Raw genomic sequence first — 55,881 nt, forward strand, 5'->3', positions numbered from 1 at the left:
CAGCCGCATCGCCCGGCCGACGACGTCAGCGCGGACGTTCCACTCGGCGGACCCGGGCGTGGCGTCCGGTCGGCAGCGGCGGCATGCTCGGAAGCCCGCCGTCTGCGCCTCGGCGGCGGTGCGGTAGAAGCGGATGTTGACCCGCTTCGGCGTCATGGCCGGGCAGCTGGGGCGGCAGTAGATGCCGGTGGATGTGACGCCGATGTAGAAGACGCCGTCGAACCGGGCGTCCCGGCCCTGAACTGCGCGGTAGCAGGCTTCCTCGTCGAGCATGCTTCCAGTGTCGCTCGCCGGGCGACCGCGTACTAGCGGGAATCGGACATCACCGTGGCGCGGCCGGCCGCCGGCTCCTCACGAGTAGCCATGGTCCACGTGATCATTTCAGATGTCGCGGAACGGTTCGATGCGGGCGCCGAGCACGGAAAGCCGGGCCGCGAGGTCCTCGTAGCCGCGGTTGATGACGTAGACGTTGCGCAGCACGGACTCGCCCTTGGCGGCGAGCATCGCCAGCAGCACCACCACCGCGGGCCGCAGCGCCGGCGGGCAGATGATCTCGGTACCGGACCATCGGGTCGGCCCCTCGACCAGGACCCGGTGCGGGTCCAGCAGTGTGACGTTGCCGCCGAGCTTCGTCAGCTCGGTCAGGTAGATCGCGCGGTTCTCGTACACCCAGTCGTGGATCATCGTCTGGCCGTTCGCACTGGCCGCGATGAGCGCGAAGAACGGCAGGTTGTCGATGTTCAGGCCGGGGAACGGCATCGGGTGGATCTTGTCGTGCGGTGCCTGCAGTGTGGACGGCCGCACCGTCAGGTCGACCAGCCGGGTCTCGCCGTTCGCCGAGACGTACTCGGTGCTGCGGTCGTAGTCGAGGCCCATCTCCTCCAGCAGCGCCAGCTCGATCTCGAGGAACTCGATCGGTGCGCGCTGGACCGTGATCTCCGACGACGTGACGATGGCGGCGGCCAGCAGGCTCATCGCCTCGATGGGGTCCTCGGAGGGCGCGTAGTCGACGTCGACGTCGATCTCGGACTTGCCGTGGACGGTCAGCGTGGTGGTGCCGATGCCGTCGATGCGCACGCCGAGCCGGGTGAGGAAGAAGCAGAGGTCCTGCACCATGTAGTTGGAGCTGGCGTTGCGGATGACGGTGACGCCGTCGTTGCGGGCGGCCGCCATCAGCGCGTTCTCGGTGACGGTGTCGCCGCGTTCGATCAGCACGATCGGGCGGGTCGGTGACGCCTTCCGGTCCACCTCGGCGTGGTAGTAGCCGCCGGTGGCCTTGAGCTCCAGGCCGAACGGGCGCAGCGCGGACATGTGCGGCTCGACCGTACGGGTGCCGAGGTTGCAGCCACCGGCGTAGGGGAGCTTGAAACGGTCCTCGCGGTGCAGCAGCGGGCCGAGGAACATGATGACGCTGCGGGTGCGACGCGCCGCCTCGACGTCCATGCTGTCGAGGTCGAGCCGCTCCGGCTGGACGATCTCGAGGTCACGCCGGTCGCCCAGCCACCGCGTGCGGATGCCGATGCTCTCGAGCACCTCGATGATGCGGTTGACCTCTTCGATGCGCGCGATGCCGCGCAGCACGGTGCGGCCCTTGTTCAGCAGGCTGGCGCACAGCAGCGCGACGCTGGCGTTCTTGCTGGACCGGACGTCGATGCTGCCGGAGAGCTGTTGGCCGCCGCTGACCCGCAGGTGCGTGGGTCCGGGCTGGCCGAGTGAGACGATCTGCTTGTCGAGCGCCTCGCCGATGCGGGCGATCATCTCCAGGCTCAGGTTCTGCTGACCGTGCTCGATGCGGTGGACCGCGCTCTGACTGCTGCCGAGGGCGTCGGCGAGCTGACTCTGGGTCCAACCGCGATGTTGTCGCGAGTCACGGATCAAGCGACCGATCCGGCCGCGGTAATCGTCTGCCACGAGGCGAACCATATCTCAGCTATGAGTTAACTGGCGCCACATTCGTCACATTGGCCTCGGGTGAGTCGCACAGTGGGCGAACTCTCATGCGCCTCGTGAGGTGCGCACTTGGACGGCCGCGAAGAGGTGCCACATCTCTGACGCCGCTCGCCTGCCCGCCGTTCCCACGACTTCTGGAGACTTATGCACTCTTCCGGGCCCGGTCAGCGTGCATAAGTCTCCAGAAGTGTGGACGACGGACCCCGCCGACGGCCGTCCGCACGGGCGCGGGACACTGGGCGCGTCGTGCGTCCATTCGAGCGACGAGGAGACAGCGTGCGCGATGTGCCGATCGGCGACTTCCTCGACAGCCTGGCCGACCGGGTGCCGGCACCGGGCGGTGGTGCCGTCGCGGCGTTGCATGCCGCGCAGTCGGCCGCCCTGCTCGGCATGGTCGCCCGCTACAGCACCGGTCCGACATTCGCCGAGCACGCGGATGTGATCGAGCGGGTGCTGGTGCGCGCCGACGCCCTGCGCGCCGACGCGCTGGAGCTGGCCGAGGACGACGCGGAGGCGTTCCGGGCTGTCACCGAGACGTACGGCCTGCCGAAGGGCACCGACGAGGAGAAGACGGACCGATCCGCGGCCATCGCGACGGCCCTGGCCGCTGCCGCGGAGCCGCCGGCGGCTGTCATCGTCGCGGCCATGCACCTCGTGGCGATGGCCGAGGAACTGCTGCCCGTGGGCAACAGCAACGTCGTCACCGACGTCGCCGCTGCCGCCGACGCCGCGCGCGCGGCCGCCACGACGGCCCGGCTCAATGTCGAAGTCAACCTGACCGGTGTCACCGACGACGCGGTCCGCGAACGGCTGGAGGCCACGCTCGAAGAGGTGGACGACCTGGCCGCCCGCGCCGACCGGGTGACCGCCGCCGTCCGCGAGCGGATCGGGTCGTGACGGTGACCGCGACCCGGCTGGGTGGCACCGAGCCGGCCGCACGGGTGCGCGCCGAAGTCAGCGAGCTGGCCGCCCGGGTCCGGGCCGACGGGCGGCCGCCGCGCCTAACCATCGGCACCGCCACCGACGACGACGCCAGCGCCTGGTACGTCCGGTCGATCGCGACCGCGGCCGGCAAGGCCGGCATCGACTGCGACATCGTCGACCTCGGTCCGGCGGCCACCGCCGCCGAGATCCGCGGCCGGTTGGCGCAACTGAGCGCCGACCCGTCCGTGACCGGCCTGATGATGCAGACGCCGCTGCCCGCCGGAGTGGCGCTGGCCGACGTGGCCGCGGCCATCGACCCGGCCAAGGATGTCGACGGTGCCAATCCGCTCTCGCTGGGGCGGCTGGCCGTGGGGCTCCCCGCGTTCGCACCGGCGACGGCCGCGGCCGTGGTGGCGCTGCTGGACCACCACGGCGTCGAGCTGAGCGGACGCCACGCGGTGGTGGTCGGCCGATCCACGGTGGTCGGCAAGCCGCTGGCTCATCTGCTGCTCGACCGCGACGCCACGGTGACCGTCTGCCATTCACGCACCAGCGACCTGGCGGCCGTCACGTCGACGGCGGACGTGCTGGTCGCCGCGGTCGGACGGACTCACCTGATCGGACCGGCCCACGTGCGGCCTGGTGCCGTCGTCGTCGACGTCGGGACGAACCCGACCGAGGACGGTGGCCTGGCCGGCGATGTCGACCCGGCGGTGGGTGGCGTCGCGGGCGGGCTCACCCCGGTGCCCGGCGGTGTCGGCCCCGTGACCACGGCGCTGCTGCTGCGCAACGTCGTCCGCGCATCGTCATGACGTCGTCCTGAGGTCGAGGCGCCAGATCTGGCCGACGAGGTCGTGCCCGAAGCTGTGGTGCCGATTCTCCTCCACCAGCTCGAAGCCGGCCTTCTGGTAGATGCGCCGGGCCGCCGCGAGCACGTCGTTGGTCCACAGGATCATGGACGTGTAGCCCGCGCCGCGGGCGAAGCGGATGCACTCGTCCACCAGCCGGGTGCCGAGGCCGGAACCGCGCGCCTCCGGCTCCACCAGCAGCAGTCGCAGCTGTGCGGTCGCGTCGTCCTTGCGCGCACAGAAGACCGCTCCGACGGGCCGCCCGTCCAGTTCGGCGACCCAGGCGTTCTCCTTGCCCGGCACGTGATGGTCGACGTAGTCGGCGACGATGCGCGCCACGAGCGCCTCGTATGTCCGGTCCCACCCGTACTCCTGGTGGTAGAGCGTGCCGTTGCGGCCGACCACCCAGCCGAGGTCGCCCGGGCGGAGGTCGCGGATGACGTACGCCCTGGGCGCCTGCGGCTCGCGCAGCACACTGCGGATGGTGTCGAACGCGGCGACCAGCCTGCTCCGGTTCTCCTCGGACAGTCGCGTGAGCAGGTGCTCGGCCTGCTGAGCGGAGCGGGTGTCGAGGTCGGTGAACGCCGCTCGGCCGGCATCGGTGAGCCGGACCGTGAGCCGGCGACCGTCGTCGCCGGACCGGTGCCGCTCGACCAGGCCGGCGGACTCGAAACGGGCGAGCGTCCGGCTCAGTTGGCCGGCGTCGACGCCGAGCGACCGGCGCAGCTCGCCCACCTCGGTGACCTCGCGCTGCGCCATCTCGAAGACGATGCGGGCCTCGGTCAGGGAGAACCGGGAGCGCAGCAGGCCTTGGTCCAGGAAGCCCATGACCGTCGTGTAGAAGCGGTTGAACGCTCGCACGGCCGCGATCTGCTCGGAATGCACGCTCATGAGTTGACTGTAGCAAGAAATTCTTTGTCTGAGTCAACGGTCAAAGACTTCACGGCGGCCGAACGACCTGCGAGCAAACCCTTGTCGTGGGACTCGACTGTCCGTAATGTCCGGGTCACATGTCACACCGCATCCTTGGAGGACAGCGTGAAGACAGTGCCACGATCCCGCCGCATCGCCGCCGGCATCCTCACCGCCGGCGCGGTTCTCGCCGGTGCGCTCAGCACCGCGCCATCGTCCGCCGCGCCGCCCGAGGGCCCGGGCCAGGGCACCTGCAAGACGTTCGACGATCCGCAGTTCACGGGCTGGACCAGCTATGCCGAGCTCGGCCGGAAGCTCCGGCAGATCGAGCGGACCAGCGGCGGCCGCGTGCAGGTGGACGTGGTCGGCCGCACGACGCAGGGACGGGAGCTGTACACCGCCCGAGTCGGCACCGGCGACCGCGTGCTGCTGGTCCAGAGCGCCATCCACGGCAACGAGCGCACCGGCACCGAGGCGCTCCTCGGCATCCTGAAGGACCTCGGCACCGGCAACGACCCGGACACCCGGCGCGCCCTGGAGAACGTCACCCTGGTCGCGATGCCGATGGTGAACCCCGATGGCGGCGAGCTCAACCGGCGTGCCAACGTGGTGTCCTGGGACGAGGTCGTCGCCGACTTCCCGCAGCTCGCCGATGCGCCGCGGGCCTGGTACCACTCGCTGCGCGGTGACGGCATCGAGCTGCCCGGCTTCGATCTCAACCGCGACTTCAACCCCGATCTGGACTACGTGCCCCAGCCGGGCGACCTGCCCGGGCAGCAGACCGACGCCGGCTTCTTCCTGTCACCGGAGTCCCGCGTGATCCGCGACGTGTACGTGGACCTGCGCGACGAGTTCGGCGCCGTCGACGCCGTCGTCGACCTGCACCACATGGGACCGTGCGACCGGATCACCGGTGGCCCACAGGACGGCCGGCACATCTCGGTGTCGCTCGACTACCCGCCGCTCGGCGTGAACGACGGCGCCGCCTACCAGGACGACTGGCCGCTGCTGGACCAGGACAAGTCGCGCCGGTACGCACTCGCCGTCGCCAACGGCATCGCCGACGCGTACGGTACGCAGTCGCCGCTGGCCGCGACGGGCCGCTACTTCCATCCGGACGCGCGCGAGTACGCCGGCCAGGGCCGTTCGGCGTTCGCCCTCAACGGCTCGGCGACGGTGCTGTTCGAGGTGCGCGGCCAGCAGGACGATCTCGGCCAGAAGCTCAAGGGAATGCTGGTCCAGACCGTCCGTACGGGCGTCGAGTCGCTGATCGACGCGATGGCGACCGGCGAGGTGGACACGCTGGACGGCGACGCCTTCTTCGACCTGCCCGACTACGGCTGGGACGACGAAGGCTCCGCCGACTGACGCACGCTACGGCAGAGCCGGCACGGGCGGCAGCACGCGCCGCCCGTGCCGGTCAGGCGACCGCCAGCCAGGGGTTCTCCAGCACCGCGGCCAGGTCACGGACGAACTCCGCGGCCTGGGCGCCGTCGATGACCCGGTGGTCCGACGACAACGTCATGGTCATCCGCTGTACCACCGCGACCTCGCCTTCGCGCACCCCCGGCTCGGACCGCACCGCGCCGACCGCCAGGATGGCCGCCTCCGGCGGGTTGATCACCGCGGTGAAGTGGTCGATGCCGTACATGCCCAGGTTGCTGACGGTGAAGGTGCCGCCGCTCATCTCGTCCAGGCCCAGCTTGCGGTCGCGTGCCTTGCCGGCGAGCTCCCGTGTCTCGGCCGAGATGCGGGTCAGGCTCTTGCCGTCGGTGTCGCGGATGACCGGCACCACCAGCCCGGTCTCCGTGGCCACCGCGATCCCGACGTTGACACGCCCGTGCTGCACGATGCCGTCGTCGGTGAACGACGAGTTCACGACCGGGTGATCGCGCAGCACGACCGCGACGGCGCGCACGACGATGTCGTTGACGCTCACCTTGCGCTTGTCCGCCGCGACGAGCCGTTCGTTCAGCTCGGCGCGCAGTTGCATGAGCGGGCCGGCGTCCACCGTCTTCGTGACATAGAAGTGCGGCGACGACTGCATGCTCTCGGTGAGCCGTCGCGCGATCGTCTTGCGGATGGACGTCAGCGGGATGAGCTCGTCGGTCTCCTCCAGCGCCGGGGCCGCGGCCGGAGCCGCCGTCGGAGCCGGGGCGGTGGTCGGCTGGGCGCCCGCCGCGTCGCGCGCCTTCGCGACGTCGGCGCGGATGATGCGCCCGCCCGGGCCGGTGCCCTCGACGGTGGCCAGGTCGATACCGAACTCGCGGGCGTCCCGGCGGGCCAGCGGTGACGACAGCACCCGGGCGCCGTTGGATCCGTCGGCCGGAGCGGGTGTCCCGGCTGGCTCGGCTGCGGCCGGAGCCGGCGCCGCCTCGGGTTCGGCAGGCTTCTCCGCCGCGGCGGACTGCTTCGCGGCGGGCTCGGCAGCCGGCGCGGCCACGGCGGGGTCGCCGGCTGTCTGCAGCCGGGCGATCGGCGCCCCGATCGGAGCGGTGCCGCCGTCGGGCACGACGATCTCCGCGAGCACGCCGGCCTCGTAGGCCTCGTGCTCCATGATCGCCTTGTCGGTCTCGATCTCGACCAGGATGTCGCCGGCCTTGACCTCGTCACCGACCTGCTTGCGCCACGCGCTGACGACCCCTTCCTCCATCGTGTCCGAAAGGCGGGGCATCAGGATGTCGACCATGACTTCTCCCTGTGCGTGTCGACGCGTCAGTGCGCGCCGACGGACCGGCGCCCGACAGCGTCGAGCGTCTGGTGAACGGCGGTGACGACATCGTTGGCGGACGGCAGCGCGGCCAGCTCCAGCGACTTGGCGTACGGCAGCGGCACTTCGGCCATCGCCACCCGCCGCACCGGTGCGTCCAGCCAGTCGAACGCACCGTCGGAGATCGACGCGGCGACTTCCGCGCCGATGCCGTAGGTGAGCCAGTCGTCCTCGAGGACCACGGCGCAGTTCGTCTTCTTCACCGACTCGATGACGGTGTCGCGGTCCAGCGGCCGCAGGCTGCGCAGGTCGACCACCTCGGCGGAGATGCCCTCCTCGCTGGCCAGCTTCTCCGCGACCTGGAGCGCGACGTGTGCCATCCGGGAGTAGGCGACCAGCGTGATGTCGGTGCCCTCGCGGGTCACCGCCGCGCGCCCGATCTCGGCGGGCTCGTCGCCGTCGGGAACCTCGCCCTTGGTGTTGTAGAGCGCGAGGTTCTCCAGGAACAGCACCGGGTCGTCGTCCCGGATGGACGCGAGCATCAGCGCCTTCGCATCGGCCGGCGACGACGGCGCCACCACCTTGAGGCCGGGCGTGAACGCGTAGAACAGCTCGACGTTCTGCGAGTGGGTCGCGGCGAGCTGCTGGCCGCCGCCCCCGGGGGTGCGGATCACCATCGGCACGCTGCGCTGGCCGCCGAACATGCCGTAGATCTTCGCCGCGTGGTTGACGATCTGGTCCAGTGCGAGCAGCGAGAAGTTGATCGTCATGATCTCGACGACGGGCCGCAGGCCCAGCATGGCGGCGCCGACGGCCGCGCCGGTGAAGCCTTCCTCGGCGATCGGGGTGTCGCGGACCCGGCGCGGGCCGAACTCCTCGAGCATCCCGGCGGTGATCTTGTACGAGCCCTCGAACCGGCCGATCTCCTCGCCCATCAGGAACACGTCCGGGTCGCGGAGCATCTCGGCGCGCAGCGTGTCGTGCAGCGCCTGGCGGTAACTCATGACGGCCATGTCAGGCTCCTACCGGGAACAGCGGGTCGGACGGCAGACGGCGCGAGTCGTTTGGCACCGGCGTCGCATAGGTGTAGTCGAACAGCGAGGAGACCTCGGGAGCGGGGCTCTTCTCCGCGAACTCGACGGCGGCCTTGACGATACGCGCCACGTCGGCGTCGACCCCGGCCAATTCGTCGACATCGGCAATGCCCTCAGATATCAGCTTGTCGTGCATGCCGGCGACGGGGTCCTGCGCGCGGACCGCCTCGACCTCGTCCTTGCTGCGGTAGGCCGCGGGGTCGACGACGGAGTGCCCGCGCAGCCGGCCGCTCACGGTCTCCAGCAGATAGGGCTTCTGCTCCGTGCGGGCTCGCTCGACGGCGACCTTGGCGGCGTCGCGCACGGCGGTGACGTCGTTGCCGTCGACCCGGGCGGACTCCATCCGGTACGCCGACGCCCGCTTGTAGAGCTCCGGCTCGGCCGAGGACATTTCGACCGTGGTGCCCATGCCCAGCTGGTTGTTGACGACCACGAACACGACCGGCAGGTCCCACAGCGCCGCCATGTTCAGGCTCTCGTGGAACGCGCCGATGTTGGTGGTGCCGTCACCCATCTGGCACATGACGACCTCGTCGCCGCCCCGGTAGGAGATGGCGAGGGCCGCGCCGGCCGCGAGCGGGAGCTGGCCACCGACGATGCCGTAGCCGCCCAGCTGGCGCACGTCGGTGTCGAACAGGTGCATCGAACCGCCCCAGCCCTTGCTGACGCCGTCCTGCCGGCCATACAGCTCGGCCATGACCCGGCCGGGATCCATGCCGCGGACCAGCGCGTAGCCGTGGTCGCGGTAGTTGGTGAAGAGGTAGTCGCGCTCCTCGAGTGCGGCCATGAGGCCGACGACAGTGGCCTCCTCGCCGAGGTTCAGGTGGCAGTATCCACCGATCTTGGCCTCGGTGTAGGCCTGCGCCGTGCGCTCCTCGAACCGCCGGACCAGGAGCATCTGCCGGTAGAAGCCGAGCAGCTCCTCGGGGTCCGGGGCCGATCGCTTACGTCTGGTGGCCACTGTCCACCCGCCCTTCGTTGTCACGGGACGTTTCAAGCCGTAGGGCCCGGCGGTGGCCGGGCAAACAATGAAACGTTAGCGTTTCATTGCACAGAAGACTACATCCGGGTCAGGATGGCGACCATGACAGGGCGCTCGGGGACCGCACACTCGTCGGCGGCGCCGTCGGCACCGTCGAAGAGGACGGCGACGACGCAGCGTGGACGGCCACGCGACGCCGACCGTGCCGCCAGGCGGGATGCACTGCTCGAGACAGCGATGCGCCAGTTCCTCACCCGAGGCTACGGCAGCACCACCATCGAAGAGCTGGCCGCGCAGGCCCGGGTCGCCAAGCGCACCATCTACACCACCGTCGGCGACAAGGCCGACCTGTTCGTCGCCGTGGTGCGACGGCTGGGCGATCGGGTCGTCAAGCCGGTCGTGCCGCACGACGGCGACCCGCTGGCCGACCTGCACGCGTTCGGGGTCCGCCTGGTCCGGCTGATGCTGTCCGACGAGGCCATCGGCCTGCACCGGCTGGTCACCGCGGAGGCCGCGAAGTTCCCGGACGTCGCGGCCCGGCACTACGAGAACGGCCCGCGCCGGTACATTGCCGTGCTGGCCGAACTGCTCGCGGCATTTCCGCCGGAGCGCCTCGGCCCCGCCGCCGACGACCTCGAGGCCCTGGCCGAGCAGCTGTTCACGCTGCTGATGGGCGAGCGGCATCGGCGCCGGATGTTCGGACTCGACCCAGCGCCGTCGCTCGCCGACGCCGACGCCCACGTGACCCGCACGCTGCGGATGATCGTCAGGGAGCGGGTACCCCCAGAGGGGTAGCAACGCGCTGGCGATCACCCGCCGGTCATCGGTCCGGTCCTCGGATGACAGTGTCGCGACCGGAAGGTCACCGGTACGGTGACACCCGTGCAGGGGGACGGAGGGATGACACAGCGTGGCTCGCGCACGACTTGATGTCGCGCTGCTGGGGCCGGTCGAGGTGCACCGCGACGGCGCTCCCCTGCAGGTGCCGGCCGGCCGACCGACCGTCATTCTCGCAGCTTTGGCCGTGCGGCCCGGCACGATCGTCCCGGTGGACACCCTCGCCGGCTACCTCTGGCCGGACGAGGAACCGGTCCGCCCGCGGGCGGCCATCCAGACGCACGTAGCCCGGCTGCGAGCCGCGCTCGGAGACGGCCTCGTCCAAGCGGCGGGCGACGGCTACCGGCTCGACGTGCCTCCCGACGCCGTCGACGTCTCCCGGTTCCGGAACCTGGTGAGCGCCTCCCGCGACGCCGGGCCGGCCGGCGAGCTGGAACTGCTGCGCTCAGCCCTGGCGCTGTGGCGTGGGCAACCGCTCACCGGGCTGGTCCCCGACGACTTCGAGCGGACCGCGGCGCCACTGCTGGTCGAGGAGATGCTCGCGGCCACGGAACGGCTCAACGAGCTGCGGCTGCAGCTGGACCAGATCGACGACGACGCCGTGCCCGAGCTGCGCCGGCTGGTGGCGGCCCATCCGTGGCGGGAACGGCTCTGGGCACAGCTGATGCTGACGCTGTACCGCCAGGGCCGGCAGGGCGACGCCGTCGCCGCCTACCACGAGCTGGTCACGGTGCTGGGTGACGAACTCGGCATCGACCCCGGGCCGGAGCTCGCCGAAGTCCACCGCCGCATCCTCGCCTCCGACCCCACCCTCCTCGGGGGCAGGCAGCAACCACCGCAGGTGCGCGCACCGTTCCAGCTCCCGCGCACCACGGCGCGGTTCGTCGGCCGCGAGGCCGAGCTCGAGACCCTGACGAGCACGTTGTCCGAGAGCCGGTCGTGGGCCCGGCTCGCACTGATCTCCGGCCCCGGCGGGTCCGGGAAGACGACCCTGGCCCTGCACGCGGGCCATGCGCTGCGCGACGCGCACCCGGACGGCCAGCTCTTCGCCGAGCTGCGCGGTTCCAGCGACCCCGCGGACCCCGCCGACGTGCTGGCCGAGTTCCTGCGTGCGCTGGGCACCGACGAGGCGGACATCCCGCTGCTGGCCGACGAGCGGGCTGCGCTGTTCCGGTCGTTGTGCGCCAACCGCCGCCTGTTGGTGGTGCTCGACGACGCCCGCGACGCTGCCCAGGTCACGCCGCTGCTGCCCGGCTCGGGCGGGTGCAGCGCGCTGGTGACCAGCCGGCCGCAGCTGAGCGTGCTGCCGGCCGACGTCCAGCTCGACCTGACCCTGTTCTCCGACGACGACGCGTACGTGCTGCTGGAATCCATGGTGGGGCGCGACCGGCTGGCCGCGGAGCCCGACGCCACCGCCGTCGTCCTCGGCGCCTGCCAGGGGTCGCCGCTGGCGCTGCGGATCGCCGGCGGTCGCCTGGTCACCCGGCCGTCGTGGCCCATCGACCACTTCGCCGAGCGGCTCATGGGCAGCCGGCTCGACGAGCTCGAGATCGGCGACCTGAGCGTGCGAGCCATGCTCACCGCGTCCGTCCAGGGCCTCGACCCCGCCGTCGCCTACCGCTTCCGGCTGCTCGCCGCGCTGCCCGGGCCGTCCGTCGACGTCGAGGCGGCCGCGGTCGCCTGGGACGTCTCCGCGGGCGACGCCCGGGCCCGGCTCGAGCACCTCGTCGACGTCCGGATCATCGACTCCCACGCCCCCGATGAGTACCGCTGGCACGACCTCGTCGACGAGCACCTGCGCGCCATCGCCGACCCCATCCGGGTGGCGGCCGCCCGGCGCCGGTTGGTTCGCTATTACCTGCGTTCACTGCACGAACTGTGGCCGGTGCTGCGAGCCGACGCCGAGGCCGTCGTCGATGCGGCGTGGTACCCGCACGATGTCACCGGCCGGCAGTTCAGCGACCGCGCCGACGTGCACCGCTGGCTGCACCCGCACACGCCGCTCATGACGTCGCTCGGCTTCGGTGGGCTGCGTTCGGAACAGCAGGAGGTGGTGGACGAGTCCGCCGCGCTGTTGCTCGCCCTTGCGCGGGCCGGCTACGAGTGCTGCCGCGACGTGCGCGGCGAGGAGCTCGCCCGGGCCGTGCTGGACATCCCCGAGGCGCTCGACGATCCCGCCCTGGAAGGGCGCGCCTGGCACACGCTCGCGCTGACGCTCGGTGCGCAGGGGCGGCGGAGTGAAGCCCTGGAGGCGGGCACCCGCGGCCTGGAGGTCCGCCGCGAGCTGGGGGACCGGTACGGCGAGATCATCATGCTGCACAACATGGCGGTCTGGCACGAACTGGACGGCGAATACCAAGAGGCGGCCGACCTGTTCGAGCAGTGCGTCGGGGCCGACGACGTCCTGACCCCGCCGATGCGTCGCCGCTGCCGTCGAAACCTCGCCCACGTACAGGTCAGCCTGGGCTGCTACGACGAGGCCCGGCGCAACCTGGAGCTGACCGGCACCGGCCTCGACGACCTCGGCACCGAGACCTTCGACCAGCTCGTCGCGGTCGGGCATCTCGATCTCGCGACGGGCGCGGCCGACCGCGCCGTCGACGGCTTCGAACGAGCCGCGGCGATGGCCGTCGAACTCGGTTCGGTCGCGCTGGAGGCCACCGCCCTGGTCAAGGCCGCGCAGGCGCGCCGCGCGGCCGGTGTCGACTACGCCGAGGCGGCGGCCCGTGCTGCCGGCCTGGCCCGTGGCGAGCACTTGGCTGACGTGGAGGCGGAGGCGCTGTGCGAGCTGGGCCGGAACAGCGCCGCCCAGGGCGACGATGCGGCCGCTGCCGTGCACTGGACCGCGGCGCTGCGCATCTACGAATCGATGGGGTCGGCGCGCGCCGCGGAGGTGCGGACGCTTCTGATGCCACAGCGCTGACAGCCGCACCGGTGAACAGCTCACCCATTGAGCATCGGACATCGCGCCACGGTGCGGTCTTTGTCCGGTTTTAGCCGGACAAAACATGGCTCATGAATTGTCGCGAGAAATGTCCCGGGAAAAACTGCATGACCAAATGCAGGTCGGACTGTATTGCGGCAGTCGACTTGTGTAACGTGATCTCGTCCCGGTTTCCGCGTCATATAGGGGGTCAGCCCAGGTCGCGGTCGCCGGGGAAAATCCATGTCAGAATGACATTCTTGGAGAATTTGTGAGCACAATGCTGCCGCGTCGGCGAGGCGCGGCACGTGCTGCCGGAATGCTCGTGGCGACGGCCGTCGTCGGTGGAGGCGCTCTCGCCTCGACCACCACGGCCGCCCACGCCGAAGAGCAGATCCCCGCAGTGCTGCCGACCTTCGCCGCCGACGACTTCATCGATCTGGCAGCCGACCTGCCGGCCACGCTGCAGGCGGCCATCGAGCGCGACCTCGGTATCGACCCGGCGCAGTACCTGGCCAACGCGGAGGCGGCGCGCGCCGCGTCCGACGTGGCCACGGCGCTGCGGGCCCAGGGGGTCGACGTCCTCGGCACCTCGATCGACGGTCAGGACGTCACCTACAACGTCGCCACCGAGGCCGACGCGGCCCTCGCCGAAGCCACCGGCGCTGAGGTCACCGTCGGCCCGATCGGCCTCCTGGAGAGCGAGCGCGAGGTCCAGCCGGCCGCCGACCACAAGGGCGGGTACGGCTACGCCTACCAGGTCGGCGAGCCCGACAACACCGGCTCGTACCCGCTGAGCCGGTGCTCCGTCGGCTTCAGCGGTTTCGACACCGACGGCAACGACCGCTACCTCACCGCCGGCCACTGCGGCGTCGACGAGGAAACCGGCGAGCAGTTCACCTACCCGGTGCACCACATCGAGCTCACCGAGCCGATCTGGGACACCGAGGGGTGGGCGAGCCAGTTCCCCGGCCCGGAGCTGGGCGAGTTCGTGCCCGGATCGATGCACTTCGGGCAGGAGCACGACGGCGGCCTTGTCGACATCACCAACTCCGACTGGACCGGTGTCCCGCAGGTCGCGGGCTGGGCCGGCGGCTCCGGCGCGCCGGACGCGGACTCCGTCACCATCCGCGGCCCGATCGAGGCCGTGACCGGTGCCCAGGCCTGCAAGTCCGGCGCCACGTCCGGCTGGACCTGCGGCGAGATCCTGGTCCCGGTGCAGAGCACCCAGGTCGGCGCGCAGAGCGTGTCCGGCTTCATCTTCAACGCCTGCCTGCTGGGCGGCGACAGCGGCGGCTCGGTCGTCGTCGGCAACTACGCGCTGGGTGTGAACTCCGGCTCCACCCACGAGGGGCGGACCGAGTGCGACAGCTGGGTGCCGGCGAGCGGCCCGGACGACACGCAGGGCGACTTCAGCATCGGCTACGCGCTGACCGGCGGTCAGTACAACGCTCTCACCCTGCTCGGTAGCGAGTGGGAGCTGTCCGTCGCAGTGGCCACCCCGCAGGTCACCTCGCCGGAGGACGGCGGCGAGACCGGCCCGACCCCGACCTTCACCGGCACGGTGCAGGCCGCCCGCTCGACGCACAAGGTGCAGGTCGTCATCGACGGCGAGCAGACCTACGAGGGTCGCATCGCCGACGACGGCACCTTCTCCGTGGCCGTCGGCGAGGAGCTGGTTCCGGGCGAGCACACCTACGAGGTCACTGCCTCGTACGGCAACTTCTCCCGGTCCGAGGTGGCCACCGGCACCTTCACCTCGACCGAGGTCCAGGCCGAGGCGCTCACCGTCGAGTCGCCGACCAACGGCCAGACCACCGAGAACGCGCGGCCCGGTTTCAGCGGCACCGGCCAGCCCGGCGCCACCGTCACCCTGACGGTCGGCGACGAGGTCCTGGGCGAGGCCACTGTGGCCGAGGACGGCACGTGGTCCATCACGCCGACCTCGGACCTGCCGGTCGGCGAGCGGTTCGACGCCGTCGTCACCCAGGACTTCGAGGGTGACGTGCAGTCCGTCACCGTCGCCGACCTGGGCATCAAGGCTCCGGCCGTGACCATCACCGCTCCGGAGGACGGCTCGACCGTCGCCGGTGACGTGGTCTTCACGGGTACCGCGTTCGCCGGGGCCACCATCGGCCTGGCGATCGAGGGCACCGTCACCGAGTCGTCGGAGCGGGTGCAGACCGCCGCCGACGAGTGGGAGGGCGACCTCCAGGTCGACGAGGACGGCAGCTGGACCTTCACCCCCGCCGAGGCGCTGCAGGACGGCGAGTACACGCTCACCGCCAGCGCCAGCCTCGAGGGCGGCGACCCTGAGCTGACCACGTCGGAGACCTCGGTGTCGTTCACCGTCGCCAGCCAGAGCGACGAGGACGGCGGCGACGGCAACGACGACGGCACGGAGCTGCCGGACACCGGTTCGTCGAACGTCTGGATGATCGTCGTCGGTGTCGGCCTGCTCGCAGCCGGCGGCGCGGCGATCGCCATCCGCGCCCGCCGTAACGGGAGCACCGCGTAACACCCGAGCATGACCGAACGGCCCCGGCCCGCGACGCGGACCGGGGCCGTTTCGCGCCCCTCACCAGGGTGAAGGCCGGGTGAAAGCGATCTGAAAGTGGCCCTGTCTACTGTCGGAGTCAGCGCGGAAACGGAATGTCCTCCACCGCCGTCCCGCGCTGATACAGGGGGCTTCCACGGGGGAGCCATCCGGTGATATAGACCGGCCCCGCAGGTCCGTGCCCGGCCTGCGGGGCCGCCACCACCCGGCTAGTGCGCCTTCTTCGCCACCTGGCGGGCCTGCTTCAGCGGCAGGTCCTTCGCCTCCTCCGGCAACCGCCAGACGTCGACGCCACCCATCAGGTTGTAGGCCAGGATCCGCACCCGCGGCGCACCGGCCCGGGCCGGCCGGCGGCTGCCGCGCTCGCCGGTGCCGCCCATCAGCGAGAAACCACCGACGTCGACGTCGATGGTGTCGGGAACGTAGATGTCCATGCCGCCCATGACCGAGACGGCGACGATGGTGGTGTCGTCGGAGTCCAGTTCGGCATGCCGCAGGTCGATGTCGTGGCCGCCCATGACGGCGACGGCGTTGATGCGCTCCGCCGCTCGCCAACGGCCCCGCTTCTCGGTACCGCCCATGAAGGCGACGATCCAGCGGGTGGCCTGGCGACGCTTCGCCGGTGGCGCGGGGGCGGCGCCGGACGGCCCTTGGTCCTCGGATGGGAGGTCGGCGGTGAGCCGCGCCAGGTCCTCCCGGGTGACGGCCCGGTACGCCAGGCCGATGCGCTCTTCCAGCTCGAGCAGGGTGAGGCGGCCGGTGGTGGCGTGCTCGGACAGCGCCTGCACGACCAGCTCGCGCTCGGCGTCGGAGGCGCGCACGCCCGGCAGCACGTGCGGGACGGCGGGCTCGGGCGGCGGCGCGGGCTGCTCGTCCGGGCGTTCGGCGGGATCGGGGGCGGTCACTCTGTCAGGCTAGCGGCCGGAGCGGCTGCCGTCGTCCACCGCTCAGTGGATCTGGGCGCAGGTCAGCTCGCGTCGTCGTCGGCGCTCACCATGTCGATCAACGCCTTCACCACTTCCACGTCCGCGGGCAACCACGCGACGGCGTCCCACTCGCCCGGGCCGAGCCACCGCAGCTCGTCGTGCTCCTGCAGTGGCGCGGGAACGCCGTCGGTGAGAACGGCCAGCCACAGTCGCATCGACAACCCGGGGCCGAGCGTCCAGCGTCCCCGGATCGGGCCGGGCAGTTCGGCTCCGACCCGGACGCCGACGCCGAGTTCCTCGCGCAACTCCCGGTGTAGCGCCTCCAGGGGTTCCTCGCCCGGCTCGACCTTCCCACCAGGGAATTCCCAGCCACCGGCGAGGGCGGCCGGTGCGCTGCGGCGGGCGGTCAGCAGGGCACGGGGCCGGGTGAGGTCGTCGACGATGGCCGCGGCTACGACGAGTCGCTCGACCGGCCCCGCCTGCTCTTCGATCATGCGACCATCTTCGCGCGCCGGTGGTGTGACGCATCCGTCGGCCCGTCGATGTTTGAGAACCCTGACTTGTGGACAAAACTGGGCGATGGCTACGGTATGTACCGTTTCGTCGCAAAGACCGTCAGGGTGAGGGAGGGGCGCCCGGGGTTGGAAAGGATTCAGCACCCGTGACCTCGAACCACCGGCACGCGCGTCTGCGCAGGCTGCCTCCCTTCGTCAAAGTCGGTGCCATCGCGGTCCTGCCGGTCCTAGGGGTCGGCGGTCTGATCTACGCCGTGACGGACGACGAGCCCGTGCTGCACGCCCGGGTCGAGTCCACCACTCCCGACTTCACCGAGCGCGACGACGACTCCGAGACACCGAGCCCGCAGGCCTCCACTCCTGCCGAGACGCCGTCCATGTCTCCGACCGGGACGCCGTCGCCCACCGACGACGCATCCGGCGAGGCCGAGTCCGACTCCGGTTCGGGCGGATCGAGCGACGGTTCGTCCGGCTCGGGTTCCGATTCCGACGACGAGACGCCGGACGCGGACGAACCGTCCGAGCGGCCGCTCGCGACGCTGCCGCCGACCCAGCCGATGCCGACCGACGAGCCGACTCCGACCCCCACGGACGACGCGGAGCCGACCGACGAGCCGACACCCACCCCGTCCGACGAAGCCGAACCCACCGACGAGCCGACACCGGACGAGCCGGACCCCGAGCCCACCCAGCCGGTGCTGCCCGAGCTGCCGTTGAGCGGCCCGGAAGCGGGCCTGTTGGAGGCGGTTGCCGAGGTCCGTGCCGACGCCGGCTGCCCCGACCTGCGGTTGGATGCGCGGCTGCAGACGGCGGCCCGCGAGCACAGTGTCGACATGCGCCAGCGGCACTTCGTCTCGAACGTCAACCCCGACGGCGAAGGACCGGAGGACCGTGCCGCTGACCAGGGCTACCACGCCTCCGTCGGCGAGAACGTCAACTTCGGGCAGCGGCGGCCGTCCCGGGTCGTGGCCGCGTGGTCCGACCAGCGCCAGGAGCGTGCCCAGATGCTGGACTGCGACTACACCGCGGTCGGTGTCGGGGTCGAGTCCGGCCTGTTCGGCTCGTGGTGGACGCTGACGCTCGGCCGCGACTAGGGGTATCTCGTGGATCCTCGGCGGACCGGATAATCGCTCGCGCTGGCGACCGTACCGACTCTACGGTGACGGCGTGAGCACGCTCGATCTGGAACCTCTCGCCACCCGTGCGGCGCCGCCGCCACGGTTGCCCGCCCTACCTGCCGACGCCGGCCTCACGTGGCGGCCGCTGACGCTCGACGACGTGCCCGCGTGGCACCAGCTGGTGGTCGTCACCGAGAACGCGGACGACGCGCTGGAGCGGCAGACCGCGCAGGAGCTCGCCGACCTGTTCAAGGGCAGCTGGCGGGATCCGGCTCGCGACAGCATCGCCGGTTTCGACGCCGACGGTGTCGTCCGGGCGTTCGCCTGGTCGGTGTTCCGGCCGGTCGACGAAGGCATCCATGCGCCGTACCTGATCGGGGCGGTGCATCCGGAGTACCGCCGGCGCGGCATCGGCCGGGCCCTGGTGTCGTGGTCCGAGGCCCGGGCGCGGCAGCAGCTGGCCACCGCGGAGGTGAACCTGCCTGCCCGGATCCGGCTGTTCGCGGACGAGCACAACACGGGGGTGCGGCGGCTCGCCGAGGCCAGCGGGTTCGCGCCCCTGCGCTGGTACGTGGACATGCGCCGCGACCTCTCCCGGCCGCTTCCCGACATCGCCACACCGGCAGGCTTGCGCATCGAGGGCTATTCCGCGGAGCGGGACGAGGACGTGCGCATCACGCACAACGAGGCGTTCGCGCGCGACCACTGGGGGTCCAGCCCGATGGATGCGGAGGCGTGGGCCCTCGACGTCGTCGGCGGTGAGAAGTTCCGGCCCGACTGGAGCTTCGTCGCCGTGGAGGAATCCACCGGCCGGGTCGTCGGGTACCTGATGTCCGGTGCATACGACCAGGACTGGGAACCACAGGGGTACACCGAGGGGTGGACCGATCTCGTGGCCGTACGCCGCGAGTGGCGCGGCCGCGGCGTGGCCGGGCTGTTGCTGACGGCGGCGATGCGCGCCTACGCGGCGGAGGGCATGCAGTATGCCGGGCTGGACGTCGACACCGACAATCCCAGCGGTGCCCTCGGCACATACACCAGGCTCGGCTACGAGCGCCAGCGCGGCAGCGTGCTGTACACGCGCGAGATCTGAGTCACTACTGGCTCGTCGTTCGCGAACCCAACTGCGAGCGACTGTCAGTTATCCGGGATCGGCGCTACCATCGGCCGTGATGACGACGGAACCGACAGCGAAGGCGGGCAGCCCGGCGCAGGCCTACGCAGAGCAGCCCATGGGCCTGCGCGAGCGCAAGAAGCTCAAGGCCATGAACCACATCCAGCGGGTGGCGCTGGACCTGTTCGACGAACACGGCTACGCCAACGTGACCATCGAACGCATCGCCGCCGAGGCCGAGGTGTCGCCGAGCTCCATCTACCGGTACTTCGGCACCAAAGAGCAGGTCATCCTCTGGGACGTCTACGACCCCATCGCCATCCAGGCGTTCGATGACGAGCTGGCGGGCAGCGACCCGGTCACCGCCCTGCAGTCGGTCATCGGCGACATGGTCGACGTCATGACCCGCAACGGCGAGGAGGAACTCGCCCGTCGGCGCATGGGCTACGCGATGACCGAACCGTCCGTGCGGGCAGGGATGGACAGACAAGCCGCCGAAGCCGAGGTGGCGATCCGGCAGCTACTCGCCAAGCACAGCGGCCGCGACCCCGGCGATCTCGAACTGCGGGCCACCACGGCGGCCATCATCGCCGCCTTCATGACCGCCATCGCCTACTGGCACGACACCGGCTACCGCGACTCGCTGCGTGACGTCATCGAGACCGCCCTCAAGGTCATCAGCCGGGGCCTGCGGCTCGACTGACCTCGCCCCGGGGGGCGGGTACGCGGCGCGGTCAGGGCGCCAGCCGGTTCAGCGCGCCAGCCGGGCGCGTTCCAGGAACGTCAGCGCGGCGGCGTTGAAGGCCGCCGGCTGCTCCATCGCCAGCGCATGCCCGGTGCCGGGGACGACGGCGCTGGCGGTGAACTGCGCCTCGGCCTCGATGCGCCCCGCGACGGCGTGGATGTCCGACGAGTCGAGGTCGCCGACGAGCACGAGCAGCGGTGCGGCCAGCTCACCCAGCCGGTTCAGCGCGCCGAGCTCGTGTACGGCGCCAGCCGCCGAGGAGTGGTTCTCGATGACGTCCAGTGCCATCTCATGGCAGCGACGGCGTACCTCGGCGTCGACCTGGTCGGGCCGGCGCTGCGGACCGTCGACCCAGGCGCGCAGGAAGCACTCGACGTACCGGGCGGCGTCCATGGCGCGGGCCGCCTCGGACTGCTGGCGCAGCAGGTCCAGGATGGCGGGGTCGCTGAACTGCATGCCGCTGACGCCCGGGCTGGCCAGCACCATCATCTCGACTGCGTCGGGATACAGGAGCGCGAAGTCGATGGCCGTGCGGGCGCCGTAAGAGAGCCCGACCAGGGATGCCCGCCTGATGTCGAGGCCGGCGAGCAGGTCGCGGAGATCCTCGTGTGCGGCGAAGTCGTCCTTCGGTGTGGACGACTGGCCATGGCCGCGGGCGTCGTAGCGGATCACCCGGTAGCCGGCGCGCACGAGCGGACCGACCTGACCGTCCCACATCCGATGGTCGAGCATCCCGCCGTGCAGGAGGATCAGAGCGTGACCTGCCCCTCGGTCCTCGAAGAACAGCTCTCCGTCCTGGACCGGGACTCGGCCACTCGTCATTGCGTGCATCTCCTGAGGAGTCGTCGGTGGAACAAGGCGACCTGACGCAAGCTATGACAGAACGCGACGTGCCCGGTAGCGTCGTCCACCTCGTGGTCACCCCTCGCGGCCCGGAGCCGTGGCCGCGGGCCGCCTCGATCATGACACGGACGGCGGCCCCGAATCTCCCGGTTCGGGCAGGTCGGTGCGGATCGCCTCGGACCTTGTCGGACCGGCCCGCGATGATGGGTGCTGACGGTCGGCGGAACGGAGGCATCGAGTGCGGACCAGCGGGAGCCAGCGCTCCGGCGCTGATGGTGCGCCGCCCAGCCTCGATACGGCGATGCGGCTCATCATGGCCGCCACGGCTGACAGGCTGCACGACCGGGCGGCGGGCGATCACGTGGCCGGCCGGTTGACGTCGTTGCTGCCGTGGCCGCGGGTGGCCCATGCCGCCGTCGCCACCGTACTGCGCACCCAGGTCGAACGGCTGTGGGCCGTCGGCTGGCAACCCGCCGACCTCTACCAGGTGGCGCGGCGCCAGGCTGACGAGCTGGTAGCCGGCCTCGTCGCCGTCGCGGTCGCGGAGGCCACGGCTCAGCATCCCGCCGCCACCACGCATCCACGCTGGCTGGCGCAGCTGCGGCAGCTCGACGTCCACGACGGCTGGTCGGGCGGCAGTCCGTACCCGGCCCAGTGGGCCGACCGCCACGGGTTCACCACTGACGCGCTGTTGGCGGCCACGGTCGACGCGCTCACGGTGGCGTTGCGGCTACCGTCGCTGCCCACGATCCTCCCGCCGCCTGGTGAGACGCGCAGCGACACCGGCGGAGCAGACGCCGCGGATGGGGGTGGCGCGGCGACAGTCGATGAGAAGGTGCTCGGCCGGGTGCGGGCCCTCCTGGCCAAGGCCGAGTCGACGACGTTCCCCGACGAAGCCGAGGCGCTGTCGGCCAAGGCGCAGGAGCTGATGAGCCGGTACGCCATCGAGCAAGCCTTGGCGCAGTCGGCGGTGCCGCCGGGTCTCCGGCCCCCGGGTTCGGCACCCGGCTCGGTGGCGTCGGCACGCCGCATCTGGCTCGACGCGCCGTACCTGAGTGCCAAGACTCTGCTGGTCGCCGAGGTGGGGTCGGCGAATCACTGCCGCACCATCTCGTCGGAGAAGCTCGGCTTCGTCACGGTCCTCGGAGCCGATGTCGACCTCGATGTCGTCGAGGTCCTGACGACGTCCCTGCTGGTGCAGGCCACCCGGGCGATGCTGGCTAACGGCTCGCGCCCCAGCCGGTTGGGAACGTCGCGCACGCGGTCGTTCCGCCACTCCTTCTTGCTGGCCTATGCGACGCGCATCGGCGAGCGCTTGCGCGACACTGCCGAGCGCACCGAGGCCGCGGCCGGCTCAGCACTGGTTCCTCTTTTCGCCGAACGTTCTCGCGCCGTCGACGAGCTCGCCGGAACCCTCTTCCCCGGCGCGGTTCGCCGGCGGTCGTTCTCAGCCGGAAACTCCGACGGCTGGGGCGCCGGCCGCAGCGCCGCCGACCGGGCCGTCCTGTCCGCCGAGCATCGCGCACTCGGCTTCCATGATCATCCAGACATGACCCGGTCCTGACCGGATGAACTTTGGATGATCATGGGGAGTGGGCCGGTTCCGCCAGCGTGACACGGGCGACCAGCCAGCCGCCCTCCGTGGCCGAGTAGCTCAGGCCGACGTTCAGGACCATCCCGGTGTCGTACCTCAGCTGGCCGTGCGTCGAGTGTGTACCAGCGGGTTCGGCCACCGTCACCTCCTGCAGCACCCCGCCGGGAATCTCGTGGATGGGGACACCGCGATACCGGCGCGCCTGCTCGGGTGTGAGCCAGGTGGACATGGCAGCGAACCATGCGTCCTGACCGACCGCCGTCCGGGTGAAGGCATGGCCGAACCCGCGAGCAGCCGCGGCCCAGCCCTCGGGGCCGTCCTGGTCACCGAGCGGCGCTTGGGTGGTCGCCTCCGGAGTCGCCGACGGAGACCCGCGCGGTTCGACCCCGCCGCTGACCGGCAGGGCGTCAGGAGTGTTCCCGTTCGAGCCGCCGCGGACGATTGCCATGCCGATGAACAGCGTGAGGGCGGCAACCACCGCGACCGCCAGAAAGCCGACCCAGCGGGTGCGCCGTCGGCTGCCGCCGACCGGTGCGGCCGCCGGGCCGGGGGAGGGCCCCCTCCGCGGCGGCCACACCGGGACCTCGGGGCGGCGGCTTCGAACCCAGTTCGCGTCGGACATGACGATGACTCCCTTCGTCGGCTGTGCGCCTGGGCTTCGCCGAACTGCCGTCCCACTTTCTGTGGGTGGTTCGGCGCCGCCGAACGTGACAGCGATTCGCGAGGAGTTCGTCCAGGAATGCCGGACGGGTTCGCCTGCGGGCGGTCGGCGTGCTCACAGACCCGTCGCGATCTCCACGGTGGCTTCACCGGTCGCCTCGAGTGTGGTGATGCCGATGATCGGCAGGATGGCGGCCGGTTCCGTGGCATCGGTACGCACCACGATTCTGGTGCCGCTGACCGACACCGTTCCGCGTACTCCCGCGGCCGCCAGGTGGGCACGGGCGGCTGCCACCGCCCTGGCTCGGTGCAGGCCGGCCGCGCCGGCGACGACCGAGCCGTCGATCTCCTGACCGGCCGCCCGGGCGGCCTCGGCGGCGACGGCGTCGGCTCGCTGCTGGGCGGTCATCTGAGCACGCCCGTCGAACACGAGACCGACCATCGCGATCAGCGCGACAGTGACCACCGCGAAGATCAGCGTGATGCCGCCGGCCTCGCGACTGCGCGGACCGTGGCGATCGCCGCCACCTACGGGCGTCACACGATGGGGGCGTGGTCGCATCAGCTCATCTCTCCCGGTAGGTGTCGACGGGACTGACGGCCGAGGACCGGATCATCAGCGATGGAACCGGCAGTTGAAGGTCGCTGACCCGCAGCGGGCAGCTGACCGTGACCGTCACCTGCCCTCGGGTCCCTGCCGGCGCACGGAGACCGGTCACGTCCACGTCCACCGTCGTGCGCAGGCAGGACAGGCCTTGGTCTGTCAACGAGGCCCGTGCCACATCGACTGCGGCCTCGCGCCCGGCCGCGGCAGTGCGTTCCAGCGACGCCGCACGTGCTGCGTCGGCGGCGGCGCGCTCGACGGCGGCATCCGCCACCGCATGTCGCCCGGCCAGTGCGAGCAGGGCGATGATCAGGAGCAGCCCCGGTGCCAGAACGGCGAGCTCCAGCGTGGCCGACCCCCGTTGCGCCCTGTTCACGGGCCGGTCCAGCGCCTGATCGGTGCGGTCGCGGACTGCCTGACGTCTACACGCCAGCCGGGGATCAGGGTCGTCGACGTGCCGGTGACCGTGACGGTGACGGTGTCGCCATCGGAGGATTCTCGGATGTCATCGACCCGCACCACCGCGGCGCGGTCGCCGAGGAACGTGGCCGCGCGCGCCGCCCCGCCGGCACCGTCGGCCACACTGGCGGCACGAGCGCCCTCCTGGGCAGCAGCCAGGGCGACGTTGCGGGCATGAAACCAGATGGCGCCGTGGACCATGCCGAAGATCAGCAGGAAGACGGCTGGCCAGAGGATCACCGTCTCCAGGGTTGCCGAGCCGCGTTCAGCCGCCCGTCGGTGCTCGACCATGTCTGCCTCACCCGATCCGCATGGCCACCGGCGTGGCGAGTAGCAACATGAACACCACCGACGTGGCAGCCAGTGGCGCGGTGGCACGTTCGGTTCTGGCGCCGGCCCGGGCCTGATCGGTAGCGAGGATCTCGCTGCGCATCGCCGAGGCTCGCGCCCGCAGGACGTCGTACACCGTGGCGCCTTCGACGGCGGACATCCGCATCACGTCGGCCGTGTCGGCGAGGTCGGGCAGGCGGAGGTCGTCACCGACGGCGCGTAAGGCCTCCCACGCCGGAACGCCGGACCAGCGGGCATGCGCGAGCTCGTCGCGCAGCCGGTGGAACGCCCACGACTCGCCGATGCGGGCCGCCGACTCCAACGCCTGCGTGGTCCCGGCACCGGCGGCGCGCTCCAGGGCGACGAGATCGATGTAGCTGGTCATCGCCCGGCGGAACTCGGCTCGCTTCGCCCTGGCCAGGTCGGCGACATTGGCCAGCGGGAGGAACGACATGGCGACCGCGGCCACGACGCCGGTGACCGTCGGTACGGTGACGGGCAGCGTCACGCCACTGACGGCGAGCATCGCCGAGCCGGCCGCGGGCAGCAGCATTCCGATGCCTGCGCACACGGCGCGCTCACCGAGGAACTGCGGAACGCTCCTGCGTAGCAGCGCGAGATCCCTGTGCGGCACATGGAGCAGGGCCCAGCCACCGGCGCGGCGCAGCATCACCCGGCCCACCCGGCCGGCCCATCCGTCGTCGGAGCCGACGGGGTCGCCGGCAGATGCGTCCGCGCCGGTGAGCCGGCGCGCGGTGTGCACCGGATGCGGGCGCCGCGTCGGGCGACCGATCAGCTCGCGCAAGATCATGAGCAACCCGGCACCGGCCAGCAGGCCGAGCAGAACGGCGGATTGCGTGGTCGTCATCGCGCCTCCTCGGTGGCGAGGATGCGCGGCTGACGTGGGGCCATGGTCATGCGGCGCATCCAGACCAGACACCCGACGTAGCAGGCCAGCAGGACCAGCAGGATGAGTTGGCCGGTGCCGGTCCGGTAGGGGTCGGCATGCGGCGTGAGCAGCATCAGAGTGAGACCGACGGCGCTGATCAGCGTCACCAGGCGGGCGGTGGTCCTGCCTTTGGCCTGCTCGGCGTCGACGCCGCGCCGCGCCCGGACGTCGTCGCGGACAGCAGCGGCCAGTCCGTCCAGCACGTTGCTGAGCTGATCGCCGCGACGGTGCGCGCCGAGGAGCAGCGCCGCGGTCAGGAAGTCGCCGGTGGCGTCGTCGAGATCGTCCGCGAACGCCCGGAGCGCGGCCTCCGTGTCCCAGCGCGCCTGCAGACGGGCGACGAGCCGGGCGACGTCGGACCTGATGGGTGCCGGAGCCGACCGCAGGCTCGAGGTGATGGCCTGTTCGATGCCGACGCCCACGCCGAGGACGCTGGACAGGTTCTGCGCCCAGTCGCTGAGCGCTTCGAGCCGCTCGATGTCGGCCTTGCTCGTCGAGGTCTGCAGCAGCACCGGCAACCCCCAGACCGCGGCGGGCAGCACGACGACGGCCAGCATCCAGCCCGTGACCAGCCAGCCGACGACGCCGATGCCGGCGGCGAGAGCGATGCGCTCGCGAGCCCGACGCTGGGCGGGCGTGTGTCCGCGCAAGGACGCGAGAAGGTGTCGCACTGGTCTGCGCCGCGGTGCGCCGAGGTCGGCCGGCCGCTTGACCAAGCCCCATCCGGTGGCCGTCAGGCCACCGAGGCCAGCAATCGTGGTGACGGCGGCCAGCACTGGTCTCATGACAGCACCTCGACCGGTCTCGCCAGCCAGGACGGCGTCGAGGCCGGGGTCAGCCGCCCGTCGGGGCCGGACAGGAACACGTCGGTCACCGCGGGCATTCCGCGTTCGCCCGGCTCCAACGCGATGATCTCGGTGATCTGCCGGCGCCGATGGGTGTCGTCGCGCCGCAGCTCGACATGCACGATGAGGTCGACGTGCTGGGCGATCTGGCGATACGCGAACTCCGGCGAGATGTGCTGGCCTGCTTCCAAGGCGCAGGTGACCAGTCGTTCGATGGCGGCGCGGGCACCGTGCGCGTGGATGGTGGACAGGGATCCCGCGCCGGCCTGCATGGCTTTGAACATCGGCAGGACCTCGCGGCCCCGGACCTCACCGACGATCAGCCGATCGAGGTTCATGCGCAGGGCGTCGTAGACGAGGTCGTCGAGGGTGATCTCGCCGACGGCCCGCCCGTCCGCTCCGCGCTCGCCGCTGCCGGGCCGCGCCTCCCATGCGATGACCCGGCGGTGCCGGTCGCGCATGTGATGCAGCCCGAGCTCGTACTCCGTCTCGATGGTGCCGAGCTTCTCCTCGGGGTCGATCTCATTGGCCAACGCCCTGGTCAAGGTGGTCTTTCCGGCGCCCATGGAGCCGGAGACGACGATGCTGCGACGGGACCGGACGGCGGTGCGGAGGAACCTCGCGGCCGGCTCGGTCAGCGACCCTCGGGCGACGAGATCGTCCAGGTCGATGTCGACCAGCCGGTGTCGTCTGATGACGACCACCGGCTGGTGTGTCGTCCAGCCTGATGCGGCGAGCCGGTGCCCACCGTGAAGGTGCAGATGCAGGCTCGGGCTGGCCGTGGAGAAGTTGCGCTCACTCGTACCGCCGCGGGAGGCGAGGAACGTCAGCATGTCGATGAGTTCGTCGTCGGTCTCGACGATGGGCGGGCGGCGGGTGATGCGGCCGTCGCCGTCGATGACGACCACCGGCTCGGCGCCGTAGACCTCGATGTTCTCCACGCCAGGGTCGTCGACGAGCGGCTGCAGGGGGCCGAGCCCGAACAGCGCGTCGAAGACGGCGCGTGCGAGAACGGCTTGGTGGTCCTCCGGGAACGCCGGTAGGCCACTGGTGACGGCGCGCCGGAGATGGTCCTCCAGGAGTGCGGCGATGACCTCGCTGCCGATAGCGCGCCGCTCGTCTTCGGAGGCGTTCTCGTCGACTCGGTCGGAGAGCCGGGCGGCAGCCTGCTGGCGGAACTCACGAACCAGCGACCAGTCGACGTCGACAAGGGTGTCCGAGCCGACGACCTCGGCGCGCACGGTGGTGGAGGTGCGGACCGGCGGCATCGCGGCCAGGAGATCGCGGGTGCTCGGGCGGGGCGCAGTGGCGGTTTCACCGGTGGGCGGGTCCGCCCCGAACCCGGCCGGTGGCTGGAAGATGGGCAGGCCGGTGATGCTCCCGGCAGGGGACGACTCGGTCATCGCACTCCCTTCCCGCTCTGGACCGTGCTGGCGAGTGGCGTGCTCAAGACCTGGCTGCGGCGTTCGTCGGCGGCTTGCAGTTCGGCGACCGCGGCCCGCCCGGACCGGATCAGCCGCGACGTGGTCAGCCGGCTCAGACTGCTCCGGACACGCTCACGGCCGTTGACCCGATCGGCAGCGGCCGGGTCCCAGTCGATGCACGCCCAGACCGGCAGGGTGGTGGCCTCGGCGGCCTCGCCGGCCCGGTGCGGCCGCCCAGGTCCGACCAGCAGCAGGCCGCGACGGTCGAGGCTGGCGTCGGCGGCACTGCCGGGCAGCTGGTCGGCGCTGGCCCGCACGGCGACGAGGTCGTCGAGGGCGGTTCGCGTGACGACGGCCACCAGATCGGCAGAGCGCAGGAGCGGGTCGGGTCCGTGGGTCATGCCGAACCGGCCGGTGTCGATGATGACGTCGACACCGTGCCTGGTCACGCCACGGAGCAGGGTGGCGAGAGTGACCCAGAAGTCGTCGGTGAGGCTGGCCGCCTGAGCCCGCGTGGCCAGGCCGGGTAGGGCGAGGCGGCCGCCGTCGGCGGTGAGCGCGATGGTCTGCCCGCGTACCGCGCTCGGACTGAGCGCACCGTTGCGGTGCGCGACGGCGAGGTTGATCAGACCGAGCTGGTGGTCGACCTCGCCGCGCAGGTGGCCGGCCTTGATGCTGCTGCTTCCGCTGACGTCGGCCTCGACCAGGAGCACGGGGCGCGGCCAGGTGAGCGCGGCAACGAGGGCGGTGGTGGTGACGCCTGGCGCGCCCCGGACGGAGGTCAGTGCGAGGACCGTCACGGCTCCTCCTCGGTGTGGGGCGCATCGAGGGCGATACCGACGCGGCCGGTGGCGACGTGGGCGATGAGCGTTCCCGCAACGTCGTCACTCACGACGACGTCCACGACCACGTGGCCGGAGTCGAGAAGCCCGGAGACGCCGACGACGGTGGCAGGGATCCCCTCGGTGTGATCGTCCGATGGCCGGTCGCCAGGGTTGGGAGTACCGAAGACGCGGATCCGGTCACCCGCGTTCAGCTCGAATCGAGGCAGCTGCGCCTCGGTGACCGCGACCCCCACCACGCTCTGTCCGGAGGAAGGGATCGGCGCGGACGTCACGGCCGCCGCCGTGAGTAGGGTGCCGCCGACGAGATCCGTGGCCGCCCGTCGTCCGACGACACGGTCGAGCTCGGCCGCGGCGACCGGCTGCAGGGCGGGGTCGGGCGCCGCCCGGGCGGTCGTGAGGTGCTGGGTCTCGATGACCTGGCCTCGATGGACGGTCTCGGTCAGCGCCAGCACCGGCATGGTGTCACCCAAGGACTGGGCGAGGTACGCCGCACCGGCGCCGCAGGCGGCCAGAAGACCGACTCCGAGGCCGATGAGGGCCGGCCGCCGTCGGTATCGGCGCTCCGGATGGGTGATGCCAGAGAACGTGGGCTCGAAGGCATGGTCGGTGGTGTCTGCCCGAGCGGTCTGCGCCATGGTCGTCCCCTCACGGGTCGTTCTGGTCGCTCGCTCGTTGATCGACATCGTGGCGAGCCTGCAAACATTAGTGATCGTTTCGCGTTTGTCAACCCGCTTCCTCGCTCTCGGTCACACCGATCAGGCAGCATCGGCCCAGGCCGGCCGGGGTAGGCGTACGGCCTCTGCCAATCGCTGGACGGCTCGGCTGCACCGTTGCCGGACGGTGGCGGGAGTCAGCCCGAGCTCTCGCGCTACCGGCGACGCGCCGCCGTCGTGACCGGGCCGCGGGCAGTAGACGCGAAGGAGCAACGAGGCGTCGTCCGGCGAGATGACCTGAGCGCTGATGCCCCAGGTCAGCGTGTCGAGGAGTTCTGCGGCAGGTGCTGGCCCCCGGACCATGAACATCGGTTCCGCGGCCTCGAGCATGGCGATGTCGACGGCCTCGGGCGCACGGTCGTCCAGGGCGGCGGTGAAGTGGGCGAGCGCGTCCATGCAGAGATTGACGGCGACTTTGTGCCGGCGTCGGTGACGTGGGTAGGCGGCGATGGCGTGCCACAGCGCCGCGACCGCGGCCGCGGTTAGCTGGGCCAGGTCACCGCGAATACTGGGGTGCTTGGGGCGGTGTGCACGACGGGCGAGGTTGACCGCCCGGCCCAGCAAGGCTTGGAGCACGAGGCGACCCGCCAGCTCGTCGCCGTTCTCGACGTGGTGGTCCAGCAGGGCGAGCAAGAGCTGGTCGGCAGCCCGCGGCTGATGCCGTCGGGTCCACTGGACGGCGTCGAGCGCGTCTGCCAGCACGTCGCAGCCGGGTAGCGCGGCCACCGGCCAACGGGCCGGGATCGCACGCGCGGAGAGCTCCTGCCACTCGGCGTTCAGCTGGTCGGTGATCAAGGGGTGGGGATGAGCGTTGGGTGGTGTCGACGTCATCGGCGGACTCCTTGCGGCTGGACGGTCGCGATGCGGGGAGTCCAGCCGGTGGCGTTTGCCCGCCCGTTAGCCCGAACAGGCTTCGGGCGCCTCGAATCGTTTGCCCGTTCTGAATCGGGCGGATCGGGTGCGAAACGACGACGGGTCGGGCATTCTTGAAGGCTTTGTCCGGGCCGGCTGTCACATTCGCCGGCCCGGCGGCACCCACTGCGGGAAAGAGCGAATCCGAGCTGTCGAAGGAGGTGTCCCGGTCATGGCGGTTGCATCGGTCCCGCGGTCGCAGGCTGCCGTTCGCGGTGCGGCGGCGTTCGGTGCTCTCGCCTTGCTGGTCGCCGGCGTGCCGGCCGTCCTGTGGGCCGTCAGCGGGTCGCCACTGCCCGATGCATGGCCGTCCGCGCACGATGTGTGGGCGGCAGTGGCCATGCCGGACGACGGCACCCTGTTCCTCGCGGTCCTGATCGCTGTCGGGTGGGCGGGTTGGCTGACGTTCGTGCTGAGCCTGCTGGTCGAACTGGTCGCGGCGGTGCGGGGAACGACGGCGCCACGGCTGCCCGGTCTCGGAGCGCAGCAGCGGTGGGTCGCCGGCATGGTGGCTGCGGTGGCGGCGCTCGGCGGTGGAGCCCAGGCGGCCCACGCCGGCTCCGCGACGGCGCCGCCGTGGGAGCCCGCGCCCCCGGTCACCACCGACCTGTTCGACCAGCACGTTCCGGCGGACGACGGCGGCGCGGTGCCTGGCGGCGCCCCGGGTGATCCGGACGCGGCACCGAACGTCCGCGTCCACGTGGTGCGGCAGGGGGACACACTGTGGCGGGTCGCCGACACCCGGCTCGGCGACGCCCACCGGTATCCGGAGATCGTCAGGGCCACCGCCGACGTGGTGCAGCCGGACGGCCGGCGGCTGACCGACCCGGATCTCATCCTTCCGGGCTGGACGTTGACCATTCCGCCGGTGGAGGGGAGCGGCGGCGGCGGGGGCCTCCCCGACACTGGTTCGGCGCCGACCGAGCCGGCTTCGCTGAGGCAGGATTCGACCGGCCCGGCCTCGACTGGCCCGGCTACCACCACCTCGGGGACAGCACCGCCAGCCGACGCCGGGCCGGCCGCGCCCGCCTGCCGTGCCAGCACCGGCCTCGAACCAGCTGACCCTGAGACAGACCAGGTCCACGACGGTCTCGTCCGAACCGTCGGCGGCGTCGGCGCCGTCCTCGCGGCCGGGCTGACCGGTGTCCTGACCGTGCGGCGGGCCCGGCGGCAGCGCCGACGCAGGCCCGGGGATCGGCTCGTCGCTGCGTCACCGGCCGATCGCGCGGCTGAGACCGAACTGCGCCAGGCCGCCGATCCGGATGCGGTCGCGTTCGTCGACCTCACTTTGAGGGGTCTCGCCGAGAGCCTCGCCCGCACCGGTCGCGGCCTACCACTGGTGCGAGCCGCCCGGCTGACGCGCCGTGATCTCGAGCTCTACCTGGCCGCACCCGGCGACCTTCCCGCACCGTTCGTCGGCACCGCCCACGGCGGGGTCTGGACGGCAAGTAGGGCCTCGCCCGGGGCACCGGCTGATCACCAACCCGGCGACGGACCCGCGCCGTACCCCAGCCTGGTCAGCGTGGGACACGACGGCGACGACGGCTTGGTGCTGCTTGACCTGGAACAACTCGGGTCGCTCGTCGTCGACGGCCCACCGGACCTGGTGCATTCGGCCATCACGGCCATGGCCGCGGAACTGGCCACCAGCCGTTGGGCCGACGACCTCCGGATCTCCGTGGTCGGCGGGGGCGCCTGGGCTGACCTCGGCCTCCTGCAGACCGGCCGGGTCCGGATGGTCACCGATGTCGAGGCGCTGCTGGCGGAACTCACGGTTCGGGCCGCCGACGACCGGCTGTTGCTCGCGGCGGCCGGCGTCCACGGTCTCGGCGGGGCACGTGCGGCCCGCCTGGCGGAGGCCGCATGGACCCCGGAGATCCTGGTGATCGCCGAGCCACTGCCCGAGGACCAGTGGCGCCGCCTCGAGACGTTGATCGAGACCGCGCCCCGGGTGGCCGTGGCCGCGGTGATCGGTGGTCACGGCGCAGCTAGCGGCTGGGCCTTGCGAATGCGCGGCACCGTGAGCGACCCGGTCGCGGTGCTGGAACCGCTCGGTGTCCCGCTGCGGCCACAGCTCCTGGACGACGCGACGCGTGCCCGCGTGCGCGAGCTGGTGCGGGCGGCCGACTCCACGGCATCCGAACTGCCCGAAGCACGCGGATCCACGCAGCCCGCCCGCCCGGCCGGGCAACCGCCGGACGCTACCGAAGGGCCACCCTCGTCCGACTCCACCCGAGCCGAGTCACGCCGCGCGCTGCCCGGCTCGGCTCCTCGACTGCTCATGCTGGGCCGGGTCGGCGTGGAGCACACGGCGGAGTTGGTCGAACCCACCAAGCTCGGCCAACTCACCGAACTGGCCATGTTCATCGCGCTCAACCCGGGGTGCGACACCAACGCCATCGACGAAGCCATCTGGCCGGGCTCGGGCGTCACTCGCACCACGCGCGGTACCGCCATCTCCAAGCTGCGCCGGTGGTTAGGCACCGACGCGACCGGCGCATCGCTGCTGCCCCGTACCGAGGGCGGCTACACCTTCCTGCCGGACGTCCGCAGCGACTGGCAGGAGTGGTGCGAGCTGCTCTCCGAGGGGCCCGCACGGGCGACCACCACCGAGCTGAGAGCCGCATTGGCGCTGGTGCGTGGCCGGCCTTTCTCCGGCCGCGGCCGGAGACGGTATGCCTGGGTCGACCACATCGCGCAGGAGATGATCTCGAGCATCGTCGACGCCTGTCATGAGCTGGCGATGCGTGCCCTGGTGGACGGCGATCCGTCGGAGGCACTACGTGTCGCCTTGCTCGGGCTGTCGGTGGAGCCAGGTGTCGAGCTTCTCTGGCGCGACCGGCTCAAGGCCGAGCTGTCCATCGGCGACCGCTCCACCGTGCTCGAGAGCATCAGCAGGTTGCGCAGTACAGCGGACGACCTGGGAGGTGATCTCGAGCCGGAGACCGAGGAACTGATCGAGCGCATCACGTCGCGGGGTGGCGGGCTGACGGCAACCAGGTGAGGATCGCGGGACCGGCCTGTAGACGGGTGGCGCGGCGGCCGGAGCCCGTGCCGGCCATGACACGTTGCGCCCACCCCGGCATAGGCTTCCCCTCATGAGCGAGGAGCGGGCACTGGCGGCCCTGGACGCATCCGGCCTGGAGTATCAGATCGCCCGCCACCCACCGGTGAACAGCCTGGAAGAGGCCGCCGCGGCCCGTGGCGTCGAGCCGGCGGCGGTGATCAAGTCGATCGTGGTCCGGCGTGCCGATGACGACTATGTCTTCGTGCTCGTACCGGGCGATCGCACCATCGCCTGGCCGAAGCTGCGCGCGCTGCTCGGAGTCAGCCGACTCTCCATGCCGGACGCTGACACGGCCCGTGACGTCACGGGATACGAGCGCGGGACCATCACCCCGTTCGGCTCCACGCAGGCGTGGCCGGTGATCGCGGATCAGCGCATTCAGGGCCGGACGGTCTCCATCGGCGCGGGCGCGTTCGGCGTCGCGGCCACGGTTGGTGGTGACGAGTTGCTCAAGGCGCTCGACGCCACCGTCGCCGACGTCACGGAGTAACCCCGCCGGCCTCGCAACCGGTCAGGACCTTTGTGGCGGGCTCGCCGTCCTCACGTCGGGATCGTCGTGGGCACGGTGTCCGCCAGCTCCGTCAGCACCGGAGAGCAGCCGGCGTCGATCTTGATCGTGGCGAGGTCGTCGCCGCGAGTCCGGCCGCGGTTGACGACCACGATCGGACGGCCCGACTTGTGCGCGTGCCGGACGAACCGCAGTCCCGACAGGACGGTCAGCGACGAACCGGCCACCAGCAGCGCGTCCGCCGCGTCGACCATCGCGTAGGCCGCCGCGACCCGCGGCTTCGGCACGTTCTCGCCGAAGTAGACAATGTCGGGTTTGAGGATGCCGCCGCAGTGCTCGCAGTCGGCCACGCGGAAATGCGCCGTCGCGTCGATGACGGCGTCGGCGTCCGGGGCGATCTCGGCGTCCCCGACGTCGTCGGCGAAGTCGGGGTTGAGCGCGTCGAGGCGGGCGGCGAGGTGGTCGCGGGACACGACGCGCCGGCAGGTCAGGCAGATGACGCGGTCGTAGCGTCCGTGCAGGTCGATGACGTTGCGGCTGCCTGCGGCCTCGTGCAGTGTGTCGACGTTCTGGGTGATCACGCCGATCACGGCGCCGGCGGCCTCGAGCCGGCTCAGCGCGTGGTGGCCGGCGTTCGGCCGGGTGCGGTGCACGTGCCGCCATCCCACGTGGTTGCGCGCCCAGTAGTGCCGCCGTCGATCTGGGTCGCCGACGAACTGCTGGTAGGTCATGGGTGTCCGCGGCGGGGAGTCCGGTCCGCGGTAGTCGGGGATCCCGGAGTCGGTCGAGATGCCGGCTCCGGTGAGCACGGTGATACGGCGCCCGGCGAGCAACTGCGTCACCGCAGCGAGGGGTTCGCCGAAACCGATGCCGTCGAGCACGCTTCGACCCTATGTCGACATCCCCGATCGGCCCGTGCGAGGTCTGGGTACGCCTGGAGGCAGCCGGCGATCCACCGCCTACGCCAGATGGTCGGCGAGCACCCGGCGGTGGGTTTCGCGGGCCTCCGTGTGCTGGGCTCGTCCCAGCGTGGTGGGTTTGACGAAGCAGGCCCGTCTATCGTCCTGACAGATGATCCGCTCGACGAGGCCGGCTCGCTCGAGCCTGGCGACGGCGCGCGACAGGGCACTCTGACTGAGGTACATGTCGGAAGCCAGGTCGTGCATGCGCAGCTTCTCCTGGCCCGATTCGATCAGCCGGTCGAGCGCCTCGAACTCGCTCAGGCCCAGCGCGTGCCGTTCCGACAGATGGCGGTCCAGAGCGGAAGCGATCTCGTTGTAGCTGGTCAGCAGGTCGCGCCACTGGGCGACAAGCTGTCGCTCATGGGTCTTGACCATGCGCGCACTGTAGCAGGAAAGCGCGAACCATGCGAGCGCATTTAATGCTTGTGCAATTCATGCGTGTGCATGTAGCTTCTTCGCCGTGACTGTACCGACCCTCACCGCGGCCTCGTCCACTGCTTCGTCCGACGACGCGCGCTTCTCGCCCCGACTGTGGGGCATCCTCGCGGTCCTGTGCATCGTGCTCTTCCTCGACGGCCTCGACGTCTCCATGGTGGGCGTCGCGCTGCCGTCCATCGGCGCCGAGCTCGGCCTCGGCACCTCATCGCTGCAGTGGATCGTCAGCGGCTATGTACTCGGCTTCGGCGGCCTGTTGCTCCTGGGCGGCCGTACCGCCGACCTGCTCGGCCGCCGCAAGGTCTTCCTGATCGCCCTGGCCGTCTTCGCGGTCGCCTCACTGCTCGGCGGGATGGTGGACAACGGCGCGCTGCTCATCGCCACCCGTTTCGTGAAGGGCGTCAGCGCCGCGTTCACCGCGCCCACCGGCCTGTCGATCATCACGACGACGTTCGCCGAGGGCAAGGCACGCAACAAGGCCCTGTCGATCTACACGGTCTTCGGCGCCAGCGGCTTCTCGTCCGGCTTGATCGTCGGCGGCCTGATGACCGGCATCGGCTGGCGATGGACGTTTCTGTCCCCGGTGCCCATCGCGGTCGCTGCGCTGATCGCGGGCATGGTGCTTCTCCCGCGGGACCGACCGGCCGAGACCGGCGGCCACGACCTCGTAGGCGCTATGACGCTGACCGGCGGCATGTTGCTGCTCGTCTACACGGTCGTCTCCGCGCCGGAGACCGGCTGGGCACACCCGCGCACGCTCGGCTCGTTCGTGCTCGCCGCCGCCCTGCTGACGGCGTTCGTGATCGTCGAGCGGCGGGTCGCACACCCGCTGATCAGGCTCGGCATCCTGCGGGTCGGGTCGATCGTTCGCGCCAACGTCGGTCTGGTGGCGCTGTTCGGCACCTACCTGAGCTTCCAGTTCATCGTCACGCTCTACCTGCAGTCCGTGCTGGGATGGTCACCGCTGCGGATGGCGCTCGCGCTGCTGCCGGCTGGCATCCTGGTGGTGCTGGCGGCGCCGTACGCAGGCCGGATGATCGACCGCACCGGAACGCCGCGGCTGATCGCCGCCGGGCTCGCGGCCCTGAGTCTGGGATACCTCCTGTTCCTGCTCCGCACCGACACCGATCCCAACTACGTCACGGTGATCCTGCCCAGCGTCCTGCTCCTGGGCGTCGGGTTCGCGCTCGGGTTCCCGGCGATCAACATCCAGGCCACCAACGGTGTCGAGGATCACGAGCAGGGTCTGGCCGCCGGCTTGGTGCAGACCTCGGGCCAGGTCGGCGCGGCACTGGTCCTCGCCGTGACCACCGCGCTGGTGTCCACGGAGGAGTCCGGAGGGCTGTCGGCGGGCGAGATGCTCGACGCGTTCCGGCCGGGTCTCGTGCTGGTCACCGTCGTTGCCCTGGTCGGCCTGGCAGTTACGGTGACGCCGCTGCTGCACCGTCGTCGTGGCCGGGTTGAGCGGGACGAGGTCGACGACGGTGACGAGGTGCCGGTCGAGGCCGGATCGCGCTGACGACAGCGACAGCGGCGCCCGCTACGTGCGCAGATGTTGCGGCGCCTGTCGCCAGCCGTTCCACCCCGGCCGCCACGAGAGGGCGGCCGACGCCGAGGATCACCGCACCTGCGAGAGGTTCCCGGGCGATCGTTGCGCCGGGATGGTGCTGGTTCCGTCGGACGCCGGCGCCGCTTCCTCGTCGCCGGCCGGGGTGGCGTTCTGGTGGGCGTCCGCGATGGCGGCCAGAACCGCCCGGCGCCGCTTGTGCCGCTCGATCAGCACCGCGATCCCGAGTCCGGCGACGACCACGCCGCCGCCCACCAGGGCGTCGACGACGTAGTGGTTGCCGGTGAGGACGATCGCCGCGAACATCAGCACCGGCATGGTCGCGCCGAGGATCCGCACGGCGAGCGGCCGCGCCAGCGCCACCAGTGCGATGCCCAGCAGCAGGATCCAGCCGAAGTGCAGGCTCGGCATCGCCGCGTACTCGTTGACGAACGTCGGGGAGTTCATCTCGCGGTACGTGGTGGCGTGCAGCGTGATGGTGTCGACGTAGCCGTGCCAGGGCAGGAACCGTGGCGGCGCGAGCGGGTAGAAGGCGAAGATGACCAGGCTGAACGCGCCGGTCGCCAGCACCGCGTTGCGATAGAACGGGTACGCCACCGGCCGGCGCACGATCAACCACAGCAGCGTGAGCACCAGTACAGGCCAGAAGCCGTAGATGTAGACGCCGTTGGCGAGGTCGATGGCCCAGCCGTGGTCGAGGATCAGCCCTTGCATGCCGGTCTCGACGTCGATGCCGAGTGATCTCTCGAAGGAGATGACTTCTTCGGCGTGCCGGAAGGCTGCGTCGACTCGGTCGCTGCTGATTCCCCTCACCAGCGAGTACAGCAGCGCGGCCGTCCCTAGCAACACGAGTTCACGGGCGGCGGTGACGAGTCGCGAGTCGCGCTGAATCCGGTGGCGCGTAGGTGTGCGGCGCGACATGGTGTCCGAGGCCATCCGTCCTCCAGTCCCCCGCTGGCGTACGGCGCGTCGACGTATGCCGAGCACCCAGCGGCCCCCTGCGCCGGCCGCCCCTACTTGTCGGCCGACAAGTTCGTGGTCTCACACTACGACCGGGCTTGTCGGCCGGCAAGTAGTTAACGTATTGTGTGGCCGCCCTCACTTTCTCTACCAGCGAGGTGGCGACAGGGATGAGCAACGAGGGGCGTCCAGGCGGCGATACCGCGGCGAACATTCGTGCGGTGGCGCTGGACCTGTTCTCCCGCCAGGGCTACGAGCGGTCCACACTGCGTGAAATCGCCGATGCGCTCGGCATCACCAAGGCGGCGGTCTATTACCACTACCGCACAAAGGTGGAGATTCTCGATGATCTGCTCCGGCCCATGGTCGACGGTGAGGACGCGATCATCGCCAACGCGCAGTCCGCTACCGCCTCCATCGGCGACCCGGAGCGGCGGATGGCGATCGTGGAGCAGTACATCGATCTGTTGCTCACCCATCGGCGAGTGGCGACGTACGCCATGAACGACCTCGCCGGCGTGTCCAATTCGACGCTGCTGGGCCGGATGCGAGCCAATGACGCCAGGCTGCTGTCTCTGCTGGCCAACGGTGACCTGTCGGTGGAGCAGCGGGTGCGGACGTCCGCGGCGCTGGGCGTGATGGTGGCCGTGCTGGCGCTCCCGGACGTCTCCGATGCGGAACTGCGTCCCCAGCTGTTGACGGTGGCTCGAGACGTCCTCGGGCTGTCGACGTCGGAGCCGGTCCGCGGAGCTGCCACCGCCTGATGCGTCGGCGCCACCTGGCTGCCGGAATCCGGGCCGGTGAGAGACGAATGAGCGGCACCACCCCGGGGGGCGAGAATGGTGCCGCTCGTGTACCGAGGCTATGTCCGTACAGCCGAAAACGCGCCGGAATCCGGGAAAAATCTTCGCGCTCGCCGTGTGATGACGGCCGCGCTCCGTGACACTGCGCCGCACGGGTAGTCAACGGACGGGCCGACGGGTGCGGACGTGTCAGTGGCCGGCGGGTTCGTGATTGGTCGGGGAAGGGCGTGGGGCGTGTATCGAGGTGAGGGTCGCGGCGTCGTCGCGGCGCTGCTGGCCGGCCTGCTGGCGGCCTGTTCTTCGCCCGCCGCCGACGACGTCCCGGCACCGTCCGATTCCCGTCCCGGTGCTTCATCCGAAGTCCCGTCCGAGCCGACGGCGACGGACCCGGGGCCGTCGCCGTCCGGGCCTGCCTGTGACGCACCCTGCTACGGCTCGCCGGAGACTGTCGGGCAGCTCGATGCGGACACGGTCATCGAGGTCAGCGGCATGGCAGCCAGCCAGCGGACGCCCGGCCTGTACTACGTCGTCAGCGACGAAGCCGGCACGTCGGAGGTGGTGGTGGTCCGCGAGGACGGCTCGCCTGTGGTGCGCCTGGAGCTGGGCGGCATGTCGACCGAGAACGCCGAGGCCCTGGCCGTCGGCCCGTGCGGCGACGACGGGGGCAGCGAGGGCGACGGCGACAGCGAGGGCGACGGCGACAGCTGCGTCTACGTCGGCGACATCGGCGACCATGTCGGGCGGGACAGCATCGCCGTCTATCGCACGCCGGAACCGGATCTCAGCGCGGTGGACGGCGGCACTCTCGACGTCGACGCCGACGAGCTGCGCTACACCTACCCGGACCACCCGACCGACGCCGAGGCTCTGATCGTCGACGCCGCAGGCCGGCCGCTCGTCGTCAGCAAGGCGACGTTCGACCGCGACACCGGTGAGACCGGCCCGACCCGCTTCTACCGCGGCCCGGCCGACGGCGGCGAGCTGGAGTTGCTCGGCGAGATCGACCTGCCGGCGCCGGAACAGGGCCTCCTCGCCGCCTTGGTGGGCAACGTGGTCACCGATGCGGCCTATGCCGAGGGCCGGGTGCTGCTGCGCACGTACGACGAGGTGCTGGAGTACCGCGCAGCCGACCCCGACCCCGATGACCCCGCCGACTTCCCGCAGTGGGCTGTGCGACGGGTCCCCGCGCCCGGCCAGGTGCAGTCGGAGACCGTGACGTACCTGGCCGATGGGTGCGGTTACCTCACGACGTCGGAGCTGACCGGCGGGATTGCCGCTGTGCGTTGCGAGTGATCACGTCGCGTCCGGAGGTATCAGCCGGCGTAGAGCATCGGGTTCAGCGGTGTCTCGGGGATGTCGCCGACCTGAGCGCCCGGCATGAGCAGGTCGAGTTCTCGCTGCTGCTGCGGCCGGACCAGCGGCGCGATCCGCATGGCGGCATCCATGTAGATGACGGTCATCACCCGCCGCGGCTCGGTTGACACGTTCTGTTCGGCGCGGTGGAAGGTCCAGCCCAGGTGGAAGCTGACGTCGCCGAGTGCATAGGGGCTGGCGTCGACGGGGAAGCGCGCCTCGTGCAGCGCCTCTTGGAGGGCGGCCTCGGACTCGTCGCTGATCGGCAGGTCGCGGCCGAACTCGAACCGGTGGCTTCCAGCGGCGAACGCCAGCGGGCCCATCTCGGACGGCGTGTCCTGCAGCGGGATCCAGACCGTGCAGATCCGGTCGCTCGCGAACGGCCAGTAGTACTGGTCGGCGTGCCAGGGGGTGATGCCGCCGCCGGGCTCCTTGTACAGGGCTTGGTCGGCATAGAGCCGTACGCTCGGCACGCCCAGCAGGCGGGCGGCGATGCCGGCGAGCCGGGTCGAGTACACCAGGCTGCGAGCCGCGTCGCTGTGTCGCCAGAGGTTCCCGACCTGCAGGAACGCCTTCTGGGTGGTGGTCCTTTCGGCCATCGGTGCGTGCACCGTGTTGAGTTCGAGGACCCTCGCGGTGATCTCCGGCTCGAGTTCGCGGAGCGACGCGGGATCGAGGGCGCCCGGAAGGCGGACGTAGCCGTCCCGGTCGAACGCGGAGACAGCTTCGTCGTCGAGGGCGTAGGGCTGGTCGAGGGTGGCGGTGGGTGAGGGCATCCGTCCGGTCCTTTCCGGCTTAGTGCGACGAGCCACCAGGTCGAACCAGTGGTCTGGTTCAGCCGGGGCGGCCGCGCCACCTGTCGGTCGTCATGACTGGAAATGTAGCGGCGGCTTCGAGGAATTAACAGACCATTGGTCTGAAAATTCAGGCGGAAACTCGACGGCGCCGACCTCGGGACGGCGCGCCCGGCACACGCTCCCGGCCGGTGAGGGAACGATCCCACCACGGCGTACGGTAGATCCCTGACTGTTGACCGGCCCATTCCGGGTACCAGCGTCCCTCTGGAGCCATTCAGCCATGCATGACACTCGAGCGCTCGTCGAGAAGCGCCTGAAAAGAGTCCTGAACCAGCGCCTGAAGCCGGCCGTCCATCGACCCGTCGCCCCGCTCACGCTGCGGGCGTGGCATGTCGACGGCGGACAGGGCGAGCCGGTGCCGCCGGCCGAGGCGCTGCCCGGCGGTCCCGCCGTCGCCGAGGGGCGGTACCAGCCGATCGAGGTCGGCGAGCGGTGGGGGCCTCCGTGGGGCACGTCGTGGTTCCACGTCACCGGTGAGGTGCCGGCCGAGGCCGCCGGCCGCCGGGTCGAGCTGTTCATCGACCTGGGGTGGGAGAACCGGTTCGCCGGCTTCCAGGCCGAAGGGCTGGCATACCGGCCGGACGGGACGGTGGTCAAGGGCCTCAACCCGCGCAACCTGTGGTTGCCGGTCGCCCACCCGGCCTCCGGTGGCGAGCGCATCGACCTCTACATCGAGGCTGCGGCGAACCCTCGCCTGGAGGGCGACACCCCCTTCGCCGTCACGCTGCTCGGCGAGAAGCACACCGCCGGCAGCCAGCCGCTCTACCGGATCAACCGGGCCGACATCAGCATCCTCGAGGTGGATGTCTGGGAGCTGTGGCAGGACCTCGAAGCGGTCGGCGGCCTGATGGCCGAGCTGCCCGAGGGCGAGCCGCGACGCTGGCAGATCCTGCGCGCCGTCGAGCGGTCCCTCGACGCGCTGGACCTACAGGACCTCGCCGGTTCGGCGGCCGCCGCCCGGGCCGAACTCACCGGCGTCCTGACCAAACCCGCCAACGCCAGCGCCCACCTGATCTCCGCCGTCGGGCACGCGCACATCGACTCCGCATGGCTGTGGCCGGTGCGCGAAACCGTCCGCAAGGTGGCGCGGACGACGTCGAACGTGGTGAGCCTGCTCGACGAGTATCCAGACCTCGTCTATGCGATGTCGTCGGCGCAGCAGTACGCCTGGATCGAGGAGCACCGTCCGGAGGTCTTCGAACGGGTCGCCGATCACGTCAAGGGCGGCCGGTTCATCCCCGTCGGCGGCATGTGGGTCGAATCCGACACCAACATGCCCGGGTCGGAGGCGATGGCGCGGCAGCTGGTGTACGGCAAGCGGTACTTCCTGGACCGGTTCGGGATCGACACCCAGGAGGTCTGGCTGCCGGACTCCTTCGGGTACTCGCCGGCGCTGCCGCAGCTGGTGAAGCTGTCCGGCTCGCGCTGGTTCCTCACCCAGAAGATCTCCTGGAACAAGCAGAACGTGTTCCCGCACCACTCGTTCTGGTGGGAAGGCCTCGACGGCACCCGTGTGTTCACGCACTTCCCGCCGGTCGACACCTACAACTCCGACCTGTCGGCCCGCGACCTGGCGCACGCGGTGCGCAACTTCCGCGACAAGGCCGACGCCACCCGTTCGATGGTGCCGTTCGGCTGGGGCGACGGTGGCGGAGGTCCGACCCGCGAGATGATCGCCCAGGCGCGGCGGACGGCGGACCTCGAGGGTTCGCCGCGGGTCACCATCGAGAGCCCGGCGGCCTTCTTCGCCGCCGCCGAGGCCGAGTACGCCAACGCACCGGTGTGGTCCGGTGAGCTCTACCTGGAGATCCACCGCGCCACGTACACGTCGCAGGCGAAGACCAAGCAGGGCAACCGGCGCAGCGAGCACCTGTTGCACGAGGCCGAGCTGTGGTCGGCGGCCGCGGCGGTGGCCGGCCTGGCCGAGTACCCGTACGACGAGCTGGACCGTATCTGGAAGCAGGTACTGCTCAACCAGTTCCACGACATCCTGCCCGGCTCGTCCATCGCCTGGGTGCACCGCGAGGCGCGCGAGCAGTACCAGCGCATCGAGGCCGAGCTGTCGGCGATCATCGAGCGTGCGCAGCGCGTGCTCGCCGGCGACGGCGAGGCGCCCGTCGTGTTCAACGCCGCCCCGCACGCGCGTCGCGACATACCGGCGTTCGGCGCCGCCCCAACGCGGGTGGACGCCGACGCGGCACCGGTCGAGGCCATCGCGCAGGACGGCGGCTACGTGCTGGACAACGGCGTCCTACGGGTGGTGGTCGACGGACGCGGCCTGATCACGTCGGTGCTCGACCAGGTGGCCGGCCGCGAGGTACTGTCCGGGCCCGGCAACCTGCTGCAGCTGCATCCCGATCTCCCGAACGAGTGGGATGCCTGGGACGTCGACCAGTTCTACCGCAACACCGTCGTCGATCTGGTGTCCGTGGACGAGCTCAGCGCCGACGGCGGCACCGTCCGGGTCGCGCGCACGTTCGGCGACTCGCACGTCGTCCAGACCATCACGCTCGAACCGGGCGCCCGCCGCGTCGACATCACCACCGAGGTCGACTGGCACGAGACGGAGAAGTTCCTCAAGGCCGCCTTCGGGCTCGATGTGCAGACCCAACGGGCCGCGTACGAGACGCAGTTCGGGCACCACTATCGCGCCACCCACGAGAACACCTCGTGGGACGCGGCCAAGTTCGAGGTCTGCGCGCACCGGTTCGTGCACCTGGAGGAGCCCGGCTACGGCGTCGCCCTGGTCAACGACTCCACTTACGGCCACGACGTGCGGCGCGCGGCCGCCGATGACGGGGGCACGACGACGACGGTGCGGCTCTCGCTGCTGCGGGCCCCGCGCTACCCGGACCCGGAGACCGACCAGGGCATACACACGCTGCGCTACGCGTTGGTGCCGGGCGCGTCGATCGGCGACGCGGTGCGCGAGGGGTATGCGATCAACCTGCCGGCGCGGACGGTGCCGGGTGCCGGCAGCGCGGTCGAGCCGTTGGTGCGGGTGGACGGCGACGGGGTCGTCGTGTCGGCGGTGAAGCTGGCGGACGACCGCTCCGGCGACGTCGTCGTGCGGCTCTACGAGGCGCGCGGCGGGCGGGCGACGGCGACGCTGACCGCCGGGTTCGCGGTGGAGTCGGCCGACGAGACCGACCTGCTGGAGCGCCCGGTCGAGCCGGACGCCGTCGTCGGCACGGAAGGCGGTGCGGTGTCGCTGCGGATGCGCCCGTTCCAGATCGTGACGGTGCGCCTGCGCCGGGCCGCCCCTGAATGATCACGTCGGGTCGGCCGAGTCACGCTGCGCGGCCGAGGACGCAGGTGACTGCGTACTCCCGCTTCACCAGGCAAGCATTCCTGGTGAAGCGGGAGCACCCCAACGCCACGTGATCATTTCCCGGGGTGTCAGGGGCCGATCTGGCGGTTACGGCGGTTGCGCAGCTTGCGGCGCTGCGACGGGTCGAGCATCAGGTAGCCGGCGACCGGAATGCCGATCAACAGCACCACGAACAGCCAGAAGGGCAGCAGCCAGAGCGCGAGGATCACCGCCGCCGCTCCTCCGAGGATCACTCCGGTGTTCTTGCCCATGGTCGGTCCTTTCTCGAAGCCTCTACTCCATTGTCCCCCTCTCAGGCCGAATCCGGTCCTCCGAGTGGAGGGATCCACCCCTACGGGACGATCCGCTGTCCGGTGGGGGCGGCAAACCCTGTTGATCCGCGGGTCCGGCGGGGTAACGTCTGCGGTCAATGAAGGTCGTCGTCGCAGCCGAGGTCCGGGAACACGAGCGCCGGGTGGCGCTGGTCCCTGAGCTGGTGGGCCGGCTGACCACCGCGGGCCTCGACGTCGTGGTCGAATCCGGGGCCGGTATCGGCTCGTTGCACCCCGACTCCGCGTACGAAGCTGCGGGCGCCGCCGTCGTCAGTGGCGACGCGGCCCTTGCCGGTGCGGACGTCGTGGTCTCCGTTCAGCCGCTCGCCCCGGCCCGCATCGCGGCCCTGCGCACCGGCGCCATCACGGTGTCGTTCCTGCCGGTCACCCAGGAGCTGGACGTCGTGCGGGCCGCCCGCGACGCCGGTGTGACGGCGTTGTCGCTGGAGCTGGTGCCGCGCATCTCCCGAGCGCAGTCGATGGACGCGCTCACCTCGCAGGCACTGGTCGCCGGGTACCGGGCCGTGCTGGTGGCGGCGGAGAAACTGCCGCGGTTCTTCCCGCTGTCCATGACCGCCGCGGGCACCGTCCCGCCGGCCGAGGTGCTGGTGCTCGGCGCCGGTGTGGCCGGCCTGCAGGCCATCGCCACCGCGCGCCGGTTGGGTGCCCGGGTGCAGGCCTACGACGTCCGCGCCGCCTCCGCCGACGAGATCCGCAGCCTCGGCGCCAAGTTCGTCGAGCTCGACCTGCCGAGCCTGGAGGGCGCCGGCGGGTACGCGCGCGAAATGACCGAGGAGCGCGCGCAGCTGCAGCGCGACCTGCTGGCGCCGCACGTCTCGGCGTCCGACGTCGTCATCACCACGGCCGCGGTGCCGGGCCGGACCGCGCCCCTGCTGGTGCAACGGCCCGCGGTCGAGGCGATGAAGCCCGGCAGTGTCGTCGTCGACCTCGCGGCCGAATCCGGCGGCAACGTCGAAGGCAGCGTCGCGGGCTCGGAGCTCACCGTCGGCGGCGCGCTGCTGTGGGGCGGGCGCAACGTACCCAGCCAGCTGCCGGTGCACGCCAGCCGGTTGTACGCAGCGAATGTGGTGAACGTGGTCCTGCTCATGACGGCCGACGGCAAGGTCACCCCCGACTTCGACGACGAGATCGTCGACGGCGCCTGCGTCACCCACGACGGGGCCGTCAGGCTCGCCAACGTCAGGGACGCGCTGGGAGAGGGGAGCTGATGGATCCGTCGATCGCGCTGTTGACGATCTTCGTGCTGGCTGCGTTCACCGGCTACGAGGTGGTGTCGAAGGTCTCGTCGACGCTGCACACGCCCCTGATGTCCGGGGCGAACGCGATCCACGGGATCATCCTGGTGGGCGGGATCATCGTCGCCGGGCAGGCCGATGGGAACGCCGAGCTGGCGATCGGCCTGATCGCCGTGCTCCTCGCCACCCTGAACCTGGTCGGCGGCTTCGTCGTGACCGACCGGATGCTCGAGATGTTCAGGGTGAAGAAGGCGCCGGCTGCCGACAGCGTCGGCGCGGGAGGCGGCGAGTGATACCCGTCTGGGCTCAGGTCGTCTACCTGGGGGCGGCAGCGTGCTTCGTGCTCGCGCTCAAGGGCCTGTCCTCGCCCAAGTCCGCCCGCGCCGGCAATCTCGTGGGTGCTGGTGCCGCGCTGGTCGCGGTCGTCGTGACGTTCATCGTCTACGACCTCGACAACCTGGCGTTGATCCTGGGCGCGATCGCGCTCGGTTGCGTCGTCGCGGTGCCCATGTCGCGCCGTGTGGCCATGACGGCCATTCCCCAGCTGGTGGCCCTGTTCAATGGCGTCGGAGGCGGCGCCGCGGGACTGGTGGCGTACCTCGAGCTCGCCAGCGCCCCTACGGTCTTCCCGTTGGCCGCGTCCGTGGCCACGGTGGCGGTGGGTGGCGTGGCGTTCAGCGGCTCGGTGGTGACGTTCCTCAAACTGCAGGAGCTCATCACGACCCGCCCCGTGACGCCACCGGCCGGCCCGGCGCTGTTCGCCGTCTCGCTCGCGGTCACGCTCGTCCTGGGGATCCTGCTGTATGCCGACGGCGGCGACGGAGTGTGGCTGGGCGCGCTGCTGGGCGCCGTCGCCCTCGTCGTGGGTGTCCTGCTGGTGCTTCCCGTGGGCGGCGCCGACGTCCCGATCGTGATCTCGCTCCTCAACGCGTTCACCGGCATGGCCGTCGCAGCCGGCGGCTATGTCCTGGGCAACGCGCTGCTGCTGGTCGGCGGCACCCTCGTCGGGGCCAGCGGGTCGATCCTGACGCGGCTCATGGCCCAGGCCATGGGCCGGTCGGTGTCGTCCATTCTGTTCGGGGCGTTCAAGGGCGGCTCGACCGCCGGCGGTGGCGAAGCGTCGGACCGTCCGGTCCGCTCGGCCGGCCCCGACGACGTCGCCATCATGCTCGCCTACGCCCGCAGGGTCATCGTCGTGCCCGGATACGGGCTGGCCGTCGCGCAGGCACAGCACACCATCCGCGAACTGGTCGACCTGCTCGAGAAGCGCGGCGTCGAGGTCGGCTACGCCATCCACCCGGTGGCCGGCCGCATGCCGGGTCACATGAACGTCCTCCTCGCCGAGGCCAACGTCCCCTACGAGCAACTGCTCGAGATGGACACCGCCAACGGCCAGCTGCGCACCGCCGACGTCGCGCTCGTCGTCGGTGCCAACGACGTCGTCAACCCGGCGGCCCGCTCGTCGCCGGGGTCACCCATCTACGGCATGCCCATCCTCGACGCCGACCACGCGGGCGCCGTCGTCTTCCTCAAACGGTCCATGCGGCCCGGGTTCGCCGGCATCGAGAACGAGCTGCTGTTCGACCAGAAGACGACGCTGCTGTTCGGCGACGCCAAGGCATCCTTGACGGCCCTCGTCGGCGCCCTGAAGTCGCTCTGACGCCGTCCCCGCTCAGTCCACCACGCCGTACAGGCGGTCGCCGGCGTCGCCGAGGCCGGGCACGATGTAGCCCTTCTCGTTCAGCCGTTCGTCCACCGCCGCCGTCACGACCGTCACCGGGACACCGAGCTGGCTGGTCTCGCGTTCCAGGTACTCCACGCCCTCCGGGGCTGCCAGCAGGCAGACCGCGGTGATGTCGTCGGCGCCCCGCTCCACCAGGAAGCGCACCGCGGCCGCCAGTGTGCCGCCCGTCGCGAGCATCGGGTCGAGGACGTAACACTGCCGCCCGGTGAGGTCGTCGGGCAGGCGCGTCGCATACGTGGTGGCCTGCAGGGTGTCCTCGTCGCGGATCATGCCGAGGAAGCCGACCTCCGCGGTGGGCAGCAGCCGGGCCATGCCGTCGAGCATGCCGAGACCGGCGCGCAGGATCGGCACGATCAGCGGCTTGGGTGAGCTGAGCTTGACGCCGACGGTCGCGGTGACCGGGGTCTCGATGTGCACCTCTGCCACGCGGGCGTCCCGGGTCGCCTCGTACGCGAGCAGGGTGACCAGTTCGTCCGCCAGCCGGCGGAAGGTCGGGGAGTCGGTGCGAGCATTGCGCAGCACGGTGAGCTTGTGCGCGACGAGTGGGTGGTCGACCGCCAGCAGACGCATGCCAGGAACTTATATGAATACGGTCATGCTCTCGACCTGCCGCCCTTGCTGATGCTAGCGTCCGCTGAGTGTGCAGGGATCGCTCCATGCGAAACGGAGGCCAGATGCCCGAGGGCGCCTTTGCCGAGCCGGCCGGCTCGGGTGTAGACGATCCTGCCTGTCATGACGCCGAGCTCGTCACCGACGTCGCCCGGCTGCGGCAGCGGGCTGTGTTCCTCCGCGAGCTCGCCGAGGCCCGAGCCCTCCTCGCCCGGTCCACCGTGTGGCGCAGCCCGTCCGTCGCCGGTCGTCAGCGCTTGAGGCAGAGCATCTAAGGGGTGTCGTGGACACGCCCCTTAGCCGGCCGCTGTGAGGGATGGCCATGTCCGACGCTGAGGGCGTCGTCGACTTCGTGGTCATTGCGTACCGCGAGGAAGGGCTGTGGCAGGTCGAGTCCGCACCTCGACAGCTCGGCCACGACCTGAACAAGATCATCGAATTGTTGCGGCAGCGTCCAGGGGAATCCGGCGCGCTGGCCTTCGTCTCCGTCGACGAGGACTTCTTTTACGCCGTGCGACTGATCGGCCCCGACGTCAGGCTGCTGCTCTCCGACGTCACCGCGGCCACCGACTGGCCGATGGCGCGCGAGGTGGTCGAGCGGCTCGGCCTGCCGCGGCCGGACGACGACGACCGTGTCCAGCCCGCCGGCGACCTCACCATCTTCGCCGACCTCGGCGTGGACCCGATGTCATTGGCGGCCATCTGCGACGACCTCGACTTCTACCCGGACGAGATGCTCATGCAGATCGCCGCCCGGGCCGGATTCGGCCCGCAGTTCGACGACGTCCTGCCGTGAGCGGGCCCTATATCCGGCCGCGCAGCCGCAACGCGTCGACCACCCGCTCGACGGCGATGGCGTACGCCGCCTGGCGGTAGCTGCACCCGTGCTGTTCGCTGAACTCGGCGACGTCGACGAACGCACGTTCCAGCCGGCCCCGCAGTTCGGCGGCGAAGCGCTGCTCGTCCCAGGGGAAGCGGTGCAGGTTCTGCGCCCACTCGACGTAGGAGCCGACGAGACCACCGCCGCCCGCGACGAGGTCCGGCACCACCCGGATGCCGCGGTCGGCGAGGATGCGGTCGGCGTGCGGTGTGACCGGGTGGGTGGCGCCCTCGACGACGACGCTGGCACGTACCTGGTCGGCGTTGAAGACGGTGAGAGCCTCGGTGGTCGCGGCCGGCACGAGGATGTCGCAGTCGAGGGTCAGCAACTCCGCCGGGGCGATGCGTTCGTACGTCACCCCGGCATCGGCCACCGAGTACCCGGCAGCGGTGGCCCGCGCCAAGGCGGGCACGGCCAGGCCACGCTCGTTGAGCACCGCGCCGCCGGCGTCGCTGGCGGCGATCACCCGCGCCCCACGGGCGTCGAGCTCCCGCGCGACCCACGAGCCGACGTCGCCGAAGCCCTGGATCGCCACCCGCTGTGAGGACAGGTCGAGGCCCCAGCGGCGAGCCGCGGCATCGAGCACCTGGACGAGGCCACGGCCGGTGGCGGCATCGCGGCCGGGGATGCCTCCGAGCCCCACCGGTTTGCCGGTGACGGCAGCCGGTGCGTAGCCGTGCCGGGTGCTGTAGGCGTCGAGGAACCAGGCCATGATCCGTGCGTCGGTGTTGAGGTCGGGCGCCGGGATGTCGTGGTCGGGTCCGATCACGTGACTGACGGCGAGCGCGAACTGACGGGTGAGTGCCTCGACCTCGGCGGTGGAGAAATCCGACGGGTCGATCTGCAGTCCACCGTGAGCGCCGCCGAACGGCAGGTCCAGCAGGGCGGCCTTCCAGGTCATGATGGAGGCGAACGCGCGGGACTGGTGGAGGTCGGTCTTCGGGTGGTAGCGCAGCCCACCCTTGAACGGGCCGCGGACGCCCTGGTGCTGGACCCGGTAGCCCTGGACGACGGTGAGACTCCCGTCGTCGCGGCGAAGCGGCAGCTGTACGCCGATCTCGCGCTCGTTGAGCTTGAGGATCTCACTGACGCCCGGCCGGAGTTCGAGCAGCTCGGCTGCTTGGTCGACATAGCCGGCCACCGCGACGTCCGCGGTCAGGCCGTGATCGATCATGGCGAGAGACGACATCACCGTCATGGGGACTCCCGTAAAGCGAACGCTCGTTCTTCTTAGTCTGGCATGGGTGGACGTTCTGGTCAAAGCATCGCCGGTGGTTCCTGTGGGGGCGCTGAGAACGGTCCGTCCGCGCCGGAACCCGGCCCCGGATCGCTAGGGTCGACGCATGTCCGCGAGTCCAGCCGGGGTAGGCCCGGCCGGCGCCGCCTACGTCCCGCTCATGCGCGAGGCACTGACCGAGGCGGCCCTGGCCCTGCCCGCCGGCGACGTCCCCATCGGCGCGCTCGTCGTGTCCGCCGACGGCGACGTGCTCGGCCGCGGCCACAACCGGCGGGAAGCCGACGCCGACCCCACCGCGCATGCCGAGGTGCTGGCCCTGCGCGCGGCCGCGGCGAGGGCCGGCGGCTGGCGGCTGGAAGGCGCCACCCTGGTCGTCACGATGGAGCCGTGCGCCATGTGTGCCGGCGCACTGGTCCTGGCCCGGGTGGAGCGGCTGGTATACGGCGCCGTCGACCCCAAAGCCGGCGCCGTCGGGTCGCTCTGGGACCTGGTGCGCGACCGCCGGCTGAACCACCGGCCCGAGGTGATCGCGGGGGTGCTCGCCGACGAATGCGGCACGCTCGTCCGCGACTTCTTCGCCGCTCACCGGTGACGCGCCGCCACGATTTCGCGCAGCGCGGGAGCCTCCGGTACCCTCGACGGCGGTAGCGTGTCCGAGCGGCCTAAGGAGCACGCCTCGAAAGCGTGTGTGGGGGCAACTCCACCGTGGGTTCAAATCCCACCGCTACCGCGCCGGTAACACGCCGCGAGACCCCGATCGCATCACTGCTGGTCGGGGTCTCGTCGCGTCCGGAGGAGCTCGACGATGCCAACGGGCTCGCGGGGTGGCTGGCAGCGTCTTAGGCTCGACACCTGCTCAGGCGCGACGGGGCCCGTCCTCGTGAGGGGGTGGCGGTGTGACGGTCGACTCGCTCAACGTCTTCCTGCTGGCCGGCGCCCTCGTGCTCATCGCCGCCGTCGCCGCCGTCCGGGTCAGCCTGAAGCTGGGGCTGCCGAGCCTGGTGCTGTACCTGCTGATCGGTCTGGCGCTGGGCGAATCCGGACTGGGCATCGAGTTCTCCGACCCCGCGCTCGCGCAGTCCTTCGGATACGCCGCCTTGGTGGTGATCCTGGCCGAGGGCGGGCTGACAACGCGGTGGGAGCAGGTGCGCCCGGCGTTCGGCATCGGACTGTCGCTCGCCACCATCGGCGTGGTGGTCAGCACGGCGATCGTCGCCGTCATCGGGCACTATCTGCTCGGTTTGGACTGGTTGCCGGCGATCCTGCTGGGCGCCATCTTCGCGCCCACCGACGCGGCCGCCGTCTTCTCCACGCTGCGGCGGCTTCCGCTCAAACGCCGGGTCTCCGGGGCACTGGAATCCGAGTCCGGGCTCAACGACGCCCCCGCGATCGTGCTGGTCACTCTGCTCAGTGCCGACAACGGCGCCGAGCACGGGTTCGTCGTCGTCGGGCTGATGGTCGTGTACCAGCTGCTCGGCGGCGCGGCCGTCGGCTACCTCGTCGGCCGCCTGGGTGCGAGGATCCTGCGTTCCGCTGCGTTGCCGGCGTCCGGCCTGTATCCGCTCGTCGTGCTGACGTTGACCGTGCTGGCCTACGGTGTGGGTGCGTTCGCGCAGGTCAGCGGGTTCGCGGCGGTGTACGTCGCGGCGCTGGTCCTGGGCAACTCCCAGCTGCCGCACCGCGCCGCCACCCGGTCGTTCGTCGAAGGGCTGGCGTGGCTGTCACAGATCGGGCTGTTCGTGATGCTGGGCATGTTGGCGTCGCCGTCGCGCATGCCCGAGGCGTTCCTCGCCGCCATCGTCGCCGGGGCCGCGTTGACGTTCGTCGCCCGGCCCATCTCGGTGTGGGTCTCGACCGTGTTCTTCTCCATGCCGGTCCGCGAGAAGCTGTTCCTGTCGTGGGCCGGTCTGCGCGGCGCGGTGCCGGTGGTGTTCGCGACGGTGCCGCTGGCCGAAGGGGTGGCACGAGCCGACTGGCTGTTCGCGGTGGTGTTCATCGTCAGCGTCGTGTTCACCCTGCTCCAGGCACCGACGCTGCCCTGGGTGGCCGGGCGGCTCGGCATGTCGCCCGCCTTCACGGCGCGCGATGCCGAGGTGGAGTCCGCCCCACTGGAACGCATCGACGCCGACCTCATCCACGTCCGGATCCCGCCCGGCTCGAAGCTGCACGGCGTCGAGGTCGGCGAGTTGCGGGTCCCGCCCGGCGTGGGCGTGGCGCTGATCGTCCGCGGCGACACCACACTCGTGCCGAGCCTGCGAACCAAGCTCCTGCACGGCGACGAGATCCTCATCGTGGCGCCGCGAGAGCTGCGCCGGGCCACCGAGCTGCGCCTGCGCGCGGTCGGCCGGCGCGGCCGGCTGGCCGGATGGTTCGGAGAAGACGGTCGTGAGGACGACCGCCCTGACGACAGCCGGGCCGGGCCGGGCTGACCCGGCTACTCCGCGGTCTGTGTGGCGTTGGCCTCCTGCGGCTCGCACGCGGGCAGGGTCGACGTCGGTGCTGGTGCGGCCGGGTCGGCGAGCGCCTCGAACGTCTCACCCAGCACCAGGTCGATCACCGGCTCGGTGCGTTCGTCGGGGACGTAGGTGGCACCGGGGACGAGGGACGCCACCAGCCCGGCGGCCGCCTGGTGTTCGGGCCCCGACCGCACCTCCGCGGTACCGGTGATGTCGCGGTCGAGGGGGTCGTTGTCGACGTCGACGACGACGAAGCCGCGCTCGCGCACCTGCCGGGCCACCGCCGACGCCAGCCCGTTGCGGTCGGTGGAGTTGTAGACGTTGATCTGGATGTCGGCCGGTGCCGGAGCCGCCGTCGGTTCGCCAGGCGCGCAGGCCTGGCTCGACGACCCGGCCGTCACCTCGTCGTCCTCACCGACCACATTTCGCCAGCTGAACCAGGCCGCGCCGACGACGATGCCGACCAGCACCAGCAGCGTCACCGAGGTGCGGATGCGCTTCCATCTGCGTCTGCGCGCGTGCTCGTCCTCGGGCGTCTGCTCGTCGAAGGCCATGACACCTCCGGGGGTCGGCCGCGTGCCGCTGGTCTGGGTCAGCAGCCTAACCGGACCCGCCAGTCACAACAGGTCATGTGCTGGTGTCGGGTAGCAAAAGTACTCGGGCGTGGATGACGGGGCGCTGCTGGAGCGCCGCGCGCAGCGCCCGGTGCAGGCCGTCCTCGAGGTACAACTCCCCCTTCCACTCCACCACGTGGGCGAAGAGATCGCCGTAGAACGTGGAGTCGTCGGCTAGCAGCGTCTCGAGGTTGAGGGTGCGTTTGGTGGTGATGAGCTCGTCCAGCCGGATCTGCCGTGGCGGAAGCTCCGACCAGTCCCTCAGCCCCGTCTCGTGGTCCGGGTAGGGCTTGCCGTCTCCGACACGCTTGAAAATCACCTTGCGCAGTCTAAACTGCGGGCCACGATTCGCCAGGCATATGCCGTGACGGGGGTGGACATGGCTGACGACGTCGTGACGACGGTTCAGCGGGGATACGCGTTCGAGGGCGCCTGCGTCGAGCTCGGTGCGCTGGTCGTCGATGGCGCCCCACGGGCCGACGCGCCGGTGCGGGTGCCGCTCGCGATGCTCAACCGGCACGGCCTGGTGGCCGGTGCGACGGGCACGGGCAAGACCAAGACACTGCAGGTCATGGCCGAGCAGATCGCCGCCGCCGGAGTGCCGGTGTTCGCCGCGGACATCAAGGGCGACCTGTCCGGGCTCGCGTCGCCCGGCGTCACCGACGCGAAGATCGCCGCGCGGGCGGAGTCCATCGGCCAGGCGTGGACGCCGACGGCTTACCCCGTCGAGCTGCTGCGTCTGGGCGACGACGGCGTCGGCGTGCCGGTCCGCGCCTCGGTGACGTCGTTCGGGCCGACCCTGCTGGCGAAGGTGCTGGAGCTCAACGAGACCCAGGAGAGTTCACTCGGGCTCGTCTTCCACTACGCGGACACCGCCGGGCTGCCGCTGGTCGGCCTGGACGACCTGCGCGCCGTGATCGAGCACCTCACCTCCGACGAGGGCAAGGAAGATCTCCGCGGCGTCGGCGGGCTGGCCAGGCAGACGGCCGGGGTGATCCTGCGCGAGCTGGTCAACTTCGCCGCCACCGGTGCCGACGCGTTCTTCGGCGAGCCGGAGTTCGACGTGTCCGAGCTGCTGCGCACCACCGACGACGGCCTCGGCGTCATCACCTTGCTGGAGCTGCCGAGCGTGCTGGACCGCCCGGTGCTGTTCTCCACCTTCCTCATGTGGCTGCTCGCGGAGCTGTTCGAGACGTTGCCCGAGGTGGGCGACTCGGAGAAGCCGAAGCTGGTCTTCTTCTTCGACGAGGCGCACTTGCTGTTCAAGGACGCCTCGAAGGACTTCCTGTCCGCGCTGGTGCAAACCGTCCGGTTGATCCGCTCCAAGGGCGTCGGTGTCTTCTTCGTCACGCAGTCGCCCAAGGACGTGCACGAGGACGTGCTCGCGCAGCTGGGCAGCCGCGTGCAGCATCAGCTCCGCGCGTTCACCCCCAACGACGCCGCCGCGCTGCGCGCTGCTGTGCGCACGTATCCGACGTCGGGCTACGACCTGGAGGAGTTGCTGACGACGCTCGGCATCGGGGAGGCGGTGGTGACCGTGATGTCGGAGAAGGGCGCACCGACCCCGGTGGCGCACACCATGCTCCCGGCGCCGAGGTCGCTGATGGCGCCGTCGCCGGCCGATGTGCTGTCGGGCGTGGTGTCGTCGTCGCCGCTGGCCGCGAAGTACGCCGAGCGCCTGGACCGCGAGTCGGCCTACGAACTCCTCACCGGCAAGATCGCCGCCGGCCCGGGCGAGCCCCTGGACGCTGGAACCGGCGCGGCCGAGCCCGCTGGTGCCGACGGCGCACCGGCCGAGCCGCTGACCCGGGAGGAGGAGATCAAGCGGCTGGAGGCGGAGATCCGCGGCCTCCCGGTCCCGACGACGGTGCCCACACCGGCCCCGTCACCGGCTGAGCAGCCGGAAGAGGGCCAGCCGAAGCCGCGCCCTGGCTCCGGGTCGCGGCCGCGGTCCCGGCCGGGCTCGCGGCGGGCCGCCGACGGGCCGTTGGACGCGTTCCTCAAGACTGCTGGGCGGGAACTGGCGAAGGAGATCGCCCGCGGCGTCTTCGGTACGCGCCGCCGTCGCTGACCGGACTCTGGTGGCATTCACGGCGCGTGTGCACGGCGACGGTCACGGCCGGCCTGGCTTCTCGGCCAGGGCCAGCAGCTGGGGGCGTATCGCTGCCGAATCCTCGATCAGCAGCCGCGCGGTCACGACGAGCCCCGCGTCGGCGAGCAGCGTGGCGACACGCTCGGCCGGCACCAGGTGCGACTCGTACGACACCGGGTGCCCGCCGTATGCATGCGTGGGCCGCAGCTGCTCGTCGTCGCCGACGTACGTGCCCAGCAGGAGCCGGCCGCCGGGCGCGAGCGTCCGGCTGAACTCGCCGAACACCGTCGGCAGGTACTCCGGAGGCGTGTGGTAGGTCGAGAAGAACGCCAGGGCACCGGCCAGCTGGCCGTCCGGGAGGTCGAGCGCCGTCATGGAACCGACCTCGAACCGCAGCTCCGGGTGAGCCGCGCGGGCCAGTTCGACCATCCGGGGCGACAGGTCGACGCCGAACACGTCCAGACCCAGCTCCGCGAGCCAGCCCGTCACCCGCCCCGGACCGCAGC

At 71.1% G+C, this 55,881-nt stretch carries 53 protein-coding genes and 1 tRNA gene (2 of these 54 running past the window's edge); 25 read left to right on the top strand and 29 right to left on the bottom strand.

Annotated features, from left to right (window positions below):
• Both JIAGA_RS0100810 and JIAGA_RS0100815 read right to left on the bottom strand, forming a co-directional pair.
• On the bottom strand, nt 1-273 hold the beginning of the coding sequence (locus tag JIAGA_RS0100810) for a DNA-3-methyladenine glycosylase 2 family protein (RefSeq protein WP_026874207.1). The gene continues 1,167 nt to the left of window position 1, outside the view; only the first 273 of its 1,440 coding nucleotides appear in the window; the start codon lies at nt 271-273; its stop codon lies beyond the left edge, outside the window.
• Between the two features lie 108 nt (nt 274-381).
• Nucleotides 382-1,911: a helix-turn-helix domain-containing protein gene (locus JIAGA_RS0100815; RefSeq protein ID WP_026874208.1), complete on the bottom strand. Its 1,530-nt coding sequence runs from the start codon at nt 1,909-1,911 to the stop codon at nt 382-384.
• Nucleotides 1,912-2,226: 315 nt separating this feature from the next.
• Here JIAGA_RS0100815 and JIAGA_RS34170 point away from each other — a divergent pair, with 315 nt between their 5' ends.
• Nucleotides 2,227-2,847 (top strand): cyclodeaminase/cyclohydrolase family protein, encoded by a 621-nt coding sequence (locus JIAGA_RS34170; protein ID WP_026874209.1) that lies wholly within the window; start codon nt 2,227-2,229, stop codon nt 2,845-2,847.
• Nucleotides 2,844-3,686, top strand: a complete 843-nt coding sequence (locus JIAGA_RS34175) for a bifunctional 5,10-methylenetetrahydrofolate dehydrogenase/5,10-methenyltetrahydrofolate cyclohydrolase (protein ID WP_211239455.1) — start codon at nt 2,844-2,846, stop codon at nt 3,684-3,686. The genes JIAGA_RS34170 and JIAGA_RS34175 overlap by 4 nt, the downstream gene beginning before the upstream one ends.
• Here JIAGA_RS34175 and JIAGA_RS0100830 read toward each other — a convergent pair.
• The gene (locus tag JIAGA_RS0100830; RefSeq protein ID WP_026874211.1) at nt 3,681-4,613 is read right to left on the bottom strand and encodes a bifunctional helix-turn-helix transcriptional regulator/GNAT family N-acetyltransferase; all 933 of its coding nucleotides are present in this window, start codon (nt 4,611-4,613) and stop codon (nt 3,681-3,683) included. The genes JIAGA_RS34175 and JIAGA_RS0100830 overlap by 6 nt on opposite strands.
• Nucleotides 4,614-4,760: 147 nt before the next feature.
• Between JIAGA_RS0100830 and JIAGA_RS0100835 the strand changes: the two genes are divergently transcribed.
• Nucleotides 4,761-6,002, top strand: a complete 1,242-nt coding sequence (locus JIAGA_RS0100835; RefSeq protein ID WP_211239456.1) for a M14 family zinc carboxypeptidase — start codon at nt 4,761-4,763, stop codon at nt 6,000-6,002.
• 52 nt (nt 6,003-6,054) lie between these two features.
• Here the strand turns inward: JIAGA_RS0100835 and JIAGA_RS0100840 are convergent, their stop codons facing one another.
• The 3 genes from JIAGA_RS0100840 to pdhA are packed head-to-tail and all read right to left on the bottom strand — an operon-like array spanning nt 6,055 to nt 9,399.
• Nucleotides 6,055-7,323, bottom strand: coding sequence for a dihydrolipoamide acetyltransferase family protein (locus JIAGA_RS0100840; protein ID WP_026874213.1), 1,269 nt, complete (start codon nt 7,321-7,323; stop codon nt 6,055-6,057).
• 26 nt (nt 7,324-7,349) lie between these two features.
• A complete protein-coding gene (locus JIAGA_RS0100845) occupies nt 7,350-8,357 on the bottom strand; it encodes an alpha-ketoacid dehydrogenase subunit beta (RefSeq protein ID WP_026874214.1) in 1,008 nt (335 codons plus the stop codon).
• Between the two features lies 1 nt (nt 8,358).
• Complete coding sequence (gene pdhA / locus JIAGA_RS0100850) at nt 8,359-9,399, bottom strand: pyruvate dehydrogenase (acetyl-transferring) E1 component subunit alpha (RefSeq protein ID WP_211239457.1); 1,041 nt, start codon at nt 9,397-9,399, stop codon at nt 8,359-8,361.
• A 123-nt stretch (nt 9,400-9,522) separates the two neighbouring features.
• On the opposite strand from pdhA, the gene JIAGA_RS26665 reads away from it, so the two are divergent.
• From JIAGA_RS26665 to JIAGA_RS0100865, 3 genes are all read left to right on the top strand, one after another.
• Nucleotides 9,523-10,215, top strand: a complete 693-nt coding sequence (locus JIAGA_RS26665) for a TetR/AcrR family transcriptional regulator (protein WP_084469377.1) — start codon at nt 9,523-9,525, stop codon at nt 10,213-10,215.
• Between the two features lie 115 nt (nt 10,216-10,330).
• Nucleotides 10,331-13,180: an AfsR/SARP family transcriptional regulator gene (locus tag JIAGA_RS0100860; protein WP_026874216.1), complete on the top strand. Its 2,850-nt coding sequence runs from the start codon at nt 10,331-10,333 to the stop codon at nt 13,178-13,180.
• Nucleotides 13,181-13,499: 319 nt separating this feature from the next.
• Complete coding sequence (locus tag JIAGA_RS0100865) at nt 13,500-15,698, top strand: Ig-like domain-containing protein (protein WP_026874217.1); 2,199 nt, start codon at nt 13,500-13,502, stop codon at nt 15,696-15,698.
• Between the two features lie 248 nt (nt 15,699-15,946).
• Here JIAGA_RS0100865 and JIAGA_RS26670 read toward each other — a convergent pair whose 3' ends face one another.
• Both JIAGA_RS26670 and JIAGA_RS0100875 read right to left on the bottom strand, forming a co-directional pair.
• Nucleotides 15,947-16,642 carry a DUF1707 SHOCT-like domain-containing protein gene (locus JIAGA_RS26670; protein WP_051425517.1) on the bottom strand — a complete coding sequence of 232 codons (696 nt, stop codon included), beginning with the start codon at nt 16,640-16,642 and terminating at the stop codon, nt 15,947-15,949.
• Nucleotides 16,643-16,704: 62 nt separating this feature from the next.
• On the bottom strand, nt 16,705-17,157 hold the full coding sequence (locus JIAGA_RS0100875; RefSeq protein WP_035811932.1) for a (deoxy)nucleoside triphosphate pyrophosphohydrolase: 453 nt from the start codon (nt 17,155-17,157) through the stop codon (nt 16,705-16,707).
• 167 nt (nt 17,158-17,324) lie between these two features.
• On the opposite strand from JIAGA_RS0100875, the gene JIAGA_RS0100880 reads away from it, so the two are divergent.
• The 3 genes from JIAGA_RS0100880 to JIAGA_RS0100890 all read left to right on the top strand — a co-directional run bounded on the left by JIAGA_RS0100880 (nt 17,325) and on the right by JIAGA_RS0100890 (nt 20,113).
• Nucleotides 17,325-18,272, top strand: coding sequence for a CAP domain-containing protein (locus JIAGA_RS0100880; protein WP_026874219.1), 948 nt, complete (start codon nt 17,325-17,327; stop codon nt 18,270-18,272).
• 73 nt (nt 18,273-18,345) lie between these two features.
• A complete protein-coding gene (locus tag JIAGA_RS0100885; RefSeq protein WP_026874220.1) occupies nt 18,346-19,389 on the top strand; it encodes a GNAT family N-acetyltransferase in 1,044 nt (347 codons plus the stop codon).
• A gap of 79 nt (nt 19,390-19,468) precedes the next feature.
• On the top strand, nt 19,469-20,113 hold the full coding sequence (locus JIAGA_RS0100890) for a TetR/AcrR family transcriptional regulator (protein WP_026874221.1): 645 nt from the start codon (nt 19,469-19,471) through the stop codon (nt 20,111-20,113).
• 48 nt (nt 20,114-20,161) lie between these two features.
• Here the strand turns inward: JIAGA_RS0100890 and JIAGA_RS0100895 are convergent, their stop codons facing one another.
• Nucleotides 20,162-20,977 (bottom strand): alpha/beta fold hydrolase, encoded by an 816-nt coding sequence (locus JIAGA_RS0100895; RefSeq protein WP_026874222.1) that lies wholly within the window; start codon nt 20,975-20,977, stop codon nt 20,162-20,164.
• A 259-nt stretch (nt 20,978-21,236) separates the two neighbouring features.
• Here JIAGA_RS0100895 and JIAGA_RS26675 point away from each other — a divergent pair, with 259 nt between their 5' ends.
• Nucleotides 21,237-22,562: a DUF2786 domain-containing protein gene (locus JIAGA_RS26675; protein ID WP_157552485.1), complete on the top strand. Its 1,326-nt coding sequence runs from the start codon at nt 21,237-21,239 to the stop codon at nt 22,560-22,562.
• Between the two features lie 19 nt (nt 22,563-22,581).
• Here the strand turns inward: JIAGA_RS26675 and JIAGA_RS0100905 are convergent, their stop codons facing one another.
• The 10 genes from JIAGA_RS0100905 to JIAGA_RS0100950 form a co-directional block, all read right to left on the bottom strand.
• Nucleotides 22,582-23,214: a hypothetical protein gene (locus JIAGA_RS0100905; RefSeq protein WP_026874223.1), complete on the bottom strand. Its 633-nt coding sequence runs from the start codon at nt 23,212-23,214 to the stop codon at nt 22,582-22,584.
• A gap of 153 nt (nt 23,215-23,367) precedes the next feature.
• Nucleotides 23,368-23,793, bottom strand: a complete 426-nt coding sequence (locus JIAGA_RS26680) for a pilus assembly protein TadG-related protein (RefSeq protein ID WP_051425519.1) — start codon at nt 23,791-23,793, stop codon at nt 23,368-23,370.
• Nucleotides 23,794-23,818: 25 nt separating this feature from the next.
• On the bottom strand, nt 23,819-24,232 hold the full coding sequence (locus tag JIAGA_RS0100915) for a TadE/TadG family type IV pilus assembly protein (RefSeq protein WP_026874224.1): 414 nt from the start codon (nt 24,230-24,232) through the stop codon (nt 23,819-23,821).
• Nucleotides 24,229-24,606: a TadE family protein gene (locus JIAGA_RS0100920; protein WP_026874225.1), complete on the bottom strand. Its 378-nt coding sequence runs from the start codon at nt 24,604-24,606 to the stop codon at nt 24,229-24,231. Before JIAGA_RS0100920 ends, JIAGA_RS0100915 begins: the two co-directional genes overlap by 4 nt.
• A 7-nt stretch (nt 24,607-24,613) precedes the next feature.
• On the bottom strand, nt 24,614-25,513 hold the full coding sequence (locus tag JIAGA_RS0100925; protein ID WP_026874226.1) for a type II secretion system F family protein: 900 nt from the start codon (nt 25,511-25,513) through the stop codon (nt 24,614-24,616).
• Nucleotides 25,510-26,379, bottom strand: a complete 870-nt coding sequence (locus tag JIAGA_RS26685; protein WP_084469380.1) for a type II secretion system F family protein — start codon at nt 26,377-26,379, stop codon at nt 25,510-25,512. The genes JIAGA_RS0100925 and JIAGA_RS26685 overlap by 4 nt, the downstream gene beginning before the upstream one ends.
• Nucleotides 26,376-27,842, bottom strand: coding sequence for a TadA family conjugal transfer-associated ATPase (locus JIAGA_RS26690; protein ID WP_051425521.1), 1,467 nt, complete (start codon nt 27,840-27,842; stop codon nt 26,376-26,378). The genes JIAGA_RS26685 and JIAGA_RS26690 overlap by 4 nt, the downstream gene beginning before the upstream one ends.
• Nucleotides 27,839-28,663 (bottom strand): hypothetical protein, encoded by an 825-nt coding sequence (locus tag JIAGA_RS26695; RefSeq protein WP_051425522.1) that lies wholly within the window; start codon nt 28,661-28,663, stop codon nt 27,839-27,841. Before JIAGA_RS26695 ends, JIAGA_RS26690 begins: the two co-directional genes overlap by 4 nt.
• Entirely contained in the window at nt 28,660-29,343 is a 684-nt protein-coding gene (locus JIAGA_RS26700) for an SAF domain-containing protein (RefSeq protein WP_169738791.1), read from the bottom strand. Before JIAGA_RS26700 ends, JIAGA_RS26695 begins: the two co-directional genes overlap by 4 nt.
• 120 nt (nt 29,344-29,463) lie before the next feature.
• Nucleotides 29,464-30,252, bottom strand: a complete 789-nt coding sequence (locus JIAGA_RS0100950) for a hypothetical protein (RefSeq protein ID WP_157552487.1) — start codon at nt 30,250-30,252, stop codon at nt 29,464-29,466.
• Between the two features lie 253 nt (nt 30,253-30,505).
• Between JIAGA_RS0100950 and JIAGA_RS0100955 the strand changes: the two genes are divergently transcribed.
• Together JIAGA_RS0100955 and JIAGA_RS0100960 are read left to right on the top strand one after the other, a co-directional pair.
• On the top strand, nt 30,506-33,337 hold the full coding sequence (locus tag JIAGA_RS0100955; protein WP_026874228.1) for an AfsR/SARP family transcriptional regulator: 2,832 nt from the start codon (nt 30,506-30,508) through the stop codon (nt 33,335-33,337).
• 94 nt (nt 33,338-33,431) lie between these two features.
• Entirely contained in the window at nt 33,432-33,890 is a 459-nt protein-coding gene (locus JIAGA_RS0100960; protein ID WP_026874229.1) for an aminoacyl-tRNA deacylase, read from the top strand.
• 50 nt (nt 33,891-33,940) lie between these two features.
• Here the strand turns inward: JIAGA_RS0100960 and JIAGA_RS0100965 are convergent, their stop codons facing one another.
• Together JIAGA_RS0100965 and JIAGA_RS0100970 are read right to left on the bottom strand one after the other, a co-directional pair.
• Nucleotides 33,941-34,777 (bottom strand): NAD-dependent protein deacetylase, encoded by an 837-nt coding sequence (locus JIAGA_RS0100965; protein WP_425402773.1) that lies wholly within the window; start codon nt 34,775-34,777, stop codon nt 33,941-33,943.
• Between the two features lie 90 nt (nt 34,778-34,867).
• Entirely contained in the window at nt 34,868-35,245 is a 378-nt protein-coding gene (locus JIAGA_RS0100970; RefSeq protein WP_026874231.1) for a MarR family winged helix-turn-helix transcriptional regulator, read from the bottom strand.
• An 85-nt stretch (nt 35,246-35,330) separates the two neighbouring features.
• On the opposite strand from JIAGA_RS0100970, the gene JIAGA_RS0100975 reads away from it, so the two are divergent.
• On the top strand, nt 35,331-36,824 hold the full coding sequence (locus tag JIAGA_RS0100975; protein WP_026874232.1) for an MFS transporter: 1,494 nt from the start codon (nt 35,331-35,333) through the stop codon (nt 36,822-36,824).
• Between the two features lie 99 nt (nt 36,825-36,923).
• On the opposite strand, the gene JIAGA_RS26705 is transcribed toward JIAGA_RS0100975, so the two are convergent.
• Nucleotides 36,924-37,808: a phosphatase PAP2 family protein gene (locus tag JIAGA_RS26705; RefSeq protein ID WP_051425524.1), complete on the bottom strand. Its 885-nt coding sequence runs from the start codon at nt 37,806-37,808 to the stop codon at nt 36,924-36,926.
• A 194-nt stretch (nt 37,809-38,002) separates the two neighbouring features.
• Between JIAGA_RS26705 and JIAGA_RS26710 the strand changes: the two genes are divergently transcribed.
• Both JIAGA_RS26710 and JIAGA_RS0100990 read left to right on the top strand, forming a co-directional pair.
• Nucleotides 38,003-38,596: a TetR/AcrR family transcriptional regulator gene (locus JIAGA_RS26710; protein ID WP_084469381.1), complete on the top strand. Its 594-nt coding sequence runs from the start codon at nt 38,003-38,005 to the stop codon at nt 38,594-38,596.
• A 273-nt stretch (nt 38,597-38,869) separates the two neighbouring features.
• Nucleotides 38,870-39,928 (top strand): hypothetical protein, encoded by a 1,059-nt coding sequence (locus JIAGA_RS0100990; RefSeq protein WP_026874233.1) that lies wholly within the window; start codon nt 38,870-38,872, stop codon nt 39,926-39,928.
• A 20-nt stretch (nt 39,929-39,948) separates the two neighbouring features.
• Here the strand turns inward: JIAGA_RS0100990 and JIAGA_RS0100995 are convergent, their stop codons facing one another.
• The gene (locus JIAGA_RS0100995; protein WP_026874234.1) at nt 39,949-40,764 is read right to left on the bottom strand and encodes a phytanoyl-CoA dioxygenase family protein; all 816 of its coding nucleotides are present in this window, start codon (nt 40,762-40,764) and stop codon (nt 39,949-39,951) included.
• Nucleotides 40,765-41,065: 301 nt separating this feature from the next.
• Between JIAGA_RS0100995 and JIAGA_RS0101000 the strand changes: the two genes are divergently transcribed.
• On the top strand, nt 41,066-44,116 hold the full coding sequence (locus JIAGA_RS0101000) for an alpha-mannosidase (protein WP_026874235.1): 3,051 nt from the start codon (nt 41,066-41,068) through the stop codon (nt 44,114-44,116).
• A gap of 128 nt (nt 44,117-44,244) precedes the next feature.
• Here JIAGA_RS0101000 and JIAGA_RS0101005 read toward each other — a convergent pair whose 3' ends face one another.
• On the bottom strand, nt 44,245-44,427 hold the full coding sequence (locus JIAGA_RS0101005; protein WP_026874236.1) for a hypothetical protein: 183 nt from the start codon (nt 44,425-44,427) through the stop codon (nt 44,245-44,247).
• A gap of 158 nt (nt 44,428-44,585) precedes the next feature.
• Here JIAGA_RS0101005 and JIAGA_RS0101010 point away from each other — a divergent pair, with 158 nt between their 5' ends.
• The 3 genes from JIAGA_RS0101010 to JIAGA_RS0101020 are packed head-to-tail and all read left to right on the top strand — an operon-like array spanning nt 44,586 to nt 47,403.
• Entirely contained in the window at nt 44,586-45,716 is a 1,131-nt protein-coding gene (locus JIAGA_RS0101010) for an NAD(P) transhydrogenase subunit alpha (RefSeq protein WP_026874237.1), read from the top strand.
• On the top strand, nt 45,716-46,036 hold the full coding sequence (locus JIAGA_RS26715; protein ID WP_035811934.1) for an NAD(P) transhydrogenase subunit alpha part 2: 321 nt from the start codon (nt 45,716-45,718) through the stop codon (nt 46,034-46,036). Before JIAGA_RS0101010 ends, JIAGA_RS26715 begins: the two co-directional genes overlap by 1 nt.
• A complete protein-coding gene (locus JIAGA_RS0101020) occupies nt 46,033-47,403 on the top strand; it encodes an NAD(P)(+) transhydrogenase (Re/Si-specific) subunit beta (RefSeq protein ID WP_026874238.1) in 1,371 nt (456 codons plus the stop codon). Before JIAGA_RS26715 ends, JIAGA_RS0101020 begins: the two co-directional genes overlap by 4 nt.
• Before the next feature lie 12 nt (nt 47,404-47,415).
• Here the strand turns inward: JIAGA_RS0101020 and upp are convergent, their stop codons facing one another.
• Nucleotides 47,416-48,057: a uracil phosphoribosyltransferase gene (gene upp / locus JIAGA_RS0101025; RefSeq protein WP_026874239.1), complete on the bottom strand. Its 642-nt coding sequence runs from the start codon at nt 48,055-48,057 to the stop codon at nt 47,416-47,418.
• 86 nt (nt 48,058-48,143) lie between these two features.
• On the opposite strand from upp, the gene JIAGA_RS0101030 reads away from it, so the two are divergent.
• Both JIAGA_RS0101030 and JIAGA_RS0101035 read left to right on the top strand, forming a co-directional pair.
• On the top strand, nt 48,144-48,371 hold the full coding sequence (locus tag JIAGA_RS0101030; protein ID WP_157552490.1) for a hypothetical protein: 228 nt from the start codon (nt 48,144-48,146) through the stop codon (nt 48,369-48,371).
• 47 nt (nt 48,372-48,418) lie between these two features.
• Nucleotides 48,419-48,892, top strand: coding sequence for a tRNA adenosine deaminase-associated protein (locus JIAGA_RS0101035; RefSeq protein WP_157552493.1), 474 nt, complete (start codon nt 48,419-48,421; stop codon nt 48,890-48,892).
• 7 nt (nt 48,893-48,899) lie between these two features.
• Here JIAGA_RS0101035 and JIAGA_RS0101040 read toward each other — a convergent pair whose 3' ends face one another.
• Nucleotides 48,900-50,174, bottom strand: coding sequence for a Glu/Leu/Phe/Val family dehydrogenase (locus JIAGA_RS0101040; protein WP_211239458.1), 1,275 nt, complete (start codon nt 50,172-50,174; stop codon nt 48,900-48,902).
• A gap of 199 nt (nt 50,175-50,373) precedes the next feature.
• Here JIAGA_RS0101040 and tadA point away from each other — a divergent pair, with 199 nt between their 5' ends.
• From tadA to JIAGA_RS26720, 3 genes are all read left to right on the top strand, one after another.
• The gene (gene tadA, locus JIAGA_RS0101045; RefSeq protein WP_026874243.1) at nt 50,374-50,805 is read left to right on the top strand and encodes a tRNA adenosine(34) deaminase TadA; all 432 of its coding nucleotides are present in this window, start codon (nt 50,374-50,376) and stop codon (nt 50,803-50,805) included.
• 51 nt (nt 50,806-50,856) lie between these two features.
• Nucleotides 50,857-50,943: transfer RNA gene (locus JIAGA_RS0101050), tRNA-Ser, on the top strand.
• A gap of 166 nt (nt 50,944-51,109) precedes the next feature.
• On the top strand, nt 51,110-52,642 hold the full coding sequence (locus tag JIAGA_RS26720; protein WP_051425526.1) for a potassium/proton antiporter: 1,533 nt from the start codon (nt 51,110-51,112) through the stop codon (nt 52,640-52,642).
• 5 nt (nt 52,643-52,647) lie between these two features.
• Here JIAGA_RS26720 and JIAGA_RS26725 read toward each other — a convergent pair whose 3' ends face one another.
• Together JIAGA_RS26725 and JIAGA_RS0101065 are read right to left on the bottom strand one after the other, a co-directional pair.
• Nucleotides 52,648-53,223: a LytR C-terminal domain-containing protein gene (locus JIAGA_RS26725; protein ID WP_051425527.1), complete on the bottom strand. Its 576-nt coding sequence runs from the start codon at nt 53,221-53,223 to the stop codon at nt 52,648-52,650.
• Between the two features lie 73 nt (nt 53,224-53,296).
• Nucleotides 53,297-53,602 carry a type II toxin-antitoxin system VapB family antitoxin gene (locus JIAGA_RS0101065; protein WP_026874244.1) on the bottom strand — a complete coding sequence of 102 codons (306 nt, stop codon included), beginning with the start codon at nt 53,600-53,602 and terminating at the stop codon, nt 53,297-53,299.
• 60 nt (nt 53,603-53,662) lie between these two features.
• Between JIAGA_RS0101065 and JIAGA_RS0101070 the strand changes: the two genes are divergently transcribed.
• Complete coding sequence (locus JIAGA_RS0101070) at nt 53,663-55,354, top strand: helicase HerA-like domain-containing protein (RefSeq protein ID WP_026874245.1); 1,692 nt, start codon at nt 53,663-53,665, stop codon at nt 55,352-55,354.
• A 42-nt stretch (nt 55,355-55,396) separates the two neighbouring features.
• Here the strand turns inward: JIAGA_RS0101070 and JIAGA_RS0101075 are convergent, their stop codons facing one another.
• A protein-coding gene (locus tag JIAGA_RS0101075; protein ID WP_026874246.1) for a class I SAM-dependent methyltransferase crosses the window boundary here: on the bottom strand, nt 55,397-55,881 show its 3' portion. The gene runs 169 nt beyond the window's last position; only the last 485 of its 654 coding nucleotides appear in the window; its start codon lies beyond the right edge, outside the window; the stop codon is at nt 55,397-55,399.

This window comes from Jiangella gansuensis DSM 44835, from assembly GCF_000515395.1.
GTDB classification, from domain to species: domain Bacteria; phylum Actinomycetota; class Actinomycetes; order Jiangellales; family Jiangellaceae; genus Jiangella; species Jiangella gansuensis.

Coding starts and splice junctions, on each gene's coding strand:
- upp (WP_026874239.1), bottom strand. CDS start 48,057: ATGCGTCTGCTGGCGGTCGACCACCCACTCGTCGCGCACAAGCTCACC.
- JIAGA_RS0101000 (WP_026874235.1), top strand. CDS start 41,066: ATGCATGACACTCGAGCGCTCGTCGAGAAGCGCCTGAAAAGAGTCCTG.
- JIAGA_RS26715 (WP_035811934.1), top strand. CDS start 45,716: ATGGATCCGTCGATCGCGCTGTTGACGATCTTCGTGCTGGCTGCGTTC.
- JIAGA_RS0100960 (WP_026874229.1), top strand. CDS start 33,432: ATGAGCGAGGAGCGGGCACTGGCGGCCCTGGACGCATCCGGCCTGGAG.
- JIAGA_RS0100950 (WP_157552487.1), bottom strand. CDS start 30,252: ATGACGTCGACACCACCCAACGCTCATCCCCACCCCTTGATCACCGAC.
- JIAGA_RS0100830 (WP_026874211.1), bottom strand. CDS start 4,613: ATGAGCGTGCATTCCGAGCAGATCGCGGCCGTGCGAGCGTTCAACCGC.
- JIAGA_RS0101010 (WP_026874237.1), top strand. CDS start 44,586: ATGAAGGTCGTCGTCGCAGCCGAGGTCCGGGAACACGAGCGCCGGGTG.
- JIAGA_RS0100845 (WP_026874214.1), bottom strand. CDS start 8,357: ATGGCCGTCATGAGTTACCGCCAGGCGCTGCACGACACGCTGCGCGCC.
- JIAGA_RS0101070 (WP_026874245.1), top strand. CDS start 53,663: ATGGCTGACGACGTCGTGACGACGGTTCAGCGGGGATACGCGTTCGAG.
- JIAGA_RS0101040 (WP_211239458.1), bottom strand. CDS start 50,174: ATGACGGTGATGTCGTCTCTCGCCATGATCGATCACGGCCTGACCGCG.
- JIAGA_RS0100865 (WP_026874217.1), top strand. CDS start 13,500: ATGCTCGTGGCGACGGCCGTCGTCGGTGGAGGCGCTCTCGCCTCGACC.
- JIAGA_RS0100970 (WP_026874231.1), bottom strand. CDS start 35,245: ATGGTCAAGACCCATGAGCGACAGCTTGTCGCCCAGTGGCGCGACCTG.
- JIAGA_RS26690 (WP_051425521.1), bottom strand. CDS start 27,842: ATGACCGAGTCGTCCCCTGCCGGGAGCATCACCGGCCTGCCCATCTTC.
- JIAGA_RS0100995 (WP_026874234.1), bottom strand. CDS start 40,764: ATGCCCTCACCCACCGCCACCCTCGACCAGCCCTACGCCCTCGACGAC.
- JIAGA_RS0100890 (WP_026874221.1), top strand. CDS start 19,469: ATGACGACGGAACCGACAGCGAAGGCGGGCAGCCCGGCGCAGGCCTAC.
- JIAGA_RS26725 (WP_051425527.1), bottom strand. CDS start 53,223: ATGGCCTTCGACGAGCAGACGCCCGAGGACGAGCACGCGCGCAGACGC.
- JIAGA_RS0100840 (WP_026874213.1), bottom strand. CDS start 7,323: ATGGTCGACATCCTGATGCCCCGCCTTTCGGACACGATGGAGGAAGGG.
- JIAGA_RS26665 (WP_084469377.1), top strand. CDS start 9,523: ATGACAGGGCGCTCGGGGACCGCACACTCGTCGGCGGCGCCGTCGGCA.
- tadA (WP_026874243.1), top strand. CDS start 50,374: ATGCGCGAGGCACTGACCGAGGCGGCCCTGGCCCTGCCCGCCGGCGAC.
- JIAGA_RS0101030 (WP_157552490.1), top strand. CDS start 48,144: ATGCGAAACGGAGGCCAGATGCCCGAGGGCGCCTTTGCCGAGCCGGCC.
- JIAGA_RS26710 (WP_084469381.1), top strand. CDS start 38,003: ATGAGCAACGAGGGGCGTCCAGGCGGCGATACCGCGGCGAACATTCGT.
- JIAGA_RS0101035 (WP_157552493.1), top strand. CDS start 48,419: ATGTCCGACGCTGAGGGCGTCGTCGACTTCGTGGTCATTGCGTACCGC.
- JIAGA_RS26685 (WP_084469380.1), bottom strand. CDS start 26,379: ATGAGACCAGTGCTGGCCGCCGTCACCACGATTGCTGGCCTCGGTGGC.
- JIAGA_RS0100920 (WP_026874225.1), bottom strand. CDS start 24,606: ATGGTCGAGCACCGACGGGCGGCTGAACGCGGCTCGGCAACCCTGGAG.
- JIAGA_RS0100925 (WP_026874226.1), bottom strand. CDS start 25,513: ATGACGACCACGCAATCCGCCGTTCTGCTCGGCCTGCTGGCCGGTGCC.
- JIAGA_RS26700 (WP_169738791.1), bottom strand. CDS start 29,343: ATGGCGCAGACCGCTCGGGCAGACACCACCGACCATGCCTTCGAGCCC.
- JIAGA_RS0100955 (WP_026874228.1), top strand. CDS start 30,506: ATGGCGGTTGCATCGGTCCCGCGGTCGCAGGCTGCCGTTCGCGGTGCG.
- JIAGA_RS26705 (WP_051425524.1), bottom strand. CDS start 37,808: ATGGCCTCGGACACCATGTCGCGCCGCACACCTACGCGCCACCGGATT.
- JIAGA_RS0100875 (WP_035811932.1), bottom strand. CDS start 17,157: ATGATCGAAGAGCAGGCGGGGCCGGTCGAGCGACTCGTCGTAGCCGCG.
- JIAGA_RS0100905 (WP_026874223.1), bottom strand. CDS start 23,214: ATGTCCGACGCGAACTGGGTTCGAAGCCGCCGCCCCGAGGTCCCGGTG.
- JIAGA_RS0100895 (WP_026874222.1), bottom strand. CDS start 20,977: ATGACGAGTGGCCGAGTCCCGGTCCAGGACGGAGAGCTGTTCTTCGAG.
- JIAGA_RS0101005 (WP_026874236.1), bottom strand. CDS start 44,427: ATGGGCAAGAACACCGGAGTGATCCTCGGAGGAGCGGCGGCGGTGATC.